The following is a 57,326-nucleotide window of genomic DNA, read 5'->3' as shown; positions in this document are numbered from 1 at the left end:
TGCCCGAGCGGCTACCCTGGCAGGCGGCGGGGCTGATCCGGCAGGAGGCGGGACGACATCAGGGCCGCCAGCGGGGCATGATGAACGGGTAGCGCAGGACCGGCGAGAGTGAGGCCCGCATGTCGTTGCTGCGACGAGTGATCGGGGCGGTCCTGCGCCGGGAACGCCAACGCCAGGGCCTGACCCTCCGCGAGGTGGCCCGGGCCGCCGGGGTCTCCGTGCCCTACCTGTCCGAGGTGGAACGGGGGCGCAAGGAGGCCTCCTCCGAGGTGCTGGCGGCCGTCTGCCGCGCCCTGGGCCTCTACCTCTCCGACCTTCTGGAAGCGGTCCGGGACGACCTTCGTCGGGTCGAGCGCAGAGGGCCCTCCGCGGTCCCGGGCACGGTCGGGTTCGGCGGCCACCTGCCGGGCACCCGGGCCGGCTCGGTGTTGCCGTCCACCCGGCCCGTCTCCGGCGGCACCCCACGCCCGATCGCCCGACTCGGCTCCGACCCCGCCCTGCTGGAGGTGGGTCGGTTCGGCTCCGCCCTGCGGCAGGTGGGAAGGCTCGGGGTCGGCGGCACCCGCAGCGGGAGCAGCATGTTCCTCAGCGGGGGTCTGCGGATCATCGTGTTCGCCGACCGCCCGCAGGCCGCTGGCGACCAGCTCATCCGGGGTGCCCTGCCCCGCCCGGCAACGGTCACCAGGCCCAGGGGCGGCGCACTGGGCCGGGCCCGTCGGCGGCGCTCCGCCGCCCTGGCAACCCGGTTGATGCGTACGCCGGCCCGCCAGGACACCCGGCGACGGCCGGGTGGTGACCGGGTCGTGGGGGTATCGGCCCGGTTGTCCCGCCCGGCACGCGACCTCGCCCGCGCCTAGGGCCTGTGTCGAAGTCCTCGGCCGAGCCAGAGACTTCGACACAGGCCCCCGGTTCTGCCGAGGGCGAATCTGCCCCGGGCAGAAGCTTTGGGAACCCGACCCGCCGCCGGGCCAGGCTGAGGGGGCCGGTTTCCGGGCGGTCGCCTCGCCCACCGGCCGATGGAGGGGTGGACGAGATGATCACGATGCTGGACGACGGACAGCGGGCCTTCGGCGACCAGGTGTTCGAGCGACTGCTGCGGGAGCGGATCGTCTTTCTGGGCAGTGAGGTGACCGAGGAGTCCGCCAACCGGATCACCGCCCAGATCCTGTTGCTCGCCGCGGAGGACCGGGACCGGGACATCCACCTGTACATCAACTCGCCCGGCGGCTCGGTCAGCGCCGGCATGGCCATCTACGACACGATGAACTTCGTTCCCAACCAGGTGGCCACCCTGGCCCTGGGGCTGGCCGGGTCGATGGGGCAGTTCCTGCTCTGCGCGGGTGCGGCCGGCAAGCGGTACGCCCTGCCGCACACCCGGATCCTGATGCACCAGCCCTCGGGGGGAATGGGTGGCACCGCCTCCGACATCACCATCCAGGCGGAGAACCTGCTGCATGTGAAGCGGACCATGCTGGAGCTGATGGCCCGGCACAGTGGGCGGAACCTGGCCGAGATCCAGCGAGACTGGGACCGGGACCGCTGGTTCACCGCCGAACAGGCCCGCGACTACGGCCTCATCGACGAGGTTCTCACCACCAGCCGGCTCCCCACCCCCTGACCACCCGGTCTGGCCTTTTTACGGCGTTTGCCGCTCGCCCGCCCCGGGGTTGGTCGAGGATTTTCTCAACCACTCAGGCGACAGGGCCTCGATGACCCTGCTCCGGTGCAGGCGGCCTGAGTCTGATGTCGATGCGAGGTGACGGTTGGGTTCCGCAGAGCCGGCCGAGTCGACTCGCCAGAACGAGCACCACGCCATGTCCTCCCACGAGGTGGTGCTCCTGCTGGAGACGGACCCCCGGGAGGGGTTGAGCGGAGAGGAGGCCGCGCGCCGGCTGGAGCGGTACGGGCCCAACCTGCTGCCCGCCTCCACCGGCGGTGGTTTCCTCCGTAGGGTGCTGCGGCAGTTCGACAACCCGCTGATCTATGTGCTGCTGGCCGCTGCGGTGATCACCGCCGTCCTGGACGAGTGGGTCGACGCCAGCGTGATCCTCGGGGTCGTCCTGGTCAACGCGGTGGTCGGCTACCTACAGGAGTCCAAGGCGGAGGCCGCCCTGGACAGCCTGCGGTCGATGGTGCGCACCCAGGCCCGGGTGGTGCGGGCCGGGCGGGAGACCATGATCGCCTCGGAGGAGCTGGTTCCCGGGGACCTGATCGTCCTGGAGGCGGGCGACAAGGTGCCGGCGGACCTGCGGCTGGTCCGCCTGGCCGAGCTGCGGGTGGACGAGTCCGCGTTGACCGGTGAGTCGGATCCGGTGCCCAAGGACGAGGTGGAACTGCCGGAGGTCACCGCGGTCTCGGACCGCCGCAACATGGTCTACTCCGGCACCCTGGTCACGGCGGGCAGCGGGGCGGGCATCACGGTGGGCACCGGCGCCGAGACCGAGCTGGGCCAGATTCACCGGCTGGTGAGCACCGCCGACACCCTGGCAACCCCCCTGACCCGCAAGCTCGCCTGGTTCAGCAAGGTGCTGACGGTGGCCATCCTCGCTCTGGCGGCGGTGACCTTCGGGGTCGGGGTGCTGCGGGGTCAGGACGCGGCCGACACCTTCACGGCGGCCATCGCGCTGGCGGTGGGGGCGATCCCCGAAGGGCTGCCGGCGGCCGTCACGGTCACCCTGGCCATCGGGGTGACCCGGATGGCGCGACGACGGGCGGTGGTCCGCCGCCTGCCGACCATCGAGACCCTGGGCAGCACCACGGTCATCTGTTCCGACAAGACGGGCACCCTGACCGAGAACCAGATGACCGTCCAGGTGGTCTGGACCCCGGACGGCGAGTTCACCGTCACCGGATCGGGCTACCGACCCGAGGGAGAGCTCCGGGACAGCTCGGGTGCCGCAGCCGACGAGACCACCAGCGAGGCCCTGCGCTGGTCCCTGCTGGCGGGGTCGGGTTGCAACGACGCCCGGATCGGCGAGAAGAACGGGGAATGGACCATCACCGGCGACCCCACCGAGGGGGCGATGCTGGTGGTCGCCGGGAAGGGGGGCATCGACCACGAGCGGCTGCACACCATCCTGCCGCGTACCGGAACCATCCCCTTCAGCTCCGAGCGGCAGTACATGGCCACCCGCCACGAGGATCCCGACTCCGGGCAGGAGGTCGTACTGGTCAAGGGCAGTGTGGAGCAGATCCTGTCGATGTGTCGTACGGAGTTGGGCGCGGACGGCAGGCCCCGGCCGCTGGACGCCGAGGCGGCCCTGCGCTCGGCGGAGGAACTGTCCGGTCAAGGGCTTCGGGTGCTGGCCACGGCCGTTCGTCGTGGTGAATCCGACGGCTTCGACGAACAGGGGCTGCCCGGCACCCTGAGCCTGGCCGGTCTGCAGGCCATGCTGGATCCCCCCAGGAGCGCCGCCGCCCCGGCGGTACGGGCCTGCCACACCGCCGGCATCGGGGTGAAGATGATCACGGGAGATCACGCGGCAACGGCCACCGCCATCGCCACCCGCCTGGCCATCCTCGGCGACGACCATCGGGGTCAGGTGCTCACCGGCCGGGAGCTGACGGCGCTGCCGCCCGAGCAGTTCGCCGACACGGTGGACCGGGCGGTGGTGTTCGCCCGGGTGTCACCGGAGCAGAAGCTGCGTCTGGTCGAGACCCTCCAGCAGCGCGGCCATGTGGTGGCGGTGACCGGCGACGGGGTCAACGACGCCCCGGCCCTGCGGCAGGCCGACATCGGGATCGCCATGGCGCGTACGGGAACCGAGGTGGCCAAGGACGCCGCCGACATGGTGTTGACGGACGACAACTTCGCCACCATCGAGGCCGCGGTCGAAGAGGGCCGGGGGGTGTTCGACAACCTGATCAAGTTCATCGTCTGGACCCTGCCGACCAACCTGGGCGAGGGACTGGTCATCTTCGTGGCCATCATCGCGGGCACCACCCTTCCCCTGCTGCCCACCCAGATCCTGTGGATCAACATGACCACGGCCGTCCTGCTGGGCCTGACCCTCGCCTTCGAGCCCAAGGAGGTCGGGGTCATGGGGCGCCCGCCCCGCGATCCCCGTCAGCCGCTGCTGACCGGGGCCCTCGTGGCCCGGATCGGCCTGGTGGCCGCCCTGCTGGTCGCCGGCTCCTGGTTGGTGTTTGTCTGGGAGCAGGACCGGGGCTCCAGCGTGGCCGAAGCACGGACCGCGGCCCTCAACGTCTTCGTCGTGGTGGAGATGCTCTATCTGTTCAGCTGCCGCTCGATGGTGCGTTCCGCCTGGCGCATCGGCCTGTTCTCCAACCGGTGGGTGCTGGCCGGGGTGGGGGTCCAGGCCGTCGCCCAACTGGCCATCACCTACCTGCCCGCGATGAACAGCATCTTCGACACCGCCCCGATCGGCGGCGATGTCTGGCTGCGCATCTTCGCGGTCGGGGTCGCCGCCGCCGCCGTGGTGGCGTTGGACAAGCGACTCCGACGACACCGGATGTGAGGGGTCAGGTGGCCCGCTTGTCGGCACCGATGCCGGCGTCCCGGGCCAGCAACGCCGCCTGCACCCGGTCGCCGACCCCCAGCTTCCCGAGGATCGCCGAGACCTGATTACGGATGGTCTTGGTGCTCAACCCGAACCGGCGGGCGATCTGGGCGTTGCCCTCACCGGCGGCCAGGTGAGCCAGGATGTCCCGCTCACGCGGGGTGAGCCGGTCGAAGGGCGGCGGCAGGCTGTCCCCCACCGGCTGGGCCCGCCCCAGGGCGGCGACGGTGATCCCCGGACCCAGCACCAGACCCCCGCCGGCCACCGTCCGCAGCGCGTCGACCACCAGGTCGGGGTCGGTGTCCTTGAGCAGGTAGCCCCGGGCGCCGATGCGCAGGGCCCGGGCGACCAACTCGTCCTCGTCCGCCATTGTCAGCATGATCACCGCGATCTCCGGCCGGTGCCGCAGGATCTGGCTGGTCGCCTGGATCCCGTCCCCGTCCGGCAGCGCCAGGTCCATCGCCACGACGGTGACCTGGCCGTGCGCGACCGCGGCGATCGCCTCGGCGCAGGAGGCCGCCTCCTGCACCTCCGCCACCCACGACTCGCCCTCCAGCATGGTGCGCAGGCCACGGCGTACCACCGGGTGGTCGTCCACGATCAGCACCCGGGCCTGGTCCGACATGCTCGCCCCCTCACCGTCCGCCGCCCTCCGGCGGCTACCCATCCTCGACCCAGGGCAGCCGTACCCGCACCAGGGTTCCACCCCCGGCAGCGGGGGTGATCTCGCAACTGCCGCCGAGTTCGGTGGCCCGGTGCCGGATCGAGTCCAGCCCCACCCCACCGGGTCGCGGGCCGCTCACTCCGACCCCGTCGTCGGCGACCTCCACCAGCAGCCCCTCGCCACGGCGGACCCGCACCTCGCACCGGCCGGCCTGCGCATGGCGTACCACATTGGACAGCGCCTCGGCCACTATCCGGTACGCCGCCACCTCCACCGCGGCAGGCAGGCTGCGCAGGTCGCCCTCGACCTGCAAGTCCGTCGTCAACTGGGGGCCGTCGAAGCGGCGGCACTCCATCCGCAGCGCCGACTCCAGACCCTGGTCCAGGGCGGCGGGCCGCAACTGGTCCACCAGTCGGCGTACCTCCGCGGTGCAGGTGCGCAGGTCGTCCGCCAGGCTGTCCAGGATCTGGCCCAGCCGTGGGGTACCGGTGGAGAGTTTGCTCGCCGCGCGTACCTGCATCGACATGCCGGCGAAGGTCGGCCCCAACCCGTCGTGCAGGTCCCGGCGGAGCCGCCGGCGCTCCTCCTCCCGGGCCAGCACCAGCCCTTCCCGGGCCTGCCGAAGCTGACGGATCAGCCGGGCGGTCGCCACCGCCACGGTGGCCTGCCGGGCAACGTCGGTGAGGATTCGCCGTTCCATCGGGGTGAACCGGTCACCGGTGCGGCGATGGGCCACCACCAACTGGCCGACCCGGTCGCCGTGGATCAGCATGTCGAAGCGTTCCACCGAGGTGGTCGGGGTGCCGTGCGCCACCTGCGGCCAGCGGGTCGCGCCGCCGCCCGGCGGGTCGCCCCCCTCCGGGTCGTCCACCTCGACCGCCACGTACGGCACCCGCAGCGACTTGGCGATGGTGTCGGCCAGCAGCGCCGGCACCGCGTGCGGTTGCCCGGTCCGCTCCAGCAGACTGCCCAGCCGGGTCAGCATGGCGTACGGGTCGTCCCGGTCCCCGTAGAGCAACCGGTTGACCCCCCGCTGCACCCGGTTGCGCAACGGCTCGAAGGTGATCGCGATCAGGCCGGTGGCCACCAGCGAGGAGTTCGAGGTGTCCGTGCCGACGACCAGATCCCGCAGCAGGGCGACGATGGCCACGAACCCGGCGATCACCAGCAGGCTCATCACCAGCCAGACCAGGGTCCGGTTGATCACCCGCTCCAACTGGTAGAGCCGGTAGCGCAGCACGGCCAGGGTCATCGCCCCCGGGATGGCCACCACCATCAGCGCCCAGGCCCCGGCCAGGTTCAGGGTGTCCAGCATCCCGCCGAGCAGGAACAGGGCCCCGGCCGCGAGCAGGCAGGCCAGTTGCTGGCGGGCCTCACCGGTCGCCCGGCGCCACCGTCCCACCAGCGACACCAGCACGGCCACCACCAGCAGCACCTGCACGGCGATGGCCAGCAGGGCGATGCGTACCAACAGTTGGGCCCGCCCGGTGGCGGCCAGCTCGGCGGAGAGCAGCAGCCCGCGTGGGTCGTCGAGGGCGGCGACGGCGAAGGCGCCGGTCGACAGGACGGCGCAGCCGATGAGGCCCGCGGCGACGATGCGCCACCGCGGGCCGGGCAGCTTCCCGTCCGGGAAGACCAGCAGGGCCAGCATGACCAGGGTGTACGGCGGCCACCACAGCCACTGGCCCAGCCAGGCCAGCGGCAGCCACGAGGACCAGCTCAGCGCCAGCACCGCTACCGTGGCGACCAGGCCGGCGGCGAGCATCAGCCGGCCCACCGGGTGACCCGGCACCCCGGCCAACACCAGGGCGCCGAGGGCGGTGAAGGCGGCGGCGAAGACCGCGGTCAGCGTGCTCGGGCCGACCAGCAGGGAGTCCCGCTGGTAGAGCTGGCCGGCCAGGACGAGCAGCGCCACCACCACCGCCGCACCGGCCAGCAGGCCGCGGCGGCGGGATATGAACTCCGCACCCGGTGTCACGGTGGGCCTCCTGGTGGCTGATGCCGGTCAGTGCGCCCAACCGGCGGCGTGCATGGCGTTGTGCAGGAAGTTGCCGGAGGTTCCCTTGCCCGGCTGGTGCCAGGGCATCTTGTCGAGGGCATCGGTCAGGGTGCCGTTCAGCGTGGGCAGGGCTTTGATCATCACTTCGGCACCCATGATGCTGGCGTCGTCTCCCGCCTCCGACTCGGCCTTGAGGAACCGTTCGAGGTGATCGAGTACCGCCTGAAGGCGGCGCAGCACCGCCTCCGGATCTGCGGGTTCACTGCTCGGCTGGAGTTCGGTCAGGCGCCACTCCTGGTCGAAGCTGGGGACCAGTCGCCGGCCGGTGAAGTCGAAGAACTCCACCGCACCGCGCAGGGGGTCCCCATCGGACTGCTCTTCGAGCAGTCGCCGCAGGTCGGGGTAGGTGTGTGCGAAGGTGTCGTCGTTGGCGATCAGCAGGATGCGCTCATCCATCTCACCGGAGACCAGGCCCATCTCACTCTCCTTTGTGTACATCGAGCCGTTGGGTAAGGCATAAGTCAATACGGTGGGTCGGGACGCCCCCCGGTCGCCCCGACCCCTTCCGGCGGCTAGCCCCCGATATCACTGGGCCGCCAGATTGTCGTACTCATTGCCACGCCCGTGCCGATCCCCCCGCCGGGGCGGTCTGCACCGCCCCGGCAGTCGGCTCTGGCGCCTACCTAGCTGATCTTCAGCAGGGTGGCCTTCGGCTGCGCGGCCGGTGCGGCCGCAGGGGTACCGTCCAGGTTGTACTGCTTGAGGGTGACCTGGACGTTTTCGCTGTTACCGCCGGCGAACATGCCGCCCACGGTGCCGGCGGCCCGAGCGCCGCTGCGGTAGATGAACTCACCGCTGAGGGAGTACGGCACCCGGATGTTCGCGTGGGTGACCGTTACCGTCGCCTCCACGATCGATCGCGCCGGCACCAGCACCGGTTGCCGCCAGGAGACCGAACGGGTACGCGAGGTGGATCCGTTCTGGGTGAAGCTGAAGGACCCCTCGGCCGAGACCGTCACCTTGCCGTCGGCGAAGATCGGGAATCCGGCCCTGAGGGAGGTCGACACCGAGACCCTGACTCCGGCGGTGTCCGACCACCCCTCGGTCTCCGTCACCGACTTCGTACCGCTGATCTCGGTCGACTGTTGCAGGGTGGTGTCGTTGCGGTTGGTCACCTTGTCCAACTGCTGGAGTGAGGTGCCGACCAGCTGCGCCCGGGAGATGTCGTAGTCGATGTTGTACGCCATGAACTCGACGATGTCGTCCATCTGCCGGCAGACCTGCTTGTTGGCTCCCCCGCCGACGCTGATCGCCGTCACACAGACGTTGTGTCCTGCGGCCGAGGCCGGCAGCACCACCTGGAAGCCGTGTGCCGCACCGAACCTCGGGTAGACGGCGGCCACGTCGGGCCGGTTCTGGTTGGCGACCATGGACCGGGCCAGGGTGCCGTCGATGTGGATGTTCACCGTCAACGGCGTGGTCGGCGCGTCGTCGTCCGCCGTCCAGCCCCAGATGTTCACCCCGTCCCGGGTCACCGTCTGCTGTGCTCCGTCGAAGGCGAGCACCGGAATGTGACTCGACGGCGGCGGCGGATCCTCCGGGGGCTCGTACCCGCAGGCCGGCGGTGGCACCGGCACGTCGCAGTACGGTCCCGCGACTGCCGGCTGCGCCATCACCAGGGCGGTCGCCCATCCGGTCACGACGGCGCTCAGGACCGCCACGCTCCTTGCAACTCGCATGGAACCTCGATTCGTCGTCGCCTCGCGAGAGGCGTCTCTCCGCCCTCCGGTTCGGCGGGGCGGCCGTTACGCCTCGAAGTCTGTTTGCGCGGCAGACCCGGTCACCAGGGACGGGCGTCCCTGACGACCGGGAGGTTGTCCCGACTGAACACGCGTGCCCGAAGTCCCGGTCAGGGGGTCAGATCCAGCCCGCCTCGGTGGCGATGCGGATGGCGTCGACCCGGTTGCGGGCGTTCAGCTTGGTCACGATCCTGGTCAGGTAGTTGCGCACCGTGCCGACCGAGACGTGCATGGCGGCGGCGATCTCCGGTGGTTCCGCGCCTCCGGCGGCCAGCCGCAGGGCCTGGATCTCCCTACCTGACAGGGGGATGTCACCGACGTCCCAGGCGGCCAGGGCCAGCCGGGGATCGATGACCCGATGCCCGGCCGCCACCTCCCGCACCGCCTCGGCCAGTCGATCGGAGGGGGAGTTCTTCAGCAGGAAGCCGCCCACCGACATGGACAACGCCCGGCGCAGGGTCCCCGGCCGACCGAGCCCGGTGAGGATCAGGGTGCGGCAGGACGGCAATTTCTCGTGCAGTTCCTCGGCCGCCGACAGGCCGTCGAGCATCGGCAGGTCGACATCGATGATGGCGACATCGGGTCGGTGGGACAGGGCCGCCGGGACAATTTTGTCGCCACTGTCCACTTCGGCGACCACTGACATGTCCGGTTCCAGGTTCAGCAGCAAGGCCAGCGCGCCGCGGACCATCTGCACGTCCTCGGCCAGGAGAATCCTCAACACCGGCGAATCATCCTCTCGACGCGGCCGGGAAGATCGGTAATTCCGCCACGAGTCGAAAGGTGTCGCCCGTCGCCGCAGCGGTGAGATCGCCGCCGGCCGCGCGGAGGCGCTCCGTGAGATTCTCCAGACTCGTTCCCGTCTTCGCACGCGGGGACGCGCCGTCGTTGGTGACCAGCAGCCGCAGCCGGCCGCCCTCGCTGCGTACGGAGATCAGGCAGGTGTGGGCCTCACTGTGCCGGACGATGTTCGTCACCGCCTCCCGCAACACCACGGCCAGCAGGGCATCGATCTCCCGGGCCAGTTCACCCTCAGCTATGTCGATCTCCACCTCGACCCCGGCGGTGTTTAGCACGGTCGCCGCGGATTCGAGTTCGGCCCGCAGGGACATGTGGCGGTATCCGGTGGCCACCGTCCGGATGTTCGAGGCTGCGATCCGGGCGATGCCGAGCATCTCGGCCACCTCCGCGCGGGCCTGCTCAGGGGCGTCCGGGAGCAGCCGGATGGCGGTACGGCCCCGGAAGAGGATCGCCGAGAACAACTCGCCCAGGCGGGTACGCAACTGCTCGGCGACCTCTAGGCGCTCCTGGGTCACCGCCTCCCCGGCCAGCTTGACCCGGGCCTGATCGATCTGCTGCACCAGGCCGGAGAGCGAGCTGACCCCGTACACCACCAGACCGGTCAGCAGGGTCGAGATGGTCAGGTAGGCGACCTGCTCCACAGTCGCGCCGTACGCCACGGAGGTCAGCAGCACGGCGACTCCCACCAGACCGTACGAGACCCACCGCCACACTCCGCCGAAGACCAGCAGCAGGGAACCGGCGAGGAAGCCCCCCATTGATCCCCAGGGCATCTCGATCCACAGCAGCGGCAGGGCGCTCAGCACAGCCTGCGCCACCAGCACGGCGGCCTGCGACCAGCGGGGCCATCGATAGGGGTAACGCAGGGCCTGAAGCACCTGAAGGCCGACCACGGCGGCCAGGCAGAGGCCCAGACCCAGCAGGTGGAGAACGTTGGGATCGCCCGGAAGTACGTTGATCACCATGAGCAACCCGTAGCCGGCGAGCACCAGCACGGTGAACGCGCGGGCCACGCGACGGTGCCAGGGCACGGCAGCCGGTTCCCCCAGGCTCCGGTCGGCGGATGACGCGCCCGGCGGCAGGGGCCCCACCGGCAGGGGGATGGTCGCCTCCAACCGGAACCATCCCTCATCCGTACTGGCCACCAGCCGACCACCGACCACCGCCAGGCGGTCGATCAGGTTGTCCAGCCCGAACCCCCCGTCGGACCGGGAATCGGCCTCCACCCCGTCGTTGCGTACGGACAACCGTGCCTCGTGGTCACGGACCGACACCTCGATGACGCACTCCTCCGCCTTGCTGTGTCGCAGCACGTTGGTGGCGGCCTCACGCAGCACCACGCCCAGCACCGATTCCACCGGCTCGGGCAGCACGGACAGGCCGGGCTCGACCGTCACCCGCATCCCGGCGCAGGTCAGGGCGGTCCGGGCGGCCTCCGCCTCGATCGCCATCGACATCCGCTGGTCGCCGCCGGCGACCACCCGGATGTCCGACAGGGCACGGTCGGCGATCTGTAGCACCTCACCCAGCTCCTGGCGGGCCCGCTCCAGCGTCATCGGCAGCAGGCGGTAGGCCAGCTCACTCTTGAGCATCATCGCGGAGACGTTGAAACCGAGCAGGTCGTGCAGGTCCCGGGCGACCCGCAGACGCTCCCGGGCGACCACCATCGCCACCATCTGGCCGATGGTCGCGTGGACCAGCCCGACCAGTACGACGAGGGAACTGACGGCGTAGATCATCAGACCGGTCAGGGCGGTGAAGTAGACCCCGTACCCGATGTCGATCGCACTCAGGCCCTCGACCCACTGGCCCAGCAGCACGGCCAGGACCACCGCCCCGAACAGCCACCAGCGCCAGCCCCCGGAGACCGCCAACAGCAGGGAGCCGGCGAGGAACCCGGCCAGGGCCCCGGCCAGGGGCCCCACCCACAGGAACGGCAGCAGGGTCACGGCCGCCTGGGCGACGAGGGTGAGCACCCGGGTACGCACCGACCAGGTCAGTGGCTCCAAAGTGGAGTGTGCGATCTGAAAAACCAGGGCCACGCCGCTGCAGGCGACGAAGGCGAAAAAGGCCGCCCCATGCGGACTGTTGTTAAAGGCCGCGAGGAGGACATTGAGGATATAGCCCAACACCACCGCCATGATGACACCGCGTGCCATTCGGGTAGCTGAGCGTTCTTCCGAGTGAAAAGCTCGAGGATCGGCGCCTGGGTCCAGTGAACCGTCGCCTTCCACTCGAGACATCGGGCCCTCCACATCGGTCCCTCATGCCAACTATGGCCGTCCCGATAGGACACCGTCATTCGCCACGCGTGTCAATCAGTCGACCGGAGCAATACGTCGGTCGATGCGGGCCCGAGGGAGGTCCCGGCCTCACTGTCCCGGAAGGGTGCCGTAACTGTTGTGGTAGGTCTTGCCTCGCTTGGGATGGGTGAACTTCAGACCCGACCAGGTGGGGTCGACGCTCAGGCAGGTGCTCTCCACCAGACCATGGTTGTAGCCGATTTCGATGACTTTGGGCAGGGTCAGGTCGGATCCCAGCTTTCGGCCCTTCGGCCAGGACAGCCAGAGCATTCCCCCGGCCCTCAGGTGCGCTTTCAGCCGGGGAAACTGATCATTCATCTCGGCCTGGGTGATGACGAACAGGTGCATGTAGTCGAACTCGCCGTCCAGCCCCTCTCCGACGACCAGGTCCGGCAGGTCGATCGTCTCGTGGACCGCCTCCGGAGCGTTCATGAAAAAGGTTCGCGAACCGGGCTTGACACCCATCTTCTGCGCTACCGTCCTGGGCACGGGTCCTCCTGACATCGGGTTCATCATGTGTGATCAACGTGAGTGGGTGGGTGTCACGACGGGACGCCCGATGGCGAAACTGCCGACTCCGGGCTCGACCCGCCAGTCGAGACCGAGGATGCGGGAGGTCGCCTCGATCTCGGCCGCGTCGATCCGCAGGCCGGACAGGCCCAGAGCGGTGCAGGCCAGAGACATCAATTGGGTCAACGCACCGAAGTTGCGCAGCACCAACGAATAGCCCAGGCCGCTGTACTTCCAGGACACCCGCTCGAACCGGGCGGTCACGGACAGCAGCACCCCGGGCAGGCTGCTGAGGTTGGCCGCCACCCGGCTGGTCTCCAACATCTCGTCGGCCTCGGCCCCGGAGACGGCCAGGGGTTCCAACCGGTGACCGGCGGGATCGTAGTGGTAGACCCCCCGCGGCACCCCGTCGCAGTGGTGCACGGTGGCGTAGATCTCCAGCTCATAGCTGCGGCCGGGCGACGAGTACGGTCGGTCGCTGGCCGCTGCGGCGGAATGCGGGTCGCCCACCGTCGTCGACCGCACCCTGGCGGTGCGGTAGAGCAGGGTCCCCAACTCCCGATCACTGACCGGGTCCACGGCCAGGTACCCGCTGCCGTGCGGGGCCTCGATCGTCTCCACCAGCCCTGGGCCGTCGTCGCCGGTCGGCCGGTACAACTCGATCGCCGGGCCCGGGGCGGGCGGCTTCACCACCGGCGGGAACCTGCCGGTCTCCCCCAACGGGTAGGTGGCCCCGAAGTCGTGGTCGTGCCGGCCTAGGGTGGCCCGGGTGTGGAAGAACAGCTCCGCGGGATCCCAACCGAGCAGGGCCGGGTCGGTGTCACCCCCGGTGGTGGTGCCGTCCAGCGGCTGACCGCTGTTGTCCACCAGCATGCCCGCCATCACCAGGGGAGAGATCAGCGCGCGTACCACCGGATCGTCGAAGTCCGGGACGGCCGGCCGGATCAGGGTGGCCAGGGCGGCCACCGCCTCAGGGCCGTGCAGGATCACCCGGTGCAGGCACAGCGGCGACTCGATGACCAGGGTTCCGCCCTCGGCGCGGATCACCGCGAACCGGGACAGCCGCACCGGCGCCTGGGGCACCGCCGCCGGCTCGGCCAGCCGGGCCGCCGGGGTCAGCGGCTCCACCGAGATCAGGGGCTGCTGGGGATCCAGCCCGTAGGAGTGCACCACCAGGTGCGGATGGTCATCGATGATGGACCGCAGGGCGGTCCAGTCCGACTCCTCGGTGATCACGTTCGACAGCGTCGTCGGGCCCAGGCTCATCCGCTTCAGGGCCTGCACGATCGCGGGCCCCACCGGGGTGAGAACGGACTCTCCGGAGCGGCTGTGCAGCACCACGGCGGCGTTCGCGGGCTGATCCTCCACGAAAACGTCGTCACGGAACGACCACAGTGGCAGCGGCAGCATGGGAGGTCATCCAATCGTCAGACTCCCGGTCACAGGAACATGGGAATCGGATTGAGATCCGGGTACGGTGTCGGCGCGGCGACCCGTCCCAGCCGGACCGGTACGTCGAAGAGCCGCCCGGGGGCGAAACGGGCCCAGAAGTGACGCAGCCCGGGAACGATGACCTTGACCACCGGCAGACCCACATCGGGGCGGGTCTGGTCCAGGACGAGCACCTCCAGACCCTCGGCGGCGGCGCGGGCGACCAGCCCTTCCACATCGTCCCGCAGATCGGTGGACTCGGCGTACCGATAGTCCTCGCGCCGCAGCGTGAGCCCCGGAGCGGGCCGCAGGTAGGGCTGGTTCGCCACGGTCGCCGAGCGCCACCAGCGCACCACGTGCGGATCCTCCGCGCCGTAGGCCCCGGCCGCGTCAACCTCCACCACGGCCGGCAGCAGCTGCCCCAACTCGGTCAGGGCCCGTCGGGCGGCGACGGTCGGATCCGGGTGTGCCCCGAAGCCGAGCATCAGGTCCTCGGCCGGCTTGTCCGTACGACGGGAGACCGCCGCCATCACCGGCACCCCCAGGTCGGCGGTGAGGTCCAGCAGCCAGAGTTCCCGATTGACCCGGGCGTACCGGGCCGGCAGGGCGTTCATCCACTGGTCGGCGAAGGAGGCCAGGTCCACCTCCGGCTGCCGGGTGCGGTTGTACCACCACAGGGCCACCGCGTCCCGCTCGACCAGTTCCAGCAGACCCTGCATGATCGCGTCCTCCCGGCTGGCCCCGGCGGCGTTGCCGTTCGAGGTGGCGCGCAGGGACCGGTGGCCCTGGGGGGAGAAATAGAGCAGGTCGGTCGGCAACATCCGGGCACGGTCCCGGGTCAGCGACCAGACCGGGGTCCAGTCGAGCACATCGGTCTCGTCGAAGATCTCCGGGACGTACTGGAACGCGCCGTTGGCCGCGTTCCACCGCTCCCGGTCACGGAACTGGCGGGGGTCGAACAGCTGCACCTGGTCCGGATGCACCGCCCGGTCGCCCAGGTCCCGCAGGCTGGCGCGGACCACCGGCTCGTCACCGCAGCGGGAGCCGCACCAGCGCTCGACCGCCTCGCACAGGGCGCCGACCCGGGCCTCGATGTCGGTGCTGCCCTTGCCGCCGCTCTGCTGTCGGAGACCGGCTCTGGCGGCGGTCAGGGTGCCGTGGCCGGTCACCGCCCGATTGGCCCCGGACAGATAACTGTGCAGGAAATCCGGGCAGCGCGGGTCGCGGCGGATCGGGTCGGTGATGCCGGTGATCGGATCGGCCAGATGCCGGTACCTCTCCCACACCTGGTCGGCGGTGAGCGCCCGGTGCCCGTTGCCGACGAGTGACGCCTTGGGTCGCGCGACCAGTTGAACCGGCTGGGAGACCTGGGCGGTCATGAACTCCGGGTCGCCGCAGGCCACACACTGGGGGCGGCGGGCGACCGGATGCCGCCGGCTCTGAAGGGTCACCGTGTCGAAGGTGCTGACCGTGTTCCAGCTGTCGGTCCCGGCACCGGCCGAGAACTTGATCGCTTCGAGAACCGCGAGTTGCAGCCCGATCAGACGGGTGACCGCGAGGGAGGCCTCGGGCGCGGTGACCCCCTGGGCCCGGCCGCGCGCCAGGGTCTCACCGGTGCGCCGCATCCGCAGGCGACCGGCCAGGCAGCCCCAGCAGGGGCCCTGACCGTGAAACACCGGGCCCACCCACAGGTCCGCGCCGGTGGTCTTGGCCAGCAGCCAGGGAAGCCCGGCTGCCAGCATCGCGGCGTTGATCGACTCAAGCCGGGGGTCCAGGTAGTCGTCGCAGAGCACCATGGTCAGGGCCGGGCCCATGTCCGGGCCCTCCGGTACGGACAGGCCGGCGGCGCGCAGGGCGACCGCGGCCTCCTCCGCACCGGTGGCGCTCAGCGACAGCACCCGGACGGACCCGGCGGCCAGCCGTTCGGCCGCCTGGTCGGCATCGCCGGTGGTCAGGTCCCAGTAGGCGCCGGCTGCCGGGTCGGTGTCCGGCGCGCTCGACCGGCGCAGGCCGATCAGGTCCGCCTTGGCCAGTGACACCAGTGTCGCGCCCAGCTCCTGCGAGGTCAGCCTCCCGGCCGTCCGCTGCTGGAGTTCGGCCATGCTCAACGAACCGTCGAGCAGGGGCCCCAGGGCGACGGCACGCTCGCCGGAGAGAGCGATCGTGCCGCGGGCCGACACCAGGTATACGGCGGCCTCCTCGGGAACGGTCACCGCCGTCAGATGCCGGCGGAAACCGATCCGAGTCGAGGGGTGGGCGGACACGGCGAGATCCTCAGCCGCAGTAGGTGTACGCCGGGGTGCTGTCCGAGCACCGGTCCAGGTCGTGGATGAAGGTCTCGGTGTCGGTGATCTCGGCGACCGTGGTTCCGGTGCCGGAGGCGATCACGTCATAGAGCGCACTGTCGGTCGAGGTCTGCGGGGTCTCCCAGGTGGCCATCTCCGGACTCCTCTGCTGTGATCCACTGCGTACGACTTATGGGATCAATTATCGACAGCGGCCCACCCGGTCGATAGTTTTCTCCTCACCGGCTGGGTGTGAGAATTTCACACCCAGCTCATGAACTGAGGTGTATGAATACGGCCGGACGCAAACCTACGATTGTGGGAATTGATGCCGCACCTCGCATCACAGTCGACAAGCATGTTTGCGAGGAATCATGCACCACGACCTGCAAATCAACAGGCTCCGTGCGCTGGTGACCGTGGTGGATCTCGGAGGCTTCCGGCGGGCAGCTGAGGCGCTGCACGTCACCCAGCCCGCCATCAGCCAACAGATCCGTCAGCTGAGCTCGCTCATCAAGGAGCCGGTATTCCTCTCCACCGGCCGCGATCTGCGGCTCAGCACCTCCGGAGAGGAACTGCTCGGGTACGCCCGCCGGCTGGTCGCGGTCAACGACGAGGTGGTCGAGCGGTTCATGCCGCCGACCGGCGACACCCGACTCTCCATCGGCGTCGACGACCAACTGGCCGAGGCCCTGCCGGAGATCCTCGCCTCGCTGTCGTACCGGATGCCGCACACCAGAATCAGCGTACGAACCGGTCTCAGTGAGACCCTGGAAGGGCAGGTCGTCAGCGGGCAGCTGGACCTGGCCCTGTTGCTCCAGCCCTGTCCCCCGCGCGCCCCGGTGACCCACGAACTCGGCCATCTGAAGATGGACTGGTTCGGCAGGCCGGTGTACGGCGAGGGCGCCGCGCTGCCGGTCACCCTGTTCACCGAGCCGAGCACCCTGCGCAGCCGGGTGGTCGACCTGTTCAACGCCGCGGCGGTGCCCTGGCGGGTGGGGTACGAGGGCTCCGAGCTGGTCGGCCTGCGTGCCGCCACCAAAGCCGGCCTCGGCATCACCTGCCTGATCGACAACGGTGACCGGTTGTGGGGGCTGCCGCGTACCGGCCCCGACGACCTGCCCGCGCCGCCCGGACCGATTCCGGTCACCATGGCGGTCTCCGCCAACGCCGGAACCCCTCCCTTCGTCCGTACCGCCCGGCGGGTCCTCCAGAACGCCCTGGCCGGATATCCCTTCGCCGAGTAGCACCGCGACCAGGCCCGACCGGATTCGGTCGGGCCTGCGGCGTGCCCGGCCGTCTGTTCCAGTGGGCTGCGGCCCAGTGGACCGCCGGCACAGACCGGCCGCCGCAGACCCTGAGACCCGGGGTCACCTACGCCATCGCGCGGTGACCCCGGGCCGGGTACCCAGGGTTCAGCGGACCGCCTGCGGGGTCCGGGCGGTCAGCCAGTTCCGTACCGCGATCTTCAGAACCTGCCGCGCGGTACGCAACTGCGCGGCCGGAAGATGCTCGTGGGGGGTGTGATCCAGGGTGGCGTCGCCCGGTCCGTAGGCGACCATCGGAATGCCCTGCCAGGTGGTGGCGAGGGTGTTCATGTCGCTACTGCCCTTCTTGGCCAGGAATCGCGGCACCAGATCCTGCTCCCGGAAGGCTCGGGAGAACGCCTTCACCAGCGGGGTGCTGCGTGGGGTGAGGACCCCGGGGGTGGCCCGCAGGATCTGCGGTTGGGCATCCGGCGCGGTCTCCCGGATCAGGGCGACCAGATCCTGCACCGAGGCCGTGGGCGGCACCCGGATGTCTAACAGGGCCTCACCCTGCTGACGGTCCCCGGCGTTGCCCGCCCGCACCCCCAGCACGGCCAGCATGGCCTCCGGGGCCACCTCGGCGAGCCGATCCCGGATCGCCGCCAGGTGCTCGTGGAGTCGGTCGGCCGCGGTGCTGACCCCCCGCCCGGCGGTGTGGCCGACCGGGTGGCTGACGGTGAGCCGGGCCTTGAGCAACCCGTAGTAGCCGACCGTCAGCGCAGCCGCCCCGCTCGGCTCGCCGACGATGACGGCATCGGCCGGGTAATGGTCGCGCACATGGAAGGCCCCCTTCGCGGTGATCTCCTCCTCGACGGCACCCACCACCCGGATCTCACAGTCCGGCGGCACCGCCGTCTCGGCCAGGACCTCCAGGAAGGCCGTCAGGCAGCCCTTGGCGTCGACACTGCCCCGGCCGTACAGGGTCTCGCCCTCCCAGCGGGCCGGCCAGCGGTACGGCACGGTGTCCAGGTGGGCGAGCATCAGCAACCGGTGCCGACCCCCCTCCCCCCGGGTGACCACCAGGTTGCCCAGGTCGTCGATGCGGGCGTACAGCCCTCGGGTGGTGCACCAGTCGACCAGGTACTCGGCCAGTTCCCGCTCGTCGCCGGAGACCGAGGAGATCTCCGTGGCGCGGGCCAGCAGCTCCAGGTCGGGGGCCGGGGCCGGGGCGCGCCAGAACCGGGTGCCGGTGGCCGGACTCAGGGTGTGCGGGCCGGTGATGGCCACGTCAGCCGGGCCGGCCAGGGCGATCTCCGCGGCCCGGACCTTCTGCCGCATCCGGCCCTTGGCGTACCTGCCGGTCTCGCCGGCGACCGCGTCGGTGATCCGGTCCGTCGGGTCCGTCGGGTCCCGGAGCAGGCCCGGGGTGCCGGTCACCAGCCGCAGATGGTCGGCGGCCAGGGCGTTGGCCAGCTCGGCGGCGAGCACATCGGCGTCCACATTCAGCGGTGCGTGGCCCGGATCGGCCACCGGGGCGCAGACACAGACCATGTCGAAGGCGTCCAGCAGGGTTTGCAGCCGGTCGGTGGCCACCTCGGCGACCCGGCCGGCCCGATGGTCGCGGACCACCCGGGTACGCCCCTCGGCGGTGACCTTGACCGGCGGGTTGGGCCGCCCGGTCACCAGCGCCCCGTCGGCGGCCACCGCGGTGAAGGCGGTCAGCCCACGGGCGGCGGCGGCCTCGGCGATCCGGCGCAGGGTCACCGAGCGGTACGCCTGCACGATGTACGGCAGTTCCTCCGGCGGGCAGTACCGCACCTCGTCCCCGTTGGCCAGGGTCAGGGTGCGGATCGGTCGACCGATCTCGGCGTAGTGCTGACGGATGCCCTCGGCCCCGCCCACCACCACGAGCAGTCGGGCCCCCCGGGCCCGCAGGTCGGCCAACTCGTCGAAGACCCGTTCGTGGGCCAGGGTCGCGCTACCGAGTTTGATCACGTAGAGGGGGTCCTGGCGGCTGTTGGCGGCGAATCCCAGTGCTGACATGCCCTTCTCCTTCAGAGTCCACGGGTGTTGCCGCCGTCAGCCACCACGACGGAGCCGGTGATGTACGCGGCCTGTTCGCCGGCCAGGAAGCTGACCAGCGCGCCGAAGTCCGCGACATCGCCGACCCGACCGAGCGGGATCCGCTCGGCGACCTTGGCGATCTCGACCTCGACATCGACGCCGAACTGTTGATCGAGGATGGGGGTGCGGTGGAAGCCGGGTGCGATCACGTTGACGGTCACCCCGGCCGACCCCAGCGCCTCCACCAGGCCCTTCATGTAGCCGAGCAGCCCCAGGCGGGCGACCGAGGACAGGCCGCTCTCCGGGTGCGGTTGCCGCACCGACTCCGAGGTGATCATCAGCAGTCGCCCCCAGCCGTTGCGCCGCACGTGTGGCAGGGCGGCCAGGGTGACGCTGATGTGCGGAAGCAGATTGCCCTCCACGGCCTCCCGGAAGTCCGGGACCCGGAAGCTGTCCACCGGCCCGAACTGCACCCCGCCGGTGTTCGTCACCACGATGTCCAGCCGTCCGTACGCCTCGGCGGTGCGTTCGACCCAACCGGCGGCGGCGGTCTCGTCGGTGAGGTCCACCGGCATGCTGAACACCTGGCCGGGGCCGCAGGCGGCCACCTCCGCGTGTGCTCGGGCCAGTCTGGCCGGGTCCCGGCCGCAGATGGAGACGTGTGCCCCTTCTCCGGCCAGGGCCCGGGCCACGGCCAGGCCGAGCCCGCTGCTGGCTGCCGCCACCATCGCCACCCGTCCCTGGAGTCCCAGATCCATGAGCGTCATCCCTCGGTTCGAGGCACCAGTGGGTAGCCGTAGCGGGCGAGCAGCGGCAGGGCGGGCGCGGTGGCCACCGCGATCTGGGCCGGGGTCATCCCGGTCCGCCAGCGGTCGTCCCCCCGGATCACGGTGGCGCCGCTGACCAGCCGGTCCGGGTTACCGGTGACGGTGTGGTTGGGGTGCAGCACCACCCGACCGGCCGCATCCACCGGGGAGGGACCCGCCAATCCGGCGAAGCGCATCACCTCGTCGATGGTCTCCTGGGGCCGGACGCAGAGGTCCTCGTGCCGCACCCGCAGGTACCGCTCCCCGGCCTGCCGTCCGACCAGTTCGGAGGCCAGGTTGAAGGCGGTCCAGAACCCGCTGCTGCGGGCCGGGCTCATCGGGTCGATGTACTCCTTGGCCTTCAGGAAGGAGAAGGCGGTGGGTCGGGGGTCGCGCACGATGTGCAGCACCCGGACATCGAGATCGGAGCGGCCCAGCAGGGTGGCCGCCTCGGCGGGGTACTTCGACCCGTCGATGATCAGCCGTTCACCGCCCCGGTCGGCCAGCAGCCGGTAGATGTCCGCGGTCTGCCCGACCACCTCGTCGACCTCCGGGTTGCGGACCCCCCGGCGTACCTCCCGCAGGCGGGCCGGGGTGTGCCGGGTCCGCAGCAGGGACCCCTGAAGCCGGAGGGTACGGCGGGCGGAGTCGACCCGGACGGTGGTCTGGTGGCCGCCGCCCAGGGCACTGGCCCACAGGTCGCAGTCGGTCAGGGTGCGCCCGCAGCCGCAACTGGAGTTGGTGCCGTCGGTCAGCACCCCGTTGCGCCACAGGTAGTGCAGTTCGCCGACGTGCAGCACCCCGGGCAGCTCGTTGAGCACGTTGCCGAGCATGGTGCTGCCGCTGCGCAGCCAACCGGTCAGGTAGAGCACCCGTGGTTCAGCCATCGCCCAGCTCCATGATCATCAGGTGCTGCGGCAGGCGGACCGCCAGGCCGACCCGGGTGGTGGCCACGATCAGGTCGCCCCCCTCCGGGCCCGCGCCGGGGCGTACCGCCAGGGAGCTGACCCCGGGCAGCAGCAGGGTGGTCGCGGCGCTGAAGTCGCCGAGCAGCAGGCGGGTGGGGGGAATCATCCGGGTCCGGGAGACCGTGATCCCGGCGGCGTTGAGCCGGCCCAGGGCGCCGTGGCGGACCAGCTGCCAGTAGACGTCCGGGTGCGCCACGATGCCGTCGCAGGAGCCACCGGTGTTCTCCACGTCCGCGGCGGCCGCGGTCACCGCGGTCACCAGGTCGGGCTCGGCGGTACGGCGGCGGGTTCCGGGCTGCCGGAGCAGGCCCTGGATCACCCCGTCCTCCGTGCCGTTGAGCAGGGCGTCGTTCTCCCGGGCGGAGAGCCGGACCAGCACCCGCAGGTCCACGAAGGTGGCCAGCAGTTCGGGCTCGTCGAGCAGGCCGGCCGGCAGCGGCACGGTGACACTGAGGTCGGTCAGCCCGGCCCGGGTCAACCGGGGCGCGAAGGCCGCCTCCGGGGTGGTCGCGTAGGTGGACCCGGACTCCAGCCGACCGGCCGGCGGCTCGTACACGAACGGGGTCGGCTCGTCCGGCACGTTCGCGGTCTTCATCAGGTGCCGGACGGTGTACCGGGGGCGGGACGCGAACAGGGGGAACGCCGCCGGCAGGTGCAGGCTGTACCGCACCGTGATCTCGTCCCCGGGGGTGTCGCGGACCGCGGCCGCGAACACCTCTCCCGGGCTCCGGTCGGACTGACCCAAGCTGTCCAGGGTCGGGGCAAACGCAGTTCCGCGCATTTTCCCTCCATGTGTACTGGGCGTTTTGGCGAGCCTAATCACGCATGCAGATGCATCGGACCCGAACACGAGAAGCGCTCCTTATTGGCGAGGCCGATAAGCGTTCAGCGGATCGGTGAAACAGTGTCCTTATTGGAGGTCGATGTGAGTGGCGCTTAGATTGTTAACAGGAAATCAATCACATCGATCAAGGGAGGCGAGATGCAAAACGTCATAAGCGGCGCCGAGTGCCCCGAGTGCATGGCGGAGATCTACGTGGGCGACGACGCCCTGGTAAGCGAGATCATCGAGTGCACGGACTGCCGTTCCGACCTGGAGATCACCTCTGTCCGGCCACCGGTCCTGAGCACCGCACCGGAGGTCGAAGAGGACTGGGGCGAGTAGAGCGGAGACGCGGTCATGGACACCTCTCCCCCCGATCTCGTCGTACTCGCCTCGCGGGTGCGGTACGAGGAAAAAAGGATCATGGCCGCGCTGGATCGGCGCGGCAGCCGGTTCACCCACCTGGATTCCCGGTCGTTGTCCGTGACCGCGGCCACCGACCGGTACGCCGGCCGGGTAGTGCTCAACCGCGAGGTCGGGCACTACCGGGCCTGGTACGCGGCCGAAGCCCTGGAGGCGGCCGGTGCCCGGGTGGTGAACACGGCTGCTGCCACCCACCTGAGCGGTGACAAGTGGCTGACCTCGGCGGCACTGCTGCGGCACGGGTTGCCGACCCCCCGGACGGCCCTGGCGATGACCCCGGAGGCGGGTCTGAAGGCGTTGGCCGAGGTCGGCTACCCCGCAGTGATCAAACCCCTGGTCGGTTCCTGGGGCCGGCTGGTCACCCGGGTCACCGACGAGGCGATGGCCGGTGCCGTGCTGGAGCATGTGGCGGCCCTGCCGTCGCCGCAGTCCCACATCGTCTACGTACAGGAACTGGTGCCCAAGGCGGACCGGGACATCCGGGTCGCCGTGGTCGGCGGACGCGCTCTGGGCGCCACCTGGCGCCGAGGCGAGGACTGGCGCACCAACGTGGCCCGGGGGGCGGTCAGCGAACCCTGCCACCTCGGGCCGGAGCTGGCGCGGCTGGCGGTCGCGGCAGCCGCCGCGGTGGGCGCCGACATCGCCGGGGTGGACCTCATCGAGGACGGCGACGGCCGCCTGACGGTGCTCGAGGTCAACGACCGGGTCGAGTTTCGCGGGTTCGAGTCCGCGCACGGCGACATCGATGTCGCCGGGGCCATCGCGGACCTGCTCATCACGAAGGCGGAGGCATGAAAAGGGTAGCGGTGATCGGAGCGGCCGGTTACATCGGCGGGGAACTGTTGCGCCTGCTGAGCGCCCATCCCGGGATCGAACTGGCGGCGGCCACCTCCCGGCGGCTCGGCGGCCGGCTGGTCGACGGGGTGCATCCCAACCTGCGCGGGCGCACCAAGCTCTCGTTCGTCGGCGAGGACCAACTCGACCGGTACGACGTGTTGTTCCTGGCCACCCCGCACCGGGAGACCATGCAGCGGATGCCGGAGTTCCTGGACCGGGCCGAGGTGGTGATCGACCTGTCCGGTGACTTCCGGCTGGGCTGCACCGACACCTACGCCGACTACTACGGGGTGGCGCACACCGCCCCCGACCTGCTGGACACCTTCGTACCCGGCATCCCGGAGTACCACCGGGGACGGCTGCGTACCGCGGACCGGATCAGCGTGCCGGGCTGCATGGCCAACGCCGGCATCCTGGCCCTGGCCCCACTGGCCCGGGCCGGGTTGATCGAGGGAGAGGTGGCGATCGACGCCCGCACCGGGTCGAGCGGGGCCGGCAACACCGCCGGACCGGCGAACCTGCACGCCGAACGCAGCGGCGCCCTGCGGGTCTTCGCGCCCACCCGGCACCGCCACGAGGCGGAGATCTCCCAGGTCACCGGCCTGCCGGTCCGGATGACGGCCACCGGGGTGGAGGCCGTCCGGGGGGTGCAGCTGCTGGCTCGGGTGAAGGTGACCAAGGAGGTGGACGAGCGGAAGATCCGCGCGGCCTACCGCACGGTCTACCGGGACGAACCCTTCGTCCGGGTGGTGGCACATCGGCGCGGCCTGCACCGGTTCCCGGACGCCAAGATCCTCTCCGGGTCGAACTTCTGCGACGTCGGCTTCGCGATCGACCCCGGCGCACCCCAGGTGACCGTGATCAGTGCCCTGGACAACCTGGTCAAGGGCGGTGCCGGCAACGCCGTGCAGTGCATGAACATCCGCCTGGGCCTGCCGGAGCGGCAGGGCCTGGAGTTCACCGGCCTGCACCCCAACTGAGCAGCCCCACCCACATATCGGACGGAAGGACGGGCATGAGCATCGCTGTCGCATCGCCACCCAGCACCGATCTGACGCAGAGAACGACCCGGATCCGGGAGAGCATCGTCACCATGTGTGCCTGCCCGGACGGTGGGCACCTGGGCGGTTCGATGTCCCTGGTCGAGATCCTGGCCACCCTCTACCTGCGGGTCATGCGCGTGGACCCGGCCGACCCCCAGGCCCCGGATCGGGACATCCTGCTGCTCAGCAAGGGACACGGCGGCATCGGGCTGTACGCCACCCTGGCCGAGGCCGGCTACTTCCCGGCCGAGCGCCTGGCCGAGTACTCCGTGCCCGGCGGACACTTCATGGCCCATCCGCACCCGGGGGTGCCGGGGGTGGAGGCCCCCTCCGGCTCCCTGGGCCACGGGTTGGCCCTGGGCATCGGGTACGCCCTGGCCGCCCGGCTGGACGGCAGCGCCCGTCGCTGCTTCGTGGTGATGGGGGACGGTGAGACCCAGGAGGGGTCGGTCTGGGAGGCCGCCGGGGTGGCCTCCCATCATGGCCTGGACAACCTCACCGCGATCATCGACCGCAACCAGTTGCAGATCACCGGCGGCACCGAGCAGGTCAGCCGGCTGGGGCCGATGGCGCAGCGCTGGCGGGCCTTCGGGTGGACCGTCCACGAGGTGGACGGGCACGACGTCGAGGCGCTGACGGCCGCCCTGGAGGCCCCCGCCGAGCAGGGTCGCCCCACCCTGGTCATCGCGCACACCGTGAAGGGCAAGGGCCTGCCCTACCTCGAGGGGGACCTGCGCAGTCACTACGTGGCCCTCAAGGAACGGCAGTACCACAAGGCGATGGCCGTGCTGCGCCGGAGCCGGTCGTGACCGCCCCCGCCGTCGCCCCGCCCGCCTCCCGGGAGACCTACCGGGACACCCTGGTCGAGCTGATGGCCCTGGATGATCGGGTGGTCTGCCTGGACAGCGACACCGGCCTGTTCAAGGGGGTGGACTTCGGCCCGACCGCCAACCGGTACCTGAACGTGGGCATCGCCGAACACACCCTGATGGGCGCCGCGGCCGGACTGGCCCGGGCCGGGCGGATGCCGTGGGTGAACACCATGGCGGCCTTCGCCTCGGCCCGGGCCCTGGACGCGGTCAAGGTGGACATCGCCCTGACCAACGCCCCGGTACGCATCGCGGCCACCCACTGCGGGGTGTCCGCCGGGCACCTCGGCCCCACCCACCACGCCCTTGAGGACCTGGCGGTGATGCGGGCCCTGCCGAACATGACCGTGGTGGTGCCGGCCGACGCCACCCAGACCCGGGAGCTGGTCCGGCAGGCGGCCGGGGTGCCGGGGCCGGTCTACCTGCGGCTGGGGCGCAACGCGACCCCGGCCCTGCCCGCCGGGCCTCCGCCCCGACTCGGCACGGTCCAGCAGGTCCGGGCCGGCACGGATGTGACCATCGCGGCCTGTGGGCCGTACCCGCTGCTGGCCGCCCTGGAGGCCGCCGACCTGCTGCACCGGGACGGCATCCGGGCCGCGGTGTTGAACGTGCACACCCTCAAGCCCCTGGACGTCCCGACCATCCTGGCCGCGGCGAGCATCACCGGCCTGGTGGTGACCGTGGAGGAACACTGGGCGGCCGGTGGTCTGGGCAGCGCGGTCACCGAGGCCCTGGCCGAGACCCTGCCGGTGCCCGTGCACCGGATCGCCATGCCGGACTCCTTCATCGACGTCTCCGGGGGCCAGCGTTTCCTGCTCGATTACGCCGGGGTCACCTCCGCCGCCGTCGCCGCCAAGGTCCGCGCGGCCCTGCGCCGGCCGGTTCACCCCATCGGAGGTACGCGATGATGCCGCCCGGCCAGACCCTGCCGCAGCTGCTGCACCACTGGGCGGCCCACCGGCCGGACCGGACCGCCCTGATCTGCTACCGGGGCGACACCGCCGAGGCCCTCACCTACGCCGACCTGGCCGACCGGGTCGACCGGCTGGCCACCAACCTGGTCCGCCTGGGGGTACGCCGGGGCGAGGTGGTCACCCTGCAACTGCCGAACTCCTGGCAACTGGTGGCGATGATCCTGGCCTGTGCCCGGATCGGGGCGGTGGCCGGACCGGTGGTGCCGATCATGCGCCAGCGCGAGGTCGAGTTCATGACCCGGTTGACCCAGAGCCCGGTGTACGTGGCCGCGGCCGAGTTCCGCGGATTCTCGTACGCGGACATGAGCGCCGCCGTGGCGGCGGCCGTGCCCACCCTCCGTCACCGGGTGCTGCTGCACGACGGGCACCACTGCGCCGCCGGCGAGGCGGGGACCCTGGACTTCGACATCGACCTGCTCCGCCCGGCGCCCCCGATCGACCTGGCCGCCCTGGCGCCGGACCCGGACGACCCGGCCCAGGTCATCTTCACCTCCGGCACCACCGGTGAGCCCAAGGGCGTGGTGCACAGCCATCGCACCATGGACGCGATGAACCGGGCCCAGGCCCAGGTGCTGCACCTGACCGGCGACGAGGTCACCGCGATGGGGTCACCCACCACCCACCAGGCCGGCTACACCTGGAACCTGGTGATGCCGCTGCTGCTGGGGGGAACGGCCGTGCAGGTGGACGCCTGGAACCCGGCCGCAATGCTGCGGATCATGCAGGAGCACGGGGTCACCTTCTTCATGGGGGCGCCGACCTTCCTGTCCGATCTGATCGAGGAACAGCGGGCCCGCCCGCGCGACCTCTCCGCGCTGCGCACCTTCGCCACCGGCAGCGCCCCGATCGCCCCGAAGCTGGTCGAGGACGCCCGGGAGGTGCTGGGCTGCCGCCTGTACGCCCTGTGGGGCATGTCGGAGAACGGCTGCGTGACGATCACCCGGCCGGAGGAACCCCCACTGCGGGCAGCGGAGAGTGACGGCACCCCGGTGCCCGGGATGCAGGTGCGGATCGTCGACCGGGAGACCGGCCGGCCGGTCCCGTCGGGCACCTCCGGGTTGCTCCAGGTGCGGGGCGCCAGCCAGTGCCTGGGCTACTTCCGTCGATCGGAGACCTATGCCGCCTCGGTCACCCCGGACGGCTGGTTCGACACCGGGGACCTGGCGCGTGACGACGGATACGGCGGCATCCGGATCACCGGTCGGGTCAAGGACATCATCATGCGCGGGGCGGAGAACATCCCCGTGGTGGAGGTGGAGGCGGCCCTGCTGCGCCACGAGGCGATCCGCGATGTGGCCGTGGTCGGCTATCCGGACGACCGCCTGGGCGAGCGGGCCTGCGCGGTGCTGGTCACCGGCGGTCCGCCGGTGACCCTGGACGAGGTCCGGACCCATCTGGCCGGCCTGGGGATGGCCAAGCAGTTCTGGCCCGAACGGGTCGAGCTGCTGCCGGCCCTTCCCCGCACCCCGTCCGGCAAGATCCAGAAGTTCGTGCTGCGCGAACGCGTCAGGGGGTAACGATGGATTTCCACCTCTCTACCGATCAGGACCTTTTCGCCAAGGAGATCCGCGCGTTCGCCAGCGAGCGGGTCGCACCCTTCCGGGTGCAGAGCGACCGGGCCGGGCGGTACCGCGAGGGCCTGCTCACCGAGATCGCCGCCACCGGCCTGTTCGGACTGCGCATACCCACCGGTTACGGCGGTCGTGGCCTGGATACGGCCTATGTCGGCCTGGCCCTGGAGGAACTGGCCGCCGCCGACCTGTCGGTGTGCTTCCCGGTGCTGAACGCCGCCCTGGTCGGCGGGGTGCTGGCCGCCAACGCCACCGAGGAACAGTTGGCCCGCTGGTTGCCGCCGATCGCCCGGGGCGAGTCCGTGGTGGCCCTGGCCCTGACCGAGCCGGAGCACGGCACGGACGCCGCCAACATCGGGATGCGGGCCCGCCCGGAGGGCGAGGGCTGGGTGGTCAGCGGCGAGAAGACCTCGATCATGGCAGCGGTGTACGCCACCCACGCCCTGCTGTTCGTCCGCACCGGGGGTGCGGGGCCGCGCGGGATCAGCGCCTTCTATCTGTCCCTGGACACCCCGGGGGTACGGGTCGAGGGGCAGTCCGATCTGGGCTGCCGCTCCGGAGGGCGGGGGCGCATCCTGCTGGAGGAGGTCCGGCTCTCCCCCGCCGACCTGGTCGGCGCCGAAGGGATGGGGTTCGTCCAGGTGATGCGCGGGTTCGGGGTGTCCCGGGCGTACATCGCCCTGATGGCCATCGCGGTCGGTCGGGCCGCCCTGGACGCCGCCTTCGCCCATGCCGGGGGACGGGAGGCCTTCGGGCAGCCCCTGAGCCGCTTCCAGGCGGTGACCTTCCCGCTGGTGGAACACCTGACGATGATGCACGCCGCGCGGCTGGTCGCCTTCGAGGCGCTGACTGCGGCGGACACCGGTGGTGACCCTCGGCTGCCGGCCAACATGGCCAAGTGGTGGGCCCCCAAGGCCGCCATGGAGGCGGTGCACCAGTCCCTGCTGACCTTGGGGCACCTGGGCTGGTCGGAGGACGGGCCGATGGCCCAGCGCCTGCGCGATGTCGTGGGTCTGCAACTGGCCGACGGAACCGCCGCCGCCACGAAGCTCGTCGTGGCCCGGCACCTGCTCGGCCGGGAACGCGCACCGTGACCCGAGAAGGGAACTTCGACGGATAGGAAGGACAGGGGTGGGACATGACCAGGGCGGAAGCGATCGTGGAGGAACGGCGCCGCTACCTGAAGGCGATCCTGGAGTCACGCCGGGGATCGGCGCGCCGGCACCTGAAGGTGCTGCGCCGACTGCGGGGCAACGGTTACTGCGTCTGGGAACGACACGCGGACCGGACCTGGTCGGGGTGACCGGTCAGCTGACCCCCGGCCTCGGGGTCGCCGCCGCGGCGGTGGCCTCCGGGGCCGGTTCCCGCTCGGCCTGACGCCGCCCCTGTCGGTAGACCCGCATCTTGGCCCGGACCCCGCAGATGTCCATCGAACACCACCGACTGCTGCGATTGCGGGACCGGTCGTAGAAGACCCATTCGCAGCGGTGCTCGTGACATGCCTTGAGTCGTGGCCAGGTGCCCTCGACCACGGACCGGGTAACCGCGGCCAGCACGGTGGCCAGCACTCCCCGTACCCCGTCCTGGGTGGGTAGCAGTGCCGGGTCACCGTCGTCCTGAGCGAAGCCGACCACCAGTGGGCACCCGGCCGAGATGTGGGCCACCGTGCGGCGGGCCGTCGTCGCCGGCGGCCCGCCGTTGTGTTCCCGGGCCAGGGCCCGCAGGGCCTCCCGCAGGGCGATCGCGTCCCGCCGGTCGAGCTCGTCCGGTTGCACCTCGGGCCAGCCGTTGCGGGCCAGCCAGCGGGCGAACCCCGCCAGATCGGCGAACTCGTCCGGCCCGAATTCGACATTGACGCTGTTGATGAAGGCCTGCACCAATGCCAGTCCGTCCGGTGCGGCCGTCCTACCTCCGGGCTGTCCTCTCATTCCGCGAACTCTACCGGCTATTCAAATACATCGGTAGCGCTCAAGTCGAGTAGTTGCGCTAATAGCGGCTCCCTTGTCCGCCTCATGTTACCGCCATAGCGTTTTGCTGGTAACCGACCGGCGACGGAGGGACGCATCGTGACGACACTGCTGATCCGAGGCGGCAGCCTCTACCCGGCCGATGACGAGCATCGGGTGCTGCCCGACGGCGCGGTCCTGGTCACCGGCGACCGGATCGCCGCCGTCGGTCCGACCGAGGAGGTGGAGGCGACGCTGCTACCGCAGCAGCGCGCGGAACTCAGGGTGCTGGACGCCCGGGGCATGATGATCCTGCCCGGCTTCGTGAACCCGCACTGGCACGAGATGTTCGCGATGCGCTTCCCGTTCAAGGGGGCGCTGCGCTCCCCCAGCGACCGGGAGGACCGGCCGGTCTTCATGGCCCTGGGCGGCGATGTCCGGGCGATCTCCGGGGCCTTCGACGACTTCACCGACCTGATCACGGATCTCACCCCGGACGAGGCGACCGCGATCGCGCGGTACTCGATGTGGACCCAGCTGCGGTCCGGGGTCACCACCCTGGGCGACGTCGGATCCTTCAACCACCCGACCGCCCTGGCCGCCGCCGCCCGGAGCCTGGGCATGCGCTGCTCGATCAGCACCTGGGCCAGTGACGCCCGGTGCGCGCCCGGGGAGACCCGCTTCCGTCGCACCCGGGACGCCGACCTGGTGCTGGCCGGCATCGAGGAGGTGGTCCGGGACCTGGCCGGGGACACCACCGGCCTGCTCCGGGCCCGTCCCACCGCGGTCTACAGCCTGAACATGACCGACGAGCTGGGGGCCGGCTTCGCCGAACTCGTCCGGCGTCACGACCTGCCCTTCGCCACCCATGTCGGCGCGCTGCGCAACGAGGTGGAGGTGTCCCGGACCTACTTCGGCGCCACCCCGGTCCGCCGCTTCGCCGACCTGGGGCTGCTCTCGGACCGGTTCATGGCGGTGCACTGCGCCTTCGCCGACGAGGACGAACGCAAGATGCTGGTGGCCGCAAACGCGCACATCAGCTACTCACCGGCCAAGTACGGCCCGGCCGGCGAGGCCACGGTGACCGAGACCCGGGCCATGCCGCACTTCCGTCGGGCCGGACTGGACGTGTCCCTGTCCACCGACGGCGCACCCCTGCCGGTGGGCGGCATGGCGGAGAACATGCGGGCCGTCTGGCAGCAACTCAACGAGATGTCCGCGGACCCGACCGAGGTCCGGCCCACCGACGCCCTGGCGATGGCCACCCGGATCCCGGCCCGAGGGCTGGACTGGGCCGGCATCGGCAGCCTGGAGCCCGGCCACCAGGCCGACATCCAGCTGATCCGTACCCAGGACTGGCGGTACCTGCTCAATCCCCGCCCGTTGGAGGGCTTCCTGGCTCTGGGCGGCTCCCAGGACGTGGACACCGTGCTGGTCGCCGGGCAGGTCCGGGTGCGTGGCGGGCGGCCGGTCGACCTCGACGAGAGCGACCTGCAGGCGCAGTACCTGGACGCTCTCGCCTCCTTCTCGATACGTCGCCTGGGGGTCGATCCCGGGGTCGTGGCGCAGTGGATCCGCCGAGCCACCAACACGGAAGGCGATTGACATGACGAGCGGAACAGCAGTGGTGACCGGGGCCGCGGGAGGCATCGGCGCGGCCGTCGTCCGGGCCCTGGCCGCGGCCGGGGTCGCGGTCGCGGCGCTGGATCGCAACCCGGTGGCCCTGAAGGAACTGGCCGACGAGGTCGAGGGGGTGCGCGCCTATCCGGTCGACGTCTCCGTCAGCGCCGAGGTCGACGAGGTGATCGACCAGGTCGAGCGGGAGCTGGGTGGGATCGGTTACCTGGTCAACGCGGCCGGGATCCTGCGTACCGCAGCGGCCACCGAGCTCACCGACGAGGACTGGAACAACACCTTCGCGGTCAACACGACCGGGGTGTTCCATGTCAGCCGGGCGGTCGCCCGGGCGATGGTGCCCCGCCGCTTCGGGGTGATCGTCACGGTCGCCTCCAACGCCACCGCGGTGCCGCGCTGGCACATGGGTGCCTACGCGGCCTCCAAGGCGGCGGCCACCAGCTTCACCAAGGTGCTCGGGCTGGAGGTGGCCGGGCACGGCATCCGGTGCAACGTGGTCGCGCCCGGCTCCACGGACACCCCGATGCTGACCTCCCTCTGGGCCGACGATGACGCCCGGCGGATCTCCATCGAGGGCACCGCGGACACCTTCCGGGTGGGCATTCCGCTGGGCCGGCTGGCCAGTCCCGCGGACATCGCCGCGGCGGTGCTGTTCCTGCTGTCGGACCGGGCGTCCCACATCACCCTGCACGAACTGGTCGTCGACGGCGGTGCGTCGCTCGGCGCCTGACCCTGCCCCACGAAACCCTGGAGACCACGGAGGCCCCCATGTCGATCCCCGCGATCGCGCCGTACCCGATGCCGGCCGAACACGAACTGCCGGTCAACACCGTACGGTGGATCATCGATCCCGCCCGGGCGGTGCTGCTGATCCACGACATGCAGCGCTACTTCCTGCAACCCTTCTCGGCCACCCAGTCACCGGTCAGCGAGCTGGTGCCCAACGTCCAGGCGCTGCGGGAGGCCTTCACCGCGGCCGGCGCACCGGTCACCTACACCGCTCAGCCGGGTGGGATGGACGACCGGCAGCGTGGCCTGCTGAAGGACTTCTGGGGCAGCGGGATGAGCGCCGACCCGCAACACCGGGCGATCATCGACCAGCTGGCCCCGGCCGGGCCGGATGTCGTACACACCAAGTGGCGGCCCAGCGCCTTCTGCCGGACCGGTCTGCTCGACCAGCTCCGCGACCTGGGTCGCGACCAGCTGGTCATCTGCGGGGTGTACGCCCATGTCGGCATCCTGATGACCGCCCACGAGGGCTTCTCCAACGACATCCAGACCTTCGTGGTGGCCGACGCCATCGCCGACTTCACCCCGGAGTTCCACCGCCTGGCGTTGGAGTACGCGGCCTCCCGCTGCTCGGTGACCGTCTCCACCCGCACCGCCCTGGCCATGATGCAGGGGGCACCGCGATGACCTGGCTGGAACGGGTCACCGCCCCGGACGGGCCCTCCTTCGCCCTGCTGCACCGGCCCGGCCACGACCCCGACACCATCGACCTGATCATCGGTACGGCGGACACGGTGGAGCGGATCGCCGACATCCCCCTGCCCGTCGAGGGGGGCACCGGGGCCCGGCACGACCTGCTGGCGATCCTGCCGTACCGGCAGATCCGCGAGCGCGGCTTCGAGGCCCCGGACGACGCGGCACCCCTGGTCACCATCGCGGTGACCGAACAGCAACGGCTGCCGATCGCCGAGGTGCTGGCCACCCTGCCCCAGGCCCCGATCGAGTACGACGGCGGCCACTTCGACCTGGACGACGACGAGTACGCCGCCCTGGTGCAGCAGGTGATCGACGACGAGATCGGCACCGGGGCCGGGGCCAACTTCGTACTCAAAAGGTCCTTCCACACCGAGATCACCGGCTGGTCGACGCGGACCGCCCTGATCTTCTTCCGTCGCCTGCTCGGCCGGGATCCGGGGGCCCACTGGACCTTCCTGGTGCACACCGGCGAGCGCACCCTGATCGGTTCCTCCCCGGAACGGCACGTCACCCTGGACGCCGGCACGGTGACGATGAACCCGATCAGCGGGACCTACCGGTATCCGCCCGGCGGCCCCCACCTGGCCGGGATGCTCGACTTCCTGGCGGACGCCAAGGAGGCCAACGAGCTGTCCATGGTGCTCGACGAGGAACTGAAGATGATGGGCCGGATCTGCGACCGGGGTGCCCGGGCGATCGGTCCGCAGCTCAAGCAGATGGCCCGGGTGGCCCACACCGAGTACCTGATCGAGGGGCGCAGCACCCGGGATGTCCGGGACATCCTGCGGGAGACCCTGTTCGCCCCGACCGTGGTGGGGGGTCCCCTGGAGAGCGCCTGCCGGGTGGTCGCCCGGTACGAGCCCGGGGGGCGGGACTACTACGCCGGGCTGATCGCGTTGATCGGCCGGGACTCCGAGGGTGCCCGGCAGCTCGACTCGGCGATCCTGATCCGTACGGCCGACATCGACCTGGCCGGCCGGATGCGGATCGGGGTGGGTGCCACCCTGGTCCGCGACTCCCAGCCGGTCACCGAGGCGGCCGAGACCCGGGCCAAGGCGGCCGGGCTGCTGGAGGCCCTGGCCGACCAGCCGGGTGCCCCCGCCACCTGGCCGGACACCTCGGTGGGTCTGCACCCCTCGATCCGGCACGCCCTGGCCACCCGCAACCGGCCCCTGGCCGACTTCTGGTTCGACGACCCGGAGGACCGGGATCGGATCCAGCCCGGGCTGGCCGGCCGCCGGGTGCTCGTGATCGACGCCGAGGACACCTTCACGGAGATGCTCCGGCACGCCCTGGTGGCCCTCGGTTTCGAGGTGGAGGTACGCCGCTTCGACGAAGCGTACGACCTGGACCGGCACGATCTGGTGGTGCTCGGCCCCGGGCCCGGGGACCCCCGGCAGTTCACCGACCACAAGATCATGACCCTGCGGACGGCGGCCCGGCGGCTGCTCGCCCTGGGGGTGCCCTTCTTCGCCATCTGTCTGGGCCACCAGGTGCTCAGCACCGTGCTGGGCCTGGAGGTGACCCGGATCCCCTTCCCCAACCAGGGCACCCAGCGGCGGATCCCGTTCCGGCACCGCACCGAACTGGTCGGCTTCTACAACACCTTCGCCGCTCAGAGCCCGACGCCGGAGATCACCAGCCCGGACCGGCCGGGGGCGATCACGGTGTTGCGCGAGGCGGACAGCGGCGAGGTGCACGGGCTGATCGGTCCCGGATTCGCCTCGGTGCAGTTCCACCCGGAATCCGTGCTGACCCCCGGCGGCATTCGGATCATCGGTGAACTGCTCGGTGAAGTACTGCCGCAGAGAGTGAAAAGCATTGCTGATCACCGATCCCTTGTAGCCACCTCGACCGGATTCCTAGCCTCGGAGGCAACGGTGCAAGCGACGGCGAGGAGATGAACATGCAGGCATTGCCCCGCCTCGGTGACTGGGCCGACCTGGACGAGTTGCGCGACCTTCAGGCCAAGCAGATCCCCAAGGTCATGGAGTGGGCCTCCCGGGCCCCCTTCTACGCCGGGCGCGACCTCACCGAGCTCACCGAACAACCCCTGACCACCAAGCAGAACCTCCGGGACCAGTACCCCTTCGGGATGCTCGCGGTGCCGCGCCGGGACCTGGCCACCTATCACGAGTCCAGCGGCACCGCCGGCCAGTCCACCCCCTCCTACTACACCGCGGAGGACTGGATCGACCTGGCCGAGCGGTACGCCCGCAAGTGGGTGGGGATAACCCCGGAGGACACCTTCTTCGTCCGCACCCCGTACGCCCTGATGATCACCGGTCATCTGGCCCAGGCCGGGGCCCGGCTGCACGGCGCCACCGTGGTCCCCGGCGACTACCGCTCCCTGGCCATGCCGTACGCCCGGGTGGTGCAGGCCCTGCACGACCTGGAGGTGTCCCTGACCTGGTCGATCCCGACCGAGCCCCTGGTCTGGGCGGCCACCGCCCGGGCGGCCGGGCTGGATCCGGCGCGGGACTTCCCCGCCCTGCGCGCCCTGTTCGTCGGCGGGGAACCCCTGACCGGGGCCCGGCGTCGCCGGATCAGCGAGATCTGGGGGGTGCCGATCGTCGAGGAGTACGGCTCGACCGAGACCGGCAGCCTGGCCGGGGAGTGCCGGCACGGCCGGATGCACCTGTGGGCCGACCGGATGGTCTTCGAGGTGTACGACCCGCAGACCGGCCGGATCAGCCCCGAGGGCCGGGGTCAACTGGTGGTCACCCCGTTGTACCGGGAGGCCATGCCCCTGCTGCGGTACAACCTGGAGGACGACGTCGAGGTGTCCTACGAGGACTGTCCGTGCGACTGGCGGCTGCCCTCCATCCGGGTCATGGGCCGGTCGGTGTACGGCCACCCGGTGGCCGACGGCACGGTGACCCAGCAGCAACTCGAAGAGATCATCTTCAGCCTGCCGATCGAGCACGAGGTGCTGTTCTGGCGGGCCCGCGCCGATCGGGACCTGCTGCGGGTCCAGTTCGAGGTGCCCGCCGAGCACCGGGAGGCCGCGGTCGCCCGGGTGCGGGCGGCGATCGCCGATGAGGTGGGGGTACCCGCCGAGGTGACCGCCCTCGAACCGGGCACCCTGCTGCCCTTCCAGGTGCTCACCCAGAAGAAGGACGTCGTGAAGCCTCGCAGTCTGCTGGCGGCGGGCGAGGACTGGAGCAAGGCCCTGCCGTTCAACTGACCGACCCGGAAGGTGACTGTCATGACGACCTCTCAGGCCCCGGCCCCGCCCGCTACGGCGGCCGACCGGGAACGTATCGCCCAACTGGTGTGTGGCCACATGGCCACCCGGACCATCTCCGCCGCGGCGGCGCTGGGGGTGGCCGACATCATCGGCCCCGACGGCTCCGACTCGGCGCAGGTGGCGGCTGCGGCCGGCACCGATCCCGGCGCCACTCTGCGGCTGCTGCGGGCCCTGGCCGCGCTGGAGGTGCTGCGGGAGACCGAGCCGGGGCGGTTCGCCCTCACCGGCATCGGCGAGCTGCTGCGCACCGACCGACCGGATTCGATGGCCGAGTTCGTGGCGATGACCACCGACCCGGCGATGCTGGGCGGCTGGGCCCACCTGGACCAGGCCATCCGCACCGGAGGGGAGGTCTTCTCGACCACCTTCGGCACCTCCTTCTTCGGCCACCTGGCCGGGGACCCGCGACTGTCCGCCCGGTTCAACGCGGCCATGCGGCAGGGCACCCGGCTGGCCGCCCAGGTGCTGCCGCAGGCGTACGACTTCGGTCGCTTCCGTACGGTGGCCGACGTCGGGGGCGGGGACGGCACCCTGCTGGCGGCCGTGCTCGCCGCCCACCCCGGGGTCCAGGGCCTGCTGTACGACACGGCCGAGGGCCTGGCCCAGGCGGACACCACCCTGGCCGGGGCCGGGGTGGCCGAGCGCTGCACCCTGGCCACCGGGGACTTCTTCGCCTCGGTGCCCGCCGGGGCGGAGGCCTACCTGCTCAAGAGCATCCTGCACGACTGGGACGACGAGCGGGCCGCGGTCATCCTGCGGCATGTCCGGGCGGTCATCCCGCCGCACGGCCGGCTGCTCATCGTCGACGCGGTGCTGCCGGACCTGGTCGACGCCCAGCGGTCCCCCCTGGGGCATCTGGGTGATCTGAACATGCTGGTGCAGCTCAGCGGCAGGGAGCGCACCCGCAGTGACTTCACCGCCCTGTGTCAGGCCACCGGGTTCCGGCTGACCTCGGTGACCGGGCTGGCCCCGGCCCGGTTCTCGCTGGTGGAGGCGGTGCCGACCGGATGTTGAGGTTCCCGGACGTGGCCAGTTTCGAGGCCTGGCTGACGCAGTGGCACGAGACCGCCGACGAGGTGTGGGTGCTGTTCCCGAAGAAGGGCGTGGAGGTGCCCTCCATCACCCGCTCGGAGACCCTGGACGTGGCCCTCTGCTTCGGCTGGATCGACGGCAAGGCCATGTCCGGTAACGCTCCCCAGGGTTGGTGGAGCCAACGGTTCACCCCCCGACGCAAGCGCAGCACCTGGTCGAAGGTGAACCGGGTACGGGTGGCCAAGCTGATCGCGGCGGGTCGGATGCGTCCGGCCGGGCTGCGTCAGGTGGAGTTGGCCAAGGCGGACGGCCGGTGGGAGGCGGCCTACGACTCGCCCAGCCGGGCGGAGGTGTCCCCGGAGTTCGCCGCCGCCCTGGCCGCCTCGCCGGCCGCCACGGCGGCCTGGGAGAAGCTGGGCTCCGGCCGCCGGTACGTGATGATCGTGACCTTGCAGAAGCTGAAGCGTCCGGAGACCCGGCAGCGACGCATCGGCGAGTTCATCGCGACGCTGGCAGCGAGTTCGTGAGGGACTCCAGCCGGTCCAGGTAGTGCGGGCTGTACATGATGCCGAGCACGTTGCCGAAGGGGTCGGTGACGGCGGCCGTGACGAATCCGGCCTCCCGCTTGGTGATGGGCTCGTACTCGACCGCCCCCATGGCCAGGAGCCGGTCGAACATGGCCTCGATGTCGTCCACGTGCCAGTACACCACCGCCCCGCCCGGGACGGCCGCCGCGCCGGGCGGGGCCCAGGCCCGGTCGATGATCCCGAGTTCGTGCTCGTAGTCGCCGATGCGCCATTCGAGGTAGGCGCCCCCGCGCTCGAAATACGGCTCGCCGCCGAGCAGCTCGGAGTACCAGGCCCGGGCGGCCGGTACGTCGTCCGCCCAGTAGGTGACCGTACTGAGTCCGCGCAGGGCTGCGACATTTCCCATTTAGTACCCCTTTTGCAGGCGATAGCCGAATAGCACCTTGCGGGAGGATAGCGGCTGACCGCGCGTCATCCCGGGAAGCACCCGCCAAGGTGGACTCCGGCGTGTCCCAGAACCCGGCGGACCCCGGCCGGATTCGAATCGAGCACCCGAGTAGCAGCCCTTATCGCGGGCTCATTGTCCCCCTCCTGTTACCAGCATTACGTTTTTCATGGTAACGACATCGAAGCGCGGAAGGGATCGACGTGACCAGGACCTACCCCGCCTACATCGGCGGCCGGGACGTCTACGGAGACAACCCCCGGTACGTGCACACCATCTCCGCGCGGGCGTTGCTCGACGACACGTTCGCCGCCCTGCGACTCAAGCGCGACCTGGACGAGGGCCGACCCGGGGTGTCCGTCCCCGACGGCGAGGTGATCGCCGGGGCCTGCCTGGTGGCCGGCGAGGACCTGGCCCAACAGGCCCTGGAGGCCGCCGCCGCGGCGGCTCCGGCCTGGCGCCGGGTGCCCCTGGAGGAACGGATGCGGATCGGCCGCCGGATCATCGAGCGGCTGGCCGAACACGGCGAGACCCTGGTCGAGCTGCTGGTGGCCGAGGGTCAGCCCCGGGACATGTCCGAGGGCATGGTCTTCGGGGTCCCGCACACCACCTGGAGCGCCCAGACCCTGGACTGGTGCGCCGAGCAGATGGCCGTGACCCGCGGCGACGACCAGCGGGAGATGCTGCTGCGCCGGGTCCCCGACGGGGTGGTCTGCCTGAACCCGCCGCAGAACGCCGCCACGGTCAACACCCTGAACGGGCTGACCGCCATGCTCGCCGGCAACACCCTGGTCGTCCGGGCCCCGCGCGGGGTGGGACTCAGCTGCATGTACCTGCTGCGGGAGATCGTGGCACCGGTGCTGGAGGAGGCCGGCGCCCCGCCGGGCACCCTGAACGCCCTGTGCGCGCCCCCGCTGCTGGACAGCTGGGTGGCCAGCCCACTGGTCAACGACATCATCTACTTCGGCGGCAGCACCAAGGGCATCCAGTTCGAACGGGACTGCGTGGCGGCCGGCAAGAAGCCGATCCTGGAGCTGGCCGGCAACGACTGCTGTGTGGTCTGGCACGACGCCGACCTGGACGCCGCGGTGGACTCCCTGGCCCAGTTCTTCATGAACTCCGGGCAGATCTGCAACGTGCCCAACCAGGTGGTCCTGCACCCCGCCATCGCCGACGAGGTGATCGAGAAGCTGGTCTCGGTGCTCAAGGAGATCCGGCCGGGCTACCCGGAGGAGCGCGGGGTGGTGCTCACCCCCGTACTCGGGGCCGACTGGTTCTACGGCTGCCTGGGTGAGGCCCTGGCCAAGGGGGCCAAGCTGGTGCACGGCGGGCGGCGGTTGGAGACCGACGGCAGCGTCTCGGACACCGGCTTCTTCATCGAGCCGACCCTGGTGCGGATCGACGGCCTGACCGGCGCCCGGGACCTGTCCGTGGTCCGCGACGAGACCTTCTTCCCCCTGTTGCCGGTGATCGTGCCGGAGAGCGGCAGCACCGACGAGGAACTGTTCGACCAGGTGCTCGCCTTCGTCGAGGACAACGCGTACGGGCTGCGCAACTCCCTCTGGTCCCGCAGCCAGGCCACCATCACCCGATTCCTGGACTCGATCACCAACGGCGGCAACCTGAAGATCAACGACTCGCACGGCAACTTCCTGCCCTTCCTGCCCAACCAGGGCGGCACCGGACTGACCGGGGGCGTCTTCGGCGAGGCGAGCCATCCGATGTTGCGCACCACCCACCTCCAGGCCGTCAGCATCGGCCGCCTGTAGCGAACGGAGGAACCGACATGACCACGCGCACTCTCAAGGCGGTGACCGGGGGCACCGCCGCCGACCTCATCCGCCGGCTGGCCGACGACGAGACCTTCCCGGCGTACGCCCCGGATCTGGTGGCCGTGCACCGCGACGGCGACCACAGCGACTGGGTCCTCGCCTTCCGGGGCGGGGTGGCCCGCTGGACCCAACGAAGGCGGGTCCTCGCCGACCGGATCGAGTTCGAGCAGACCGACGGTGACTTCCAGGAGTACGCCGGCCACTGGTCGGCCACGGACGGCCCGGACGGCTGCGAGGTCGAGTACACCGTCCGGTTCCGGACCAGCGTCCCGCACTTCGCCGGAGCGGTGGAGTCGGCCGCCGGCCGGGTTCTCACCCGTACCGCCCTGGCGGTGCTGGAGGGGGTAGGTCGGACGGCCCGGCTTACCCGGGGCGGACGCATCCTGTCCGACCTTCCCGAGGGGGGTTCCGGCCATGCGATTCGATGACATCTGGGTGGCCGGTACCGGTGCCACCCTGGGTGACCCGGTGCCGGTCTCCGGGGCGGTGGCGGCCGGAGCGTACTCCGCGGAGGCCGCCGCCAGCACCGGGATGATCAGTTACTCCCAGTCCACCCAGGCCCCGCCGGAGATGGCGGTGTCCAGCGGTCGCCAGGCGATCAAGGCCGCCGCCGAACACGCCGTGGAGATCGGCCCGACCAGCCTGCACCTGCACAGCCACGCCGGCTTCCAGGGCATCGACCAGTGGTCCGCCGCCTGCTGGATCGCCGGGGAGCTGATCGGCACCCAGCTCGACACCATGCCGATCACGGTGGCCGCCTGGTCCAACGGATCGATAGCCAGCCTGGAGGTGGCGGCGAACGCGCTGACCGCCAACCCGGCCCTGCCCTCGGCCCTGATCACCGTCGCCGACCGCTTCGGCCCACCCGGGGACCGCTTCCACACCTCCCCCGGCATGGTCTTCGGTGACGGGGCGGCCGCCGCGGTGCTCACCCGGGGCGGCGGCCGGTTCCGACTGCTGTCCTGTGTCGCCGAGGCCGACACCGTCCTCGGCGGGCTGGCCCGGGGCGACGAGCCCTTCCGGCTGTCGCCCAGCCCGGAGCCGGCCGACTCGCGTCGACGTACCCGGGAGTTCCTGGCCCAGGGCGAGGTGTCACTGCGCGACATCCAGACCCGTACCACCCAGCGGGTGCGCAGCGTCGTCAGCCGTGCCCTCGACGAGGCCCAGGTCAGTCCGGACCAGGTGGACTGGATGGTCACCCCCTTCGTCGGCCGCACCCTCTACCACAACAGCTTCGTCCGCCCTCTCGACTTCACCCCCCGCAACACCCTGCTCGAGTTCGGTCTGACGATCGGGCACCTCGGCGCCGCGGACCAGATCCTCGGACTGCACCACCTGGCCGGATCGGACCTGCTCGAACCGGGGTCTCGGATCCTTCTGATCGGCACCGGCATGGGTTTCACCTTCTCCGCCGCGGTGCTCACCGCGGGCGACGACTGACGGAAGGACCAGCGCGATGCACACCGCCCAGAGCACCACCTCACGGATCAGCGCCACCGAACCGCTGATGTCCCCGGCCGGCCTCCGAGCCGACATCCCCCTCCCGGCCCTGCTGGCCGATCGGGTCGAACACGCCCGACACTCCATCGGCCGCATCCTGCACGGCGACGACGACCGCCTGGTGGTGGTCGCCGGCCCCTGCTCCATCCACGACCCACGCGCGGCCCTGACCTACGCGGAGAAACTCGCCGCGGTGGCCGAACGGGTCTCCGGCTCCCTCCAGATCGTGATGCGGGTGTACGTGGAGAAGCCCCGCACCCGGCTCGGCTGGAAGGGCCTGGTCAGCGACCCCCTGCTGGACGACTCGGACGACCTGGCCACCGGGCTGCGGGTGGCCCGCCGCACCATGGTCGACGTGTTGGGGGTGGGCCTGCCGGTGGGCTGCGAGTTCCTCGACCCGACCGTCGGCCGCTACCTGTCCGACCTGGTCTCCTGGGGCTCGATCGGGGCCCGCACGGTGCAGAGTCAACCGCACCGGCAGCTCACCAGCGGTCTGCCGATGCCGGTCGGGTTCAAGAACTCCACCTGCGGCAACGTCGAGGACTCCATCGACGCGATCGTCACGGCCGGACGCGGACACGTGTACCCGGGTCTCACCGACGACGGGCACGGGGCGGTCATGCGTACCAGCGGCAACCCGGACTGCCATGTCGTCCTGCGGGGCGGCGCCGACGGCCCGAACTTCAGCCCGCAACACGTCTCCCAGACCCTGGACCGGCTCCGCGCCGCCGACCTGTCCAGGGGTCTGTTCATCGACGCCAGCCACGGCAACTGCGGCAAGGACCACGTCCGGCAGCCCAAGGTGGTCGAGGACCTGGCGTTGCGGATCGCCGACGGCGAGCGGGGCATCGCCGGGGTGATGATCGAAAGCTTCCTCACCGAGGGCCGGCAGAACCTGGTGCCGGGACAGTCGCACCGGCTCATCTACGGGCAGAGCGTCACCGACAGCTGCGTGGGCTGGGAGCGCACCGAACACCTGATCGACCTGCTCGCCGACGCGGTGAGCACCCGCCGGTCCGCCTACGGCCTGGCGATGGCCGGCTGAAGCCGCTTCGGAGAGAGGAATCCGCCCATGTCCACGACATCCACCTCGTCGCTTCCCCTGGCCGGCTCCGGCCAGGGGGCGGCGCCCGCGCCGGCCCACCGGGTGCCCCTCACCGGCACCCCCGATCCGACCCGGGCGGTCGCCGCCCTGGCCGCCCTGCTGCGCCGCTACACCGGAGAGGACGAGATCCGCATCGGGCGGCGCGCCCCCGGGGTCCACACCACACTGCTCATGTCCTTCCCGGACACGGCCGCCCTCGGCACCCTGACCGAGCCGGCGGTGCAGCTCGGCGAGGAGGTGACCCCCCAGGGGGTCGTGGTCAGCGACGGGCTGCCGGCCCGGGCGGCCGAGGTGCCGACCGTGGTGGTCGGCGAGGCCGGCCTGGAGTTGCTGATGCCGGCCGACATCTTCGACGAGGCGGCCGTGGCCCAGTACGCCCGGCACCTGGAGCGGATCCTGGCCGCCGGGCCGGAGGTCTCGGTCGCCGAGGTGGCTCTGCTGACCGAGGCGGAGACCCGGCGCGCCCTGGTCGAGTGGAACGACACCGACGCCGCCATCCCCGCGCCGTTCATCCACGAGCTGGTCGCCGAGTACGCCCGCACCACCCCGCAGGCCGTCGCGGTGGCCCTCCCCGACGAGCAGGTCACCTACCGGGAGTTGGACAGCCGGGCCAACCAGTTCGCCCACCGGCTCCGGGCGGCCGGGGTACGCCGTGGCGACCGGGTGGGGGTCTGCTTCCCGCGCGGCGCGGACGCCCTGATCGCCCAACTGGCCTGCTTCAAGCTGACCGCGGCGGCGATCCTGATGGATCCCGGCTTCCCGGCCGACCGGCTGCGGTTCATGCTCGAGGACTCCTCCGCCGTCGCCGTGTTGACCAGCACGGAGCACACCGCCCTGGTCGAGGGGGCCGACTGCCCGGTCATCGACCTGTGGGCCACCGACTGGGCCGCCGAGCCGACCACGGAGGTGCACGAGCCGGTCACCGCGGACGACTTCATCCACATCGGATACACCTCCGGCTCCACCGGGGCACCCAAGGCCGTGCAGGCCCGGTTCGGTCCCGCCCGCAACCTGATCCACGCCATGCGTGAGCTGTGCGGGATGACCGCGGCCTCCCAGGGCACCTGGCTGGCCGCACCCGGGTACGGGATGATCCAGGTCGAGTGCTTCCCGGTGCTCGCGGCCGGTGCCACCGTGCACATCCCGGAGGCCAGCGTGGTCGCCTCCCCGGAGCGTCTCCAGGAGTGGATCCTCCGGTACGGCATCACCACCACCCTGCTGATGAAGCCGATGGCCGAGCGGCTGTGGCTGCTGGAGTGGCCGGCCGACACCAGGCTGCGCGACATCCGGGTCTGCGGCGAGCGGATCCAGGCCTGGCCCCCGGCCGGCCTGCCCTTCCGCCTGATCAACCTGTACGGCTCCTCCGAGGCGACCACGGTCTCCGCCTGCGACATCACCGCCCTGGGCCAGTCCCTGGGCGAGGCGGGCCGGGCCCGGGCCCTGCCGCCGATCGGCCGACCGATCGACAACGTGCGGACCTACGTGCTGGATGAGTGGTTCCGTCCGGTGCCCCCGGGGGTGGTCGGGGAGTTGTGCGTGACCGGGGACAGTCTCTCCGCCGGGTACGTCAACCGACCGGAGCTGACCGCCCAGAAGTGGATCAGCAACCCGATCGACCCGGAACGCTCCCCCGTCCTGTACCGCACGGGCGACATGGCCCGCTACTGGGCGGACGGCAGCATCGAGATCGTCGGCCGCCGAGACGGCCAGATCAAGGTACGCGGCAACACCGTCCACCTGGCCGAGATCGAGATCGTCCTCGGCGCCCAGCCGGGGGTACGGCGTACGGCCGTGCTGGCCCGCGCGGACGGTCAGGGGGACACCCAGCTCACCGCGTACATCGAGCCGGAGGCGGGGGCCACCCCGGCGGTCCGGGACATCCGCCGGGCCCTGCGCAAGCGCCTGCCGGCCTTCATGGTGCCCTCCTCCTTCGTGGTCGGCGAGATCCCGCTGAACACCAACGGCAAGATCGACCGGGGCGCACTGCCGGAGCCACCGCGGTCCCGGCCGGACGTGGACAGCCCCTACCAGGCCCCCACCACGGACCTGGAGCGGGAGCTGCACGAGCTGTGGACCGCCGCCCTGGAGGTCGAGGGGCTGGGGGTGCTGGACAACTTCTTCGACCTGGGCGGGGACTCGCTGCGGGCGGCCCGGGTGACCGGCCAGGTGGCCGACCGGTACCAGCTGGAGGTGGAGGTCGGGGACCTGTTCCACGAGCCGACCATCGCCCGGATGGCCGCCTACCTGGCCGCGGAGCGGGAGGCCCGGCCGGCCCTGGCGACGATCTGAACCACAGCGAAGGGGAGGGCCACCCGGTCGGTGGCCCTCCCCTTCTGCGTTGCCTACGCGGTTCAGTCCCGCAGCTCCCGGTCGACCAGGTCACCGGCCGCCCCGACATACCCGGCCGGGTCCAGCAGCCGGGTCAGCTCCTGCTCGCTGAGGTGCCCCGCGACCCGGGAATCGGCCCCCAGCACCTGGTGCAGGGGCTGCCCGGTCTGCTCGGCCACCCGGCTGGCCTCGGTGAGCAGGGCCCGGGCGGGGGCCCGGCCCAGGTGCGGCGTCAGCACGGCGGCCACCCGCTCGGTGGCCACCCGGTTGCCCGTCAGGGCCAGATTGGCCCGCATCCGCTCCGGCCGTACCGTCAGCCCGGCGGCCAGCTGTTCCGCGGTGTGCGCGGCGCCGCCGACCAGGCGCAGCAGCTCCCGCAGGGGCAGCCACTCGGCGTGCCAGACCCCGGCGGACCGCTCGTCCTCGGCGACCAGGCACTGGGTCAGGGCCGCCGCGTAGCAGGGGGCTTGCAGGGCGGCGCTGCGGATCAGGGTGGACAGCACCGGGTTGCTCTTGTGCGGCATGGCCGAGGAACTGCCCCGCCCGGCCACGGTCGGCTCGGCCACCTCACCGATCTCGGTACGCACCAGCACCAGCACGTCCGCGGCGAACTTCCCCAGGGCCCCGGCGGTGTGGGCCAGGGCGGCGGCCAGGTCCGCCATCGGGGTACGCAGGGCGTGCCAGGGCAGCACCACCGCGGCCAGCCCGGTCTCCTCGGCGTACGCGGCCGTCAACCTGGCGGGGTATCCCTCGCCATGGTGACCGTCCATATTGGCGTACTCCTGGTATCCGGCCAGGGTGCCGGCGGCGCCGCCCAGGGCCACCGGCAGCACCAGGGCGTCCAGCCGGTCCCGGGCGTCCAGCACCAGCCGACGCCACCCGGCCGCCTTCAGCCCGAAGGTGGTCGGCACCGCGTGCAGGGCCAGGGTCCGCCCGGCCATCACGGTGTCCCGGTGTCGGCCGGCCAGTACGCCCAGCGAGGTGGCCACCGCGGTCAGGTCGGCGCGGATCAGGGCGATCGCCCGCCTGGCCACCAGCATCGCCCCGGTGTCGAAGATGTCCTGGCTGGTGGAGCCGCGGTGCACGTACTCGGCCGCGGCCCGGTCCTTGGCGGCCACCCCGGCGGTCAGCGCCTGGACCAGGGCGACGACCGGGTTGGCGGTCTCCCGGGAGGCCAGGGCGATGGCGCGTACGTCGAAGGCCTCCACCCGGGCGCACCGGGTGATCATCTCGGCGGCCTCCGGCGGCAGGGTGCCCAGCCGGGCCTGGGCCCGGGCCAGTGCCGACTCCGCGTCGAGCATGGCCTGGACCCAGGCGACATCGTCGACGGCCGCCTCGACCGGTGTCCCGGCCCGTACCGGAGACAGCAGTCCGGTGGACTCCGTCACACGATCACCCCTATCGGGTCCTCGTCCGGCGCCTCCGCGAAGGCCCGGCGCACCTCGCGGGGCACCCGGGCCACCTCGGGCAGCCCCAGCACCTCACGGGCGATGGCGTCCGAATCGGCCAGGGTCACCGAGTCGACCCCGGGCCGGATGCCGGCCGCGGTCACCCAGTGCACCGACTCGGTGGGTACCCCGTAGGCGAACCGCCGGGGATGAGGGCGCCCGCAGCCGTCCAGCAGCCGGTAGGGGCGCTCCGTGACGGCCAGCCCGCCGGTCTCGTAGCTGCCGATCCGGTACGGGACCGCCTGATCGGTGTCCAGCAGATGCCGCAGCAGGGGATCCTCCGTACGGCGCAGGTCGGGTTCCGGCAACCGGGCCTCGATCAGCACCCGGGACCGGATCGGCTCACCGGGCACCGCGCTGGACCCGCTGACGAAGGCCGGCTCCGTGGTGTCCAGCCGGATCCAGGTGCCCGGACCGGTCAGGGTGAGCACCCCGGCCTCGATCAGGGCGATCATCTGCTCGACCCGGACCGCAGGGGGTCCGATGGAGAGGTACCCGTTCAGGGGGGTGTACCACCCCTCCAGGTCGTCCCGGTGCGACTCACCGCTGAGACCGCCGTGGTCGACCGCCAGCCGGATCTCGTTGCGCAGATCCCGCAGCACGTCCAGGGCCGCCTTCAGGGGTCCCTCGACATTGCCGGCCCGGGCCGCCCGCACATCGGCGCGCAGGTGCTCCAGCAGCCAGCCCTGGAAGTCCGTCCGGTCGACGAAGGTGCTGTCGCCGTACGGGCGGGCCAGCCGCTCCCAACTGAACCTGCGCCGCGGCGCGATGCCGTACGCCTCCAGCACCTCGGTGGTGTCCCCGCCGATCGGGACGGCCAGGAAGTCGGCCTGGAAGGCCATCGTCTCCGGCCCCAGCCCGAGCAGGGTCGTGTAGTAGACGTTCTCCACCTCCCGGGCGATCACCGGCCACAGGTCCCGGGTGAAGTTGATCGGCCGGGGCAGGTCCGCCACGTACTCGGCGGTCAGCAGCAGCGGCAGGTGTCGGCCGGCCGCGCCCTTCTGGTTCTCGCCCCGGGACTGGTAGGGCACCCCCCGCCGGGAGCTGGCGTACAGCCGGGGTTCCCGGCCGGAGGGCCGGTAGGTCAGCCACCCGTCCGGCCTGGTGACGAAGGAGCCACCTCGGCCGACCGTCAGCAGGGCCATGTGGTCGAAGAAGTTCAGCCCCAGCCCACGCAGCAGTACCGGCTCCCCCGGCCCGATCTCGTCCAGATCCAGGTCGGCCGGGTTGGCCGGGGTCAGGTACCGCAGGTGGTGGATGCGGGACAGGCTGGCCGTACGGGCCTCCCGGGCGGTGGGCCGGACCTGCTGGTGACCGAGGGCCAGGACCACCGCGTCCAGGTCGTGCAGCCGGGTCCCGTCGGCCAGCCGTACCCCTTGCGGGCCGCCGGTCACCCCGTCGGTGTCGGCCAGGGCGATGGCCCGGGACCGGTGGCAGCGGACGGTCACATGACGGGGAGCCTGCTCCACCACCCGACTGAAGGCGGCCTGAAGGTAGCGGCCGTAGAAGGCCCGGGAGGGGTACGAGTTCGGGCCGAGGGCACGCGCCTCCTCGTCGGGCTGGTCCAGCGCCCACTCGTACAGGCTGGGGCCGGGCTCGATCGGGCCCTCGATGCGTGAGCTGTCGTCCGACCAGACCGTGATCTGAGCGGCCACGGTGTTCGTCATCAGGTGGCGGGACTGGTCACAGCGCCACACCGCCCCGGCGCCCGCCCCGGCCGGGTCGACGACATGCACCACGACCTCCTCGTGCGAGGGTCGGGCGCGTTCGTTGGCACAGAGTCGTTCCAGCACGGACAGTCCGCGAGGCCCGGCCCCGATGATGCAGATCTCGGTCATGCCGCCACTCCCTGCACGGTCGGGCGGACGGGGGCCCCGGCTACCCGGGTGCCGTGCATCCAGGCCAGGTGCTCGCGCAGGTCCTGCTGGGAGAGACCGCGCAGCCGCTCGTTGCGGCGGCGGGCCGCAGCTCCGGCCGGGTGCCACAGCACGACACTGTTCCGGGCCGCCCGTTGCACCGCCGCGGTCCGACCGGCCCGCTCGGCCGCGTACCCCCGCAGTCCGGCCTCGGGCGATGCCCCCGGGGTCAGGTGTCGGGCCAGCACCACCGCGTCCTCCAGGGCCTGGCAGGCACCCTGAGCGGCGTAGTGCAGCATCGGATGAGCAGCATCCCCGAGCAGGGCCACCCGACCCTCGGTCCAGGTGTCCACCGGTTCCCGGTCGACCAGGGTCCAGGTCTTCCACTCCTCGCCGAGGGCCAGCAGCCGCTGGGCCGTCCCGCCCAGGGCGGGGAACTCGGCCCGGGCCCGCTCCCGGCTGACCGGTCTGCCGGCCACCGCGGTGGTGCTGCCGTCGACGCTGCTGGCGGCCAGGTTCAGGTACCGGCCCCCGGCGATCGGGTAGTGCACGAAGTGGCATCCCGGCCCGGCCCACCAGACCACGGACCGGTCGTACCGCAGGTCCGCCGGCACCCGGTCCATCTCGACGACCGCCCGGTAGACCGTGATGCCGGAGACGATCGGATCACCGTCGCCGACCATCTGCTGCCGGATCGCGGAGTGCAGGCCGTCCGCGCCGATGACGACCTCGCCCTCGACCCGTTCCCCGTCCGCCAGGGTCACCCAGGCGGAGAGGTCCTCCTGGCCGTACCCGAGGACCGGGGCGTCGCTGCGCAGTTCGATCGCGGCCGTGTCGCGGCAGGCGTCCAGCAGGGCGGTGTGCAGCTCGGCCCGGTGCACCACGACGTACGGGCGCCCGAAGCGACGCCGATAGGTCTCCGTGAGTTCCAGGCTGGTCACATGTTCCCCGGTGACCCCGTCCATGAACCGCAACTCGTCCATGCGTACCGCCCCGGCCCGCACGGTGGCCCCGACCCCCAGCTGATCCAGCGCGTGCAGGCCATTGGGGGCCAACTGGATGCCGGCGCCGATCTCGGCGAACCGTGCCGCCTTCTCCAGGACGGTGACCTGGTGGCCGGTGCGGGCCAGGGCCAGGGCGGTGGCGAGTCCGCCGATGCCGCCACCGGCGATGATCACCCGGGACATCAGGCCCTCCCGTCCCCGGCCAACAGCCGCGCCAGCTCCAGCCTCTTGATCTTCGTGGTGGCGGTGTGCGGCAGGTCCCCGATGCGCCACTGGATCGGCTCGCCCATCGCCGGCAGACCGGCTACCGCAGCCCGCCAGGCCACCGGGTCCAACGGGCGGTCGTCCCGGGTGCACACCACCGGCACCGCGCCGCCGTCGGCCCCCGGCACGATGACCACCTCGGCCAGTTCCGGGATCCGGCTGAACAGGGTGTCCTCGGCGGCCAGGGTGGAGCCGAAGCCCTCGATCAGGTCGACCTCGCGGTCCAGCAGGTGCACACACCCCCAGCGGGTGCGATAGCCGACATCCCCCATCCGCCACCAGCCACCGGCGGAGAGCTGGGCGTCGTAGCGCTGCTGCTCGCCCAGGTAGGTGACGATCCGGCCCCCGCTGCGTACCTCGATGAAGCCGGGGTTCTCGGCCGAGGGCGGCTTGCCGTCCCGGCTGACCACCCGTACCCCGGTCATGCCCGGGAAAGGCATCCCCACGCACCGCCCGTCGGCGTCCTCCCCCCGCCCCCGGGTGTAGGTGCGGCCGATCACCGGTCCGACCTCGCTCTGGCCGTACAACTGCCCGAAGACCGGGTTGCGTCGACGGGAGGCGTCCAGCAGCCGCCGGATGGTCCTGGGGTGGATGGCGTCGAAGGTGGAGCTGAACAGCTTCACCCCGGCCAGCGGCCCACGGGGGTCGTCCGCCAGCCCCTCCCACTCCATCAGCGAGTTGGGGTGGGCCTCCAGCACCCCGGGGCGCAGCCGACTGAACAGGTCCGCCACCCGATCCGGGTCGGAGTCCACCAGCACCACGATGGGACAGCCCCGCAGCAGGGACATGGCCAGCGCGGTCATCAGCCGGGAGTGCACGAAGGAGACATGGATGGCCACGGTCTCCCGGCGTCGCAACAGCGCGGTGACCACCGAGATCTGCGGCCGGTACCGGGCCTGGAGGGTGAACCCGGTGTGCACGGCCAGCTTGGGGATCCCGGTGGTGCCGGAGGTGTGTGTGATCAACGCCGGACGGTCCGCGGGCACGGTGACCACGGGCACCCGGGGTGCCCCGGCGAATTCACCGAACGACTTCGCCCCGGGGTGACTTCCGGCGGTCAGCAGGATGCCCGCGGCCCGGTCGAAGATCACCTCCGGCAGACCGGCCAGCTTGGCCTCGTCGGTGACGAGGAAGGGCCGGTCGGCCCGGCGTACCAGTTCCGCCACGGTGTCCCCGTCCAGGCTGGGGGAGAGCAGCACCGGCACCCCGCCGATCCGGGAGACCGCGAAGGCCAGCAGGGTGATGTCGAACCCGTTCGTCTTGTGCACGACCACCCGGTCGGCCGGGCGTACCCCGGCGGCCCACAGCCGGGCGGCGTAGTCGTCGATCAGGTCGGCTACCTCACCGACCGTCAGCCGCCGCCCCAGATCGGGGGCGATCTGCAGATCATGGTCCAGGGTGACCACATTGGTGGGGTGTCGCCGGGCGGCCCGCTCGAAGAGGGTGCCGAGCTGGATGCCCCGGTTCCTGATGCGTTGCAGCAGCATGGTCAGTCCTCCTCTAGTACCTGGCAGAGACGACCGAGAGTGGCGCGCATGTCGCCGGCGACCTTGGCCCCCCACTCGGCGAAGAACCGCTCCCGCGCGGCGGCGTCCATGTCGGCGGTGATGCCCCGGATGCCCTCCGTGGCCGCGCCCATCCGGAACCGGTGGACCAGCACCGATCCGCCCCCGGGCTGCTCGGCGATGTCGTAGGCCCAGACGCTGTCCTGACGCGCCCCCGCCCGGTTCCGCATGGACCAGGCGAAGGTGCGACCCGGCTCGGCGGTCACCACCTCGGACTCGGTGAACCAGACACCGCGTACGACCGGCGCCCAGGCCACCACGTCGGCCTCCCGCCGGTTCTCGCCGCGGAACACCGCGCCGACCGTGCCGGGTTCACCGGCGATCCACGATCCGCCCACACACTCGGGGCTCCATTCGCCGCTGCGCTCGAGGTCGCTGACCAAGGCATAGACCCGGTCCGGTGGCGCGGACACCTTGCTCTGCACCGACAACTCGAACAGTGGCCGCGAAGCGGTCTGCATCTCGGTCCCCTCACGTCGTGACGTATGTTCGTCTGTTTCGACGCTAGAAAACGTGAGGATCGGTATCGATGGCTGCGCGATAAACCCTTCTACTCGTCATTCGACGGCGTGTGCATGATTTCGATGGCAGGGTGGCACCATGCTGGCTGCGTACATCGAAAGGTTCGGCCCGCCAGAAGAAATTCGGTACGGCCGGCTGCCCGACCCCTCCCCCGGCCCCACGGACGTGCTCGTCGAGGTGTGGGCGAGCACGGTCAACCCGGTCGACACCTTCGTCCGCTCCGGGCTGTTCCGCACCCCGGTGGCCTTCCCCTTCGTCATCGCCCGGGATCTGGTGGGTCGGGTGGTCCGGGCCGGGCCGGGCGCGACGGGGTTCGCCCCCGGCGATCCGGTGTGGTGCAACAGCCTCGGTCATGACGGTCGGCAGGGCGCCGCGGCCGAACTGGCGGTGGTGCCCGCGGACCGGCTGTACCGGCTGCCGGCGGGGGTCGATCCGCTGACCGCGGTGGGGGTGCTGCATCCCACGGCCACCGCCTACCTGGGGCTGTTCCGGCACGGTCAGCTGAGCGCCGGTGACACCGTGCTGGTCGGCGGGGCAGCCGGCAATGTCGGCAGCGCGGCGGTCGTCCTGGCCGCCCAGGCGGGGGCCCGGGTGATCGCCACGGCCGGTCCGGGGGACCTGGCCCGGTGCCGGGCGATGGGCGCCGCCGAGGCGATCCCGTACGACGCCCCGGACCTGGCCGCCCGACTGCGGGCCGCCGCCCCCGAGGGGATCGACGTGCACCTGGACACCTCCGGCCACAACGATCTGCGGCTGGCGGTAGACCTCCTGGCCCACGGGGGTCGGATCGTCCTGCTGGCCGGGGCCCGCACCGAACCGGTGCTACCGGCGGGTCGGCTGTACATGCGGGACGGATCGATCCGGGGCTTCGTCATCTCCCACGCCAGTACGGCCGAACTGGCCGCCGCGGCCCGGACCATCAACCGGCTGCTGCCCTCCGGTCTTCTGCGTACCCGCGAGGTGGCCGTGCTGCCGTTGCAATCCGCAGCCGAGGCGCACGCAATTATCGAGAATGGCACCGATAAGAGGATCTTATTGGGGCTCTGAACGAATGTCGGGCTAGCGTCCTACACATATTACGAGCATCGGCGAGAGGACACCGGAAATGGGCAAGGTATGGTTCGTGACAGGCTCGTCGCGCGGTCTGGGCCGCGAGTTCGTCAGCGCGGCACTGTCCCGTGGTGACCAGGTGGCCGCCACCGCCCGCGACACGAGCGCCCTGGCCGATCTCGTCGCCGAGCACGGCACCGCGATCCTGCCGCTGACCCTGGACGTGACCGACCGGGCCGCCGTCGTAGCCGCGGTCCAGCAGGCGTACGAGCATTTCGGTCGCCTCGACGTGGTGGTGAACAACGCCGGGTTCGGCCTGTTCGGCACAATCGAGGAGATCAGCGAGGCCGACATCCGGGCGCAACTGGAGACCAACGTGCTCGGCGCGCTCTGGGTCTCCCAGGCGGTGCTGCCGTACCTGCGCGAGCAGGGCAGCGGCCACATCGTGCAGGTCTCCAGCGCCGGTGGGGTGCTGGCCTTCCCCGCCCTGGGGGGCTACCACGCCTCCAAGTGGGCCCTGGAGGGGTTCAGCGAGTCCCTCTCCCAGGAGGTGGCCGGCTTCGGCATCAAGGTGACCATTGTGGAGCCGGGGTCGTACGGCACCGACTGGGGCGGGCCCTCCGCCTCCTTCTCCGCGCCGCACCCGGCGTACGACGGGCTCCGGCAGGCGATGGCCGGCTTCCAGCTGCGCCAGGGCAGTCCCCGGGCCGCGGCCCAGGCCCTGCTCACCGTGGTGGACGCGGAGAATCCGCCGCTGCGGATCTTCTTCGGCACCCAGCCGTACCAGGCCGCCCAGGGGGTGTACGCCGACCGACTCAAGACCTGGGCGGACTGGTCCGCCCTGTCCGCCGAGGCCGAGGGCGAACCCGCCCTGCACGGGGTCGTCGCCTGAACCACCGCAGTTGCCCCGCCCCGCTCCCCCGGGGTGGGGCAACTGCGTGTCGGTGACGGGTCCGCCGATAACTGTCGCTGATCGGAACAGAATGACCGACTATCACCGCGTACGGCAGCAAAGAGGCGTTTTCGCCTAGCGTTCCTGACATGACATCACGAACCCAGGTACCAGTGGCAACCCAGACGGACAGGAGGCGCTGGATCGCGCTGGCCATCGTGATGGCCGCGGCCTTCATGGATCTGGTCGACGTCACCATCGTCAACATCGCCATCCCGGCGATCCAGGAGGACATCGGCGCCACGGTCAGTCAGATCCAGTGGATCGTCGCCGGGTACGCCCTGGCCTTCGCGGTCGGCCTGATCACCGGTGGTCGACTCGGCGACATCTACGGCCGCAAGCGACTCTTCCTGGCCGGCATCGCCGGCTTCACCATCGCCTCGGCGCTGTGCGGCATCGCCCAGAGCCCCGAGCTGCTCGTCACCGCACGGATCCTCCAGGGCGCCATGGCCGCGCTGATGGTTCCGCAGGTACTGGCGATCATCCACGCCACCTTCCCGCCGCACGAGAAGGGGAAGGTGTTCGGACTCTGGGGTGCCATCGTCGGGCTCGGCGGCATCTCCGGCCCGCTGATCGGTGCCCTGCTGACCCACTGGAACCTGTTCGGTCTGGAGTGGCGGCCGATCTTCCTGATCAACCTGCCGGTCGGCATCCTGGCCCTGATCCTGGGCGCCAAATACATCGAGGAGTCCCGCTCCCCGCAGGCCCTGCGCCTGGACCTCGTCGGGGTGATCGTGGGTACGGTCGGCCTGCTGATGCTGCTCTACCCGCTGACCCGGGGCGAGGAGACCGGCTGGCCCACCTGGGGCTTCGTCACCATGTTCGCCTCCATCCCGGTCTTCGGCGCCCTCATCGCGTACGAGCGGGCGAAGTCCCGCCGGGACGGCTCCCCCCTGATCGAACTGTCCCTGTTCCGGGTGAAGGGTTTCTCCGCCGGGGTCGCGGTCCAGTTGGCCTTCGGTGTCGTGACCGGCGTCTTCTTCCTGGTGTGGACCCTGTACATGCAGGTGGGCCTGGGCTGGAGTGTGCTGCGGGCCGGGCTCAGCGGCATCCCCTTCTCGGTGGCCACCACCATCGCCGCCGGCATCTCCGTGCAGCTGCTGATCCCCAAGCTGGGCCGCAAGGTGTTGCAGATGGGGGCGCTGCTGATGGGGACCGGCATGGCCCTGTACGGCTGGACGGCCAACCACTTCGGCCAGGAGGTCACCTTCTGGCAGATGGTCCCCGCCCTGCTGGTCATCGGCTTCGGAATGGGCCTGATCGTGTCGCCGCTGATCAACGCGATCCTGGCCGAGGTACCCCTGGCCCACGCCGGCTCGGCCTCCGGCCTGATCCACACCATGTTGCAGGTCGGTCAGGCCCTCGGCCTGGCACTCACCTCGGTGTTTTTCTTCGGGGTGCTCTCCGAGACCAGCTCGGGTGGTCGCTCCCCCTTCGTCGACGCCTTCGAGAACACGGCCTACTGGCTGGCCGGCATCCTCGCCGTGATCGCGGTGCTGATGACCGCGCTGCCGGCCGCGGCGGCTCCGCCGCAGGTGGACGGCCCACCCCAGGGCCTACCCACCGAGACCGAGCCGGCCGAGGTGAAGATCCCGGTGCCCGCCGGTCGCTGATCCCGTTTTCCTTTGGGCGGCCCCTGACCTCCAGCCACTGGAGGATCGGCGGGCCGCCCGACTCCGCCAGGCCATCTGACCCGGGAGGATGAGGACATGCTCGACACCTTGCGACATCCGGTGATCGTCGCCCCGATGGCCGGCGGCCCCTCGACCGTACGCCTGGTCGCCGCCGCCGCTGAGGCCGGTGGCCTGGGCTTCCTGGCGACCGGGTACCGGTCACCCGAGGTGGTATGGACCGAGCTGGCGGAAATCCGCGAGACCGGCCTGCCGTACGGGGTCAACGTCTTCATTCCGCAGCCCCCGGTCGAGGTGTCCACTGTCGAGCCCTACCGTGACCTGCTGCTCCCCGAGGCCGAGCGGCTGGGGGTGACCCTGCCGCAGGTGCGCACCCAGGACGACGACCACTACCTGGCCAAGATCGAACTGCTGCGGGCGGCGGCGCCCCCGCTGGTCAGTTTCGCCTTCGGCATCCCCTCCGCCGAGGTGGTGGCCACCCTGCGGGCCCAGGGCACGGCCGTCCTGGTCACCGTCACCAATGCCGCCGAGGCCCGGCAGGCCGCCAGGGCCGGGGCGGACGGGCTGGTCGCCCAGGGCGGCACCGCGGGCGGTCACGCCTCGACGACCACACCCCAGACCTACGACCCCGACCGCGCCACCGCCGAGGTGGTCCGGGAGGTGCTACCCGCCGGCCTGCCGGTGATCGCCGCGGGCGGGGTGGGCACCGCCGAGGACGTACGCCTCCTGCTGGCTGCCGGGGCGGTGGCCGTGCAAGCGGGAACGATGTTCCTGCTGGCCGACGAGGCCGGCACCCGGGCGGTGCAGAAGGCGGCGATGACCGGCGGCGAGCACACCGGCACGGTCGTCACCCGGGCCTTCACCGGCCGCCCGGCACGCGCCCTGCGGAACCGCTTCACGGACCGCTTCTCCACGGCGGCCCCGCTGGCCTATCCGGCCGTGCACCACCTGACCGCGCCGCTGCGGGCCGCCGCCGCCGAAGCCGACGATCCGCACGGGCTGAACCTCTGGGCCGGCACCGGCCACCGGCACGCACGCCCCGGACCGGCGGCACAGATCCTGCACTCCTTGGCAGGGGCCCTATGAGGAAGGCACCGGTACCTCAAGCTCAAGCCGGAGGGTTCGGACAATCATCGGCAGACCGGCGCTTTGTTGCTCCGACCTAGTCGAAGGCCCCCACTCTGTTCGTCTCGACCCACTTGCCGGAGGAGAGCCATGATCAGCGTCATATCGGTCAGGCTCTTTGATCAACCAGCGGTCGACTCACCCTGACCGGACGGGCCCAGCCCCGGCGGTCGCGCGCGAACTGCGCAAAGTGGGAGAGGCCGGTCGGTCGGCGGCACCGTTAACGTTGCCATGCGCCCACCACACAGGGTGGAGCACCCGACGAACCAGCCGGAGGGTAAGCCATGACCAGCTCCGCTCCCGCGCCTGTCGTGGCCGGTGGACCGTTGGCAACGGTACGCGCGGTCCGCGGCGCCATCCAGGTGAACCGGGACGAGCCCCCGGCTGTCACCGGCGCGACCCGGATACTGCTGGCCGAGGTGATGCACCGCAACGAGTTGCACCCGGACGACCTGATCAGTCTCTTCTTCACCACCACCGCGGACCTGGTCAGCTGCTTCCCCGCCGAGGCGGCCCGGCAACTGGGCATGGCCGATGTGCCTCTGCTCTGCGCACAGGAGATCGACGTCCCGGGCGCCCTGCCCCGCGTCGTCCGGCTGCTGGCGCACGTCCGAACAACCCGGTCCCGCGCCGAGATCACCCACGTCTACCTGGGCGGGGCCGCCCGCCTCCGGCCGGACCTGGCCGGATGAACCGCCCAGGAGATGCCGGGGTCGGGTAGCGGCAGGCTCTCCGGGAAACCTCGGCCGGCCGGGGCGGGGGTCTCCCCAGGGCCCCGGCAAAGTCGTCAGATGATGCCGAGTAGGGCCAGTGGGCGGGTGCTGTCGCGGGCGTGATGTCGGTTGGCGGCGGCGATGTTGGTGACGCCGGCGGTGCGGAGTGCGCTG

49 protein-coding genes and 1 pseudogene are annotated in these 57,326 nt (G+C 71.2%); 29 read left to right on the top strand and 21 right to left on the bottom strand.

Going from position 1 to position 57,326, the window contains the following annotated elements; all coding sequences use genetic code 11:
* Positions 1–119: 119 nt before the first annotated feature.
* The 3 genes and pseudogenes from ABZ795_RS18045 to ABZ795_RS18035 form a co-directional block, all read left to right on the top strand.
* Positions 120–356, top strand: a pseudogene (locus ABZ795_RS18045) (helix-turn-helix transcriptional regulator); the annotation flags it as partial.
* 677 nt (positions 357–1,033) lie between these two features.
* A complete protein-coding gene (locus tag ABZ795_RS18040; RefSeq protein ID WP_357531177.1) occupies positions 1,034–1,618 on the top strand; it encodes an ATP-dependent Clp protease proteolytic subunit in 585 nt (194 codons plus the stop codon).
* Between the two features lie 196 nt (positions 1,619–1,814).
* Positions 1,815–4,478 carry an HAD-IC family P-type ATPase gene (locus tag ABZ795_RS18035; protein ID WP_357531248.1) on the top strand — a complete coding sequence of 888 codons (2,664 nt, stop codon included), beginning with the start codon at positions 1,815–1,817 and terminating at the stop codon, positions 4,476–4,478.
* A 4-nt stretch (positions 4,479–4,482) separates the two neighbouring features.
* Here ABZ795_RS18035 and ABZ795_RS18030 read toward each other — a convergent pair whose 3' ends face one another.
* From ABZ795_RS18030 to ABZ795_RS17985, 10 genes are all read right to left on the bottom strand, one after another.
* On the bottom strand, positions 4,483–5,145 hold the full coding sequence (locus tag ABZ795_RS18030; RefSeq protein WP_327022897.1) for a response regulator transcription factor: 663 nt from the start codon (positions 5,143–5,145) through the stop codon (positions 4,483–4,485).
* 34 nt (positions 5,146–5,179) lie between these two features.
* Complete coding sequence (locus tag ABZ795_RS18025) at positions 5,180–7,162, bottom strand: histidine kinase (RefSeq protein ID WP_357531176.1); 1,983 nt, start codon at positions 7,160–7,162, stop codon at positions 5,180–5,182.
* A gap of 27 nt (positions 7,163–7,189) precedes the next feature.
* Positions 7,190–7,660: a hypothetical protein gene (locus ABZ795_RS18020; RefSeq protein WP_357531175.1), complete on the bottom strand. Its 471-nt coding sequence runs from the start codon at positions 7,658–7,660 to the stop codon at positions 7,190–7,192.
* 206 nt (positions 7,661–7,866) lie between these two features.
* Positions 7,867–8,904 carry an ETX/MTX2 family pore-forming toxin gene (locus tag ABZ795_RS18015; protein WP_357531174.1) on the bottom strand — a complete coding sequence of 346 codons (1,038 nt, stop codon included), beginning with the start codon at positions 8,902–8,904 and terminating at the stop codon, positions 7,867–7,869.
* A 196-nt stretch (positions 8,905–9,100) separates the two neighbouring features.
* On the bottom strand, positions 9,101–9,706 hold the full coding sequence (locus ABZ795_RS18010; protein WP_327022901.1) for a response regulator transcription factor: 606 nt from the start codon (positions 9,704–9,706) through the stop codon (positions 9,101–9,103).
* 7 nt (positions 9,707–9,713) lie between these two features.
* Positions 9,714–11,825: a histidine kinase gene (locus ABZ795_RS18005; protein WP_357531173.1), complete on the bottom strand. Its 2,112-nt coding sequence runs from the start codon at positions 11,823–11,825 to the stop codon at positions 9,714–9,716.
* Positions 11,826–12,155: 330 nt separating this feature from the next.
* The gene (locus tag ABZ795_RS18000; RefSeq protein ID WP_357531172.1) at positions 12,156–12,575 is read right to left on the bottom strand and encodes a hypothetical protein; all 420 of its coding nucleotides are present in this window, start codon (positions 12,573–12,575) and stop codon (positions 12,156–12,158) included.
* Between the two features lie 33 nt (positions 12,576–12,608).
* A complete protein-coding gene (locus ABZ795_RS17995) occupies positions 12,609–14,006 on the bottom strand; it encodes a SagB family peptide dehydrogenase (protein ID WP_357531171.1) in 1,398 nt (465 codons plus the stop codon).
* Positions 14,007–14,035: 29 nt separating this feature from the next.
* Positions 14,036–16,291: a TOMM precursor leader peptide-binding protein gene (locus tag ABZ795_RS17990; protein ID WP_357531170.1), complete on the bottom strand. Its 2,256-nt coding sequence runs from the start codon at positions 16,289–16,291 to the stop codon at positions 14,036–14,038.
* Between the two features lie 10 nt (positions 16,292–16,301).
* Positions 16,302–16,466, bottom strand: a complete 165-nt coding sequence (locus ABZ795_RS17985) for a hypothetical protein (protein WP_327022906.1) — start codon at positions 16,464–16,466, stop codon at positions 16,302–16,304.
* Between the two features lie 220 nt (positions 16,467–16,686).
* Here ABZ795_RS17985 and ABZ795_RS17980 point away from each other — a divergent pair, with 220 nt between their 5' ends.
* Positions 16,687–17,559: a LysR substrate-binding domain-containing protein gene (locus tag ABZ795_RS17980; RefSeq protein WP_327022907.1), complete on the top strand. Its 873-nt coding sequence runs from the start codon at positions 16,687–16,689 to the stop codon at positions 17,557–17,559.
* A gap of 168 nt (positions 17,560–17,727) precedes the next feature.
* Here ABZ795_RS17980 and ABZ795_RS17975 read toward each other — a convergent pair whose 3' ends face one another.
* From ABZ795_RS17975 to ABZ795_RS17960, 4 genes are read right to left on the bottom strand one after another with little or no spacing between them, the layout of a single operon-like run.
* On the bottom strand, positions 17,728–19,602 hold the full coding sequence (locus ABZ795_RS17975) for a M20/M25/M40 family metallo-hydrolase (RefSeq protein WP_357531169.1): 1,875 nt from the start codon (positions 19,600–19,602) through the stop codon (positions 17,728–17,730).
* A gap of 11 nt (positions 19,603–19,613) precedes the next feature.
* On the bottom strand, positions 19,614–20,381 hold the full coding sequence (locus ABZ795_RS17970; RefSeq protein WP_327022909.1) for an SDR family oxidoreductase: 768 nt from the start codon (positions 20,379–20,381) through the stop codon (positions 19,614–19,616).
* A gap of 5 nt (positions 20,382–20,386) precedes the next feature.
* The gene (locus ABZ795_RS17965; RefSeq protein WP_357531168.1) at positions 20,387–21,316 is read right to left on the bottom strand and encodes a sulfotransferase; all 930 of its coding nucleotides are present in this window, start codon (positions 21,314–21,316) and stop codon (positions 20,387–20,389) included.
* Entirely contained in the window at positions 21,309–22,142 is an 834-nt protein-coding gene (locus tag ABZ795_RS17960; protein ID WP_357531167.1) for a family 3 encapsulin nanocompartment shell protein, read from the bottom strand. The genes ABZ795_RS17965 and ABZ795_RS17960 overlap by 8 nt, the downstream gene beginning before the upstream one ends.
* Before the next feature lie 237 nt (positions 22,143–22,379).
* On the opposite strand from ABZ795_RS17960, the gene lysW reads away from it, so the two are divergent.
* From lysW to ABZ795_RS17920, 8 genes are read left to right on the top strand one after another with little or no spacing between them, the layout of a single operon-like run.
* Complete coding sequence (lysW, locus tag ABZ795_RS17955) at positions 22,380–22,562, top strand: lysine biosynthesis protein LysW (protein ID WP_327022912.1); 183 nt, start codon at positions 22,380–22,382, stop codon at positions 22,560–22,562.
* Between the two features lie 15 nt (positions 22,563–22,577).
* Positions 22,578–23,438 carry a RimK family alpha-L-glutamate ligase gene (locus tag ABZ795_RS17950; protein WP_357531166.1) on the top strand — a complete coding sequence of 287 codons (861 nt, stop codon included), beginning with the start codon at positions 22,578–22,580 and terminating at the stop codon, positions 23,436–23,438.
* On the top strand, positions 23,435–24,460 hold the full coding sequence (argC, locus tag ABZ795_RS17945; protein WP_327022914.1) for an N-acetyl-gamma-glutamyl-phosphate reductase: 1,026 nt from the start codon (positions 23,435–23,437) through the stop codon (positions 24,458–24,460). Before ABZ795_RS17950 ends, argC begins: the two co-directional genes overlap by 4 nt.
* 35 nt (positions 24,461–24,495) lie before the next feature.
* Positions 24,496–25,332: a transketolase gene (locus tag ABZ795_RS17940; RefSeq protein WP_327022915.1), complete on the top strand. Its 837-nt coding sequence runs from the start codon at positions 24,496–24,498 to the stop codon at positions 25,330–25,332.
* A complete protein-coding gene (locus tag ABZ795_RS17935; protein ID WP_327022916.1) occupies positions 25,329–26,300 on the top strand; it encodes a transketolase C-terminal domain-containing protein in 972 nt (323 codons plus the stop codon). Before ABZ795_RS17940 ends, ABZ795_RS17935 begins: the two co-directional genes overlap by 4 nt.
* Positions 26,297–27,883 (top strand): AMP-binding protein, encoded by a 1,587-nt coding sequence (locus ABZ795_RS17930; protein ID WP_327022917.1) that lies wholly within the window; start codon positions 26,297–26,299, stop codon positions 27,881–27,883. The genes ABZ795_RS17935 and ABZ795_RS17930 overlap by 4 nt, the downstream gene beginning before the upstream one ends.
* Before the next feature lie 2 nt (positions 27,884–27,885).
* Positions 27,886–29,031 carry an acyl-CoA dehydrogenase family protein gene (locus tag ABZ795_RS17925; RefSeq protein ID WP_357531165.1) on the top strand — a complete coding sequence of 382 codons (1,146 nt, stop codon included), beginning with the start codon at positions 27,886–27,888 and terminating at the stop codon, positions 29,029–29,031.
* Between the two features lie 44 nt (positions 29,032–29,075).
* On the top strand, positions 29,076–29,240 hold the full coding sequence (locus ABZ795_RS17920; protein ID WP_327022919.1) for a hypothetical protein: 165 nt from the start codon (positions 29,076–29,078) through the stop codon (positions 29,238–29,240).
* Between the two features lie 4 nt (positions 29,241–29,244).
* On the opposite strand, the gene ABZ795_RS17915 is transcribed toward ABZ795_RS17920, so the two are convergent.
* The gene (locus ABZ795_RS17915) at positions 29,245–29,865 is read right to left on the bottom strand and encodes a CGNR zinc finger domain-containing protein (RefSeq protein ID WP_327022920.1); all 621 of its coding nucleotides are present in this window, start codon (positions 29,863–29,865) and stop codon (positions 29,245–29,247) included.
* Between the two features lie 138 nt (positions 29,866–30,003).
* Here ABZ795_RS17915 and ABZ795_RS17910 point away from each other — a divergent pair, with 138 nt between their 5' ends.
* The 7 genes from ABZ795_RS17910 to ABZ795_RS17880 are packed head-to-tail and all read left to right on the top strand — an operon-like array spanning position 30,004 to position 37,812.
* A complete protein-coding gene (locus ABZ795_RS17910; RefSeq protein WP_357531164.1) occupies positions 30,004–31,488 on the top strand; it encodes an amidohydrolase family protein in 1,485 nt (494 codons plus the stop codon).
* Position 31,489: 1 nt separating this feature from the next.
* On the top strand, positions 31,490–32,248 hold the full coding sequence (locus tag ABZ795_RS17905) for a 2,3-dihydro-2,3-dihydroxybenzoate dehydrogenase (RefSeq protein WP_327022922.1): 759 nt from the start codon (positions 31,490–31,492) through the stop codon (positions 32,246–32,248).
* A 38-nt stretch (positions 32,249–32,286) separates the two neighbouring features.
* Positions 32,287–32,934 (top strand): isochorismatase family protein, encoded by a 648-nt coding sequence (locus ABZ795_RS17900; RefSeq protein WP_357531163.1) that lies wholly within the window; start codon positions 32,287–32,289, stop codon positions 32,932–32,934.
* Complete coding sequence (locus tag ABZ795_RS17895) at positions 32,931–34,907, top strand: anthranilate synthase family protein (protein WP_357531162.1); 1,977 nt, start codon at positions 32,931–32,933, stop codon at positions 34,905–34,907. Before ABZ795_RS17900 ends, ABZ795_RS17895 begins: the two co-directional genes overlap by 4 nt.
* 2 nt (positions 34,908–34,909) lie before the next feature.
* Positions 34,910–36,190 (top strand): AMP-binding protein, encoded by a 1,281-nt coding sequence (locus ABZ795_RS17890; RefSeq protein ID WP_327022925.1) that lies wholly within the window; start codon positions 34,910–34,912, stop codon positions 36,188–36,190.
* 21 nt (positions 36,191–36,211) lie between these two features.
* Complete coding sequence (locus ABZ795_RS17885) at positions 36,212–37,267, top strand: methyltransferase (RefSeq protein WP_357531161.1); 1,056 nt, start codon at positions 36,212–36,214, stop codon at positions 37,265–37,267.
* Between the two features lie 11 nt (positions 37,268–37,278).
* A complete protein-coding gene (locus ABZ795_RS17880; protein WP_357531160.1) occupies positions 37,279–37,812 on the top strand; it encodes a YdeI/OmpD-associated family protein in 534 nt (177 codons plus the stop codon).
* Here ABZ795_RS17880 and ABZ795_RS17875 read toward each other — a convergent pair.
* The gene (locus tag ABZ795_RS17875) at positions 37,784–38,218 is read right to left on the bottom strand and encodes a VOC family protein (RefSeq protein WP_357531159.1); all 435 of its coding nucleotides are present in this window, start codon (positions 38,216–38,218) and stop codon (positions 37,784–37,786) included. The two genes, ABZ795_RS17880 and ABZ795_RS17875, sit on opposite strands and share 29 nt — an antisense overlap.
* A 242-nt stretch (positions 38,219–38,460) precedes the next feature.
* On the opposite strand from ABZ795_RS17875, the gene ABZ795_RS17870 reads away from it, so the two are divergent.
* Genes ABZ795_RS17870 through ABZ795_RS17850 form a run of 5 tightly spaced genes read left to right on the top strand, consistent with a single transcriptional unit; the run spans position 38,461 to position 44,983 of the window.
* The gene (locus ABZ795_RS17870) at positions 38,461–40,026 is read left to right on the top strand and encodes an aldehyde dehydrogenase (protein WP_357531158.1); all 1,566 of its coding nucleotides are present in this window, start codon (positions 38,461–38,463) and stop codon (positions 40,024–40,026) included.
* Between the two features lie 17 nt (positions 40,027–40,043).
* Positions 40,044–40,517, top strand: a complete 474-nt coding sequence (locus tag ABZ795_RS17865; RefSeq protein ID WP_357531157.1) for an SRPBCC family protein — start codon at positions 40,044–40,046, stop codon at positions 40,515–40,517.
* Complete coding sequence (locus tag ABZ795_RS17860; protein WP_357531156.1) at positions 40,504–41,529, top strand: ketoacyl-ACP synthase III family protein; 1,026 nt, start codon at positions 40,504–40,506, stop codon at positions 41,527–41,529. Before ABZ795_RS17865 ends, ABZ795_RS17860 begins: the two co-directional genes overlap by 14 nt.
* Positions 41,530–41,545: 16 nt before the next feature.
* Complete coding sequence (locus tag ABZ795_RS17855; RefSeq protein WP_327022932.1) at positions 41,546–42,634, top strand: 3-deoxy-7-phosphoheptulonate synthase; 1,089 nt, start codon at positions 41,546–41,548, stop codon at positions 42,632–42,634.
* A gap of 27 nt (positions 42,635–42,661) precedes the next feature.
* Positions 42,662–44,983, top strand: a complete 2,322-nt coding sequence (locus ABZ795_RS17850; protein ID WP_357531155.1) for a non-ribosomal peptide synthetase — start codon at positions 42,662–42,664, stop codon at positions 44,981–44,983.
* A gap of 62 nt (positions 44,984–45,045) precedes the next feature.
* On the opposite strand, the gene ABZ795_RS17845 is transcribed toward ABZ795_RS17850, so the two are convergent.
* From ABZ795_RS17845 to ABZ795_RS17825, 5 genes are read right to left on the bottom strand one after another with little or no spacing between them, the layout of a single operon-like run.
* A complete protein-coding gene (locus tag ABZ795_RS17845) occupies positions 45,046–46,410 on the bottom strand; it encodes an adenylosuccinate lyase family protein (RefSeq protein ID WP_357531154.1) in 1,365 nt (454 codons plus the stop codon).
* Entirely contained in the window at positions 46,407–48,308 is a 1,902-nt protein-coding gene (locus ABZ795_RS17840; protein WP_357531153.1) for an FAD/NAD(P)-binding protein, read from the bottom strand. The genes ABZ795_RS17845 and ABZ795_RS17840 overlap by 4 nt, the downstream gene beginning before the upstream one ends.
* Positions 48,305–49,513 carry an FAD-dependent monooxygenase gene (locus ABZ795_RS17835; RefSeq protein ID WP_327022936.1) on the bottom strand — a complete coding sequence of 403 codons (1,209 nt, stop codon included), beginning with the start codon at positions 49,511–49,513 and terminating at the stop codon, positions 48,305–48,307. Before ABZ795_RS17835 ends, ABZ795_RS17840 begins: the two co-directional genes overlap by 4 nt.
* Positions 49,513–51,081 carry a class I adenylate-forming enzyme family protein gene (locus ABZ795_RS17830; RefSeq protein WP_357531152.1) on the bottom strand — a complete coding sequence of 523 codons (1,569 nt, stop codon included), beginning with the start codon at positions 51,079–51,081 and terminating at the stop codon, positions 49,513–49,515. Before ABZ795_RS17830 ends, ABZ795_RS17835 begins: the two co-directional genes overlap by 1 nt.
* A gap of 2 nt (positions 51,082–51,083) precedes the next feature.
* Positions 51,084–51,620, bottom strand: a complete 537-nt coding sequence (locus ABZ795_RS17825) for an SRPBCC family protein (protein WP_327022938.1) — start codon at positions 51,618–51,620, stop codon at positions 51,084–51,086.
* Between the two features lie 139 nt (positions 51,621–51,759).
* Here ABZ795_RS17825 and ABZ795_RS17820 point away from each other — a divergent pair, with 139 nt between their 5' ends.
* From ABZ795_RS17820 to aroH, 5 genes are all read left to right on the top strand, one after another.
* Positions 51,760–52,728, top strand: a complete 969-nt coding sequence (locus ABZ795_RS17820) for an NADPH:quinone reductase (protein WP_357531151.1) — start codon at positions 51,760–51,762, stop codon at positions 52,726–52,728.
* A gap of 58 nt (positions 52,729–52,786) precedes the next feature.
* Complete coding sequence (locus ABZ795_RS17815) at positions 52,787–53,623, top strand: SDR family NAD(P)-dependent oxidoreductase (RefSeq protein WP_357531150.1); 837 nt, start codon at positions 52,787–52,789, stop codon at positions 53,621–53,623.
* A 149-nt stretch (positions 53,624–53,772) separates the two neighbouring features.
* Entirely contained in the window at positions 53,773–55,296 is a 1,524-nt protein-coding gene (locus ABZ795_RS17810; RefSeq protein ID WP_357531149.1) for an MFS transporter, read from the top strand.
* A 96-nt stretch (positions 55,297–55,392) separates the two neighbouring features.
* Positions 55,393–56,400: a nitronate monooxygenase gene (locus ABZ795_RS17805; protein WP_357531148.1), complete on the top strand. Its 1,008-nt coding sequence runs from the start codon at positions 55,393–55,395 to the stop codon at positions 56,398–56,400.
* 323 nt (positions 56,401–56,723) lie between these two features.
* A complete protein-coding gene (gene aroH, locus ABZ795_RS17800; protein WP_357531147.1) occupies positions 56,724–57,131 on the top strand; it encodes a chorismate mutase in 408 nt (135 codons plus the stop codon).
* Positions 57,132–57,326 lie beyond the last annotated feature (195 nt).

This window comes from Micromonospora sp. NPDC047134 (genome assembly GCF_040643455.1).
Lineage (GTDB): Bacteria > Actinomycetota > Actinomycetes > Mycobacteriales > Micromonosporaceae > Micromonospora.
Note: the sequence above shows the minus strand (reverse complement) of the source record. Positions and strands in the feature narration are given on the sequence as shown.

What these genes read in the sequence shown, in the direction of transcription:
- ABZ795_RS17835 (WP_327022936.1), bottom strand. Translation starts at nt 49,513, where the DNA reads ATGTCCCGGGTGATCATCGCCGGTGGCGGCATCGGCGGACTCGCCACC.
- ABZ795_RS17920 (WP_327022919.1), top strand. Translation starts at nt 29,076, where the DNA reads ATGACCAGGGCGGAAGCGATCGTGGAGGAACGGCGCCGCTACCTGAAG.
- ABZ795_RS18030 (WP_327022897.1), bottom strand. Translation starts at nt 5,145, where the DNA reads ATGTCGGACCAGGCCCGGGTGCTGATCGTGGACGACCACCCGGTGGTA.
- ABZ795_RS18020 (WP_357531175.1), bottom strand. Translation starts at nt 7,660, where the DNA reads ATGGGCCTGGTCTCCGGTGAGATGGATGAGCGCATCCTGCTGATCGCC.
- ABZ795_RS17940 (WP_327022915.1), top strand. Translation starts at nt 24,496, where the DNA reads ATGAGCATCGCTGTCGCATCGCCACCCAGCACCGATCTGACGCAGAGA.
- ABZ795_RS17995 (WP_357531171.1), bottom strand. Translation starts at nt 14,006, where the DNA reads ATGCTGCCGCTGCCACTGTGGTCGTTCCGTGACGACGTTTTCGTGGAG.
- ABZ795_RS17980 (WP_327022907.1), top strand. Translation starts at nt 16,687, where the DNA reads ATGCACCACGACCTGCAAATCAACAGGCTCCGTGCGCTGGTGACCGTG.
- ABZ795_RS17850 (WP_357531155.1), top strand. Translation starts at nt 42,662, where the DNA reads ATGTCCACGACATCCACCTCGTCGCTTCCCCTGGCCGGCTCCGGCCAG.
- ABZ795_RS17840 (WP_357531153.1), bottom strand. Translation starts at nt 48,308, where the DNA reads ATGACCGAGATCTGCATCATCGGGGCCGGGCCTCGCGGACTGTCCGTG.
- ABZ795_RS17810 (WP_357531149.1), top strand. Translation starts at nt 53,773, where the DNA reads ATGACATCACGAACCCAGGTACCAGTGGCAACCCAGACGGACAGGAGG.
- ABZ795_RS17860 (WP_357531156.1), top strand. Translation starts at nt 40,504, where the DNA reads ATGCGATTCGATGACATCTGGGTGGCCGGTACCGGTGCCACCCTGGGT.
- ABZ795_RS17830 (WP_357531152.1), bottom strand. Translation starts at nt 51,081, where the DNA reads ATGCTGCTGCAACGCATCAGGAACCGGGGCATCCAGCTCGGCACCCTC.
- ABZ795_RS17985 (WP_327022906.1), bottom strand. Translation starts at nt 16,466, where the DNA reads ATGGCCACCTGGGAGACCCCGCAGACCTCGACCGACAGTGCGCTCTAT.
- ABZ795_RS17855 (WP_327022932.1), top strand. Translation starts at nt 41,546, where the DNA reads ATGCACACCGCCCAGAGCACCACCTCACGGATCAGCGCCACCGAACCG.
- ABZ795_RS17885 (WP_357531161.1), top strand. Translation starts at nt 36,212, where the DNA reads ATGACGACCTCTCAGGCCCCGGCCCCGCCCGCTACGGCGGCCGACCGG.
- ABZ795_RS17950 (WP_357531166.1), top strand. Translation starts at nt 22,578, where the DNA reads ATGGACACCTCTCCCCCCGATCTCGTCGTACTCGCCTCGCGGGTGCGG.
- ABZ795_RS17820 (WP_357531151.1), top strand. Translation starts at nt 51,760, where the DNA reads ATGCTGGCTGCGTACATCGAAAGGTTCGGCCCGCCAGAAGAAATTCGG.
- ABZ795_RS17900 (WP_357531163.1), top strand. Translation starts at nt 32,287, where the DNA reads ATGTCGATCCCCGCGATCGCGCCGTACCCGATGCCGGCCGAACACGAA.
- ABZ795_RS17905 (WP_327022922.1), top strand. Translation starts at nt 31,490, where the DNA reads ATGACGAGCGGAACAGCAGTGGTGACCGGGGCCGCGGGAGGCATCGGC.
- argC (WP_327022914.1), top strand. Translation starts at nt 23,435, where the DNA reads ATGAAAAGGGTAGCGGTGATCGGAGCGGCCGGTTACATCGGCGGGGAA.
- ABZ795_RS17965 (WP_357531168.1), bottom strand. Translation starts at nt 21,316, where the DNA reads ATGGCTGAACCACGGGTGCTCTACCTGACCGGTTGGCTGCGCAGCGGC.
- ABZ795_RS17970 (WP_327022909.1), bottom strand. Translation starts at nt 20,381, where the DNA reads ATGGATCTGGGACTCCAGGGACGGGTGGCGATGGTGGCGGCAGCCAGC.
- ABZ795_RS17915 (WP_327022920.1), bottom strand. Translation starts at nt 29,865, where the DNA reads ATGAGAGGACAGCCCGGAGGTAGGACGGCCGCACCGGACGGACTGGCA.
- lysW (WP_327022912.1), top strand. Translation starts at nt 22,380, where the DNA reads ATGCAAAACGTCATAAGCGGCGCCGAGTGCCCCGAGTGCATGGCGGAG.
- ABZ795_RS17875 (WP_357531159.1), bottom strand. Translation starts at nt 38,218, where the DNA reads ATGGGAAATGTCGCAGCCCTGCGCGGACTCAGTACGGTCACCTACTGG.
- ABZ795_RS17815 (WP_357531150.1), top strand. Translation starts at nt 52,787, where the DNA reads ATGGGCAAGGTATGGTTCGTGACAGGCTCGTCGCGCGGTCTGGGCCGC.
- ABZ795_RS17805 (WP_357531148.1), top strand. Translation starts at nt 55,393, where the DNA reads ATGCTCGACACCTTGCGACATCCGGTGATCGTCGCCCCGATGGCCGGC.
- ABZ795_RS17895 (WP_357531162.1), top strand. Translation starts at nt 32,931, where the DNA reads ATGACCTGGCTGGAACGGGTCACCGCCCCGGACGGGCCCTCCTTCGCC.
- ABZ795_RS17865 (WP_357531157.1), top strand. Translation starts at nt 40,044, where the DNA reads ATGACCACGCGCACTCTCAAGGCGGTGACCGGGGGCACCGCCGCCGAC.
- ABZ795_RS17890 (WP_327022925.1), top strand. Translation starts at nt 34,910, where the DNA reads ATGCAGGCATTGCCCCGCCTCGGTGACTGGGCCGACCTGGACGAGTTG.
- aroH (WP_357531147.1), top strand. Translation starts at nt 56,724, where the DNA reads ATGACCAGCTCCGCTCCCGCGCCTGTCGTGGCCGGTGGACCGTTGGCA.
- ABZ795_RS17825 (WP_327022938.1), bottom strand. Translation starts at nt 51,620, where the DNA reads ATGCAGACCGCTTCGCGGCCACTGTTCGAGTTGTCGGTGCAGAGCAAG.
- ABZ795_RS17930 (WP_327022917.1), top strand. Translation starts at nt 26,297, where the DNA reads ATGATGCCGCCCGGCCAGACCCTGCCGCAGCTGCTGCACCACTGGGCG.
- ABZ795_RS18040 (WP_357531177.1), top strand. Translation starts at nt 1,034, where the DNA reads ATGATCACGATGCTGGACGACGGACAGCGGGCCTTCGGCGACCAGGTG.
- ABZ795_RS17925 (WP_357531165.1), top strand. Translation starts at nt 27,886, where the DNA reads ATGGATTTCCACCTCTCTACCGATCAGGACCTTTTCGCCAAGGAGATC.
- ABZ795_RS17975 (WP_357531169.1), bottom strand. Translation starts at nt 19,602, where the DNA reads ATGTCAGCACTGGGATTCGCCGCCAACAGCCGCCAGGACCCCCTCTAC.
- ABZ795_RS18035 (WP_357531248.1), top strand. Translation starts at nt 1,815, where the DNA reads ATGTCCTCCCACGAGGTGGTGCTCCTGCTGGAGACGGACCCCCGGGAG.